This is a genomic window from Pseudomonas sp. PARCl1, assembly GCF_947311875.1.
Classification (GTDB): Bacteria; Pseudomonadota; Gammaproteobacteria; order Pseudomonadales; family Pseudomonadaceae; genus Aquipseudomonas; species Aquipseudomonas juntendi.
Genome location: NZ_CAMZMX010000006.1, coordinates 1 through 57,671, shown reverse-complemented (window position 1 = coordinate 57,671; position 57,671 = coordinate 1). Strand labels below are relative to the sequence as shown.

The following is a 57,671-nucleotide window of genomic DNA, read 5'->3' as shown; positions in this document are numbered from 1 at the left end:
GTGGTAGCCCGCCACGAGATCCCCCTGGCTCGACAGCTGGGTGAACGCATTGGCCGTTGCCTGCGCACGCTGCATGAGGCTCAAGGGGTGACTTTTCACGGCCCCACCGAGGTCAAGCTGATCGAAGGCCAGGGGCAGGTCGAGGCCGTGGTACTGGCCAACGGCGAGCGCCTGCAAACAGCCTTGGTCGTGCTGGGAACCGGCGTCAGCCCCGCGACGGCGTTTCTGCACGGGGTGCCCCTGGGGGAAGATAAATCGGTGAGGGTCGACGCCGACATGCGTGCTGCCCCCGGCCTGTGGGCGGCAGGGGACATCGCCACATTCCCGCTTGCCGGGCGCCCGGTGCGCATCGAGCACTGGCGCCTGGCGCAGCAACAGGGGGTGATCGCAGCGGCCAACATGCTCGGCGAGCAACGCCGCTACGCCGACGTGCCGTTCTTCTGGACCTACCAGCACGGGGTTACCTTCGAGGTGCTGGGGCACGCACAGGACTGGAACCGCATCGAGTTCGTCGGCGAGCCGGAAACAGGTGACTTCATCGCCCTGCAGTGTGTGAACGAGCAGGTCGAGGCAGTGATTGCCAGGGGGTATTCCGACGCCATGGCGGCGCTGTCGCAGCGTATGAAACAGCCGTTGACCCTGCAACAGGCCCTGACGCTGATCGGCTGAAGGGGCTTGGGTAGGCCCGCCCTCCGATCACAGGCTCAGGACAGCACCTTTATTACCAGCAGATGCACTGGATAAAACAGATAGCCCCAGCGCCCCACTGCCGGCACCCGCCAATCATCATGGCGCAACAGCGCTGAGCCAAGCGCAAGCGCCGAGGCCGCGCTCAGCAGTGTGAGCAGGGTGATCGGTGCCAGCAAATGCGCCTGCAACCAGCTATTGGTCAGGTTGCCGCCCATGGCCAGCAGGCAAGGTAACACCCAGGCCGCGCCGCCCTGCCGGCGCGCCATCAGGCAGGCGCCTGGCAGCAATACCCCGGGCACCCCATACATCAACTGCCCACTGAACAAAAAACCTGCCAGCCCAGCCGCCAAACCCAGCAAACGCAGCGACAGCAACGGGTAATGCACACCCCAGGCCACCAGCAACCCCAATACCAGCGTCGGCATCACGTTCAATGTCTGCGAGCCGCCGTCCAGCCAGCGATATGCAGGTTCCGACAGCACCGCGAACAGCAGCATCAGCCCCAGGTAGCGCACATTGCCCATGCTATTGAAAGCCGCTGCCCTGGCCCGCTGCACATTCACTGCAATGGCCAGGCAAAACAACGGGAACGCCAGCCTGCCCACCACGAACAGGCCATCGGCTGTGGGCCATAGAAAGCGCAGGTGATCGGCGACCATGGTCGCCATGGCGGTCCATTTGACCAGGTCCAGCCCCGCCGAGCGCAACGCTCAGCGCTCGCGTTCGACAGGGCTGACGCCCAGGTAGCGCTCGGTCCACAGGGCCAACGGCAGCGGTGGTTGCTGCTCCAAGACACGCCGCCAGATCAACACCAGGTCGCGCCTGTTGAACATCGACCCGGGCCCGGTTTGGAAAGCCGCTGGCACATCGACCACCCACTGCCCCTGGCGGTCCCGGTGGGCCATGCGGAAACGGAAGCTGTAGTTGCCCGGGATACCCATGCGCAAGTCCGTGACCACCAGCACGTCGCCGACCTGGTCGTAACGCAACCAGTCATCGGTGAACCAGCGCAAACGCTGATACAGCTCATCGGTGGCCAACACCTGCGCCAACTCCGTATTGCGCGGCAAGCGCTGCATTTCTGGCGCCTGCCGGTCGAAGACGCTGCTGATGCCTTCCAAGTAGTCACCCCCGGGGATTTTCGCCAACACTCGCCAGACCAGGCTGTTGAAGGCAATGGGTACGGCCCGCAGTTCAGTGGTGACGATACCTTGCTGGTCCAGTGCGGCCTGGAAGCGCTGCTCGGCGGCCATGCGCCCGGCAAGGCCGAAACCAAGGTACGCCGTGCTGAACACCAGTGCCAGGGTCAGCAGCCGCGTGGCCCTGGCAGTCACTCCGCGCACGGCCGCGTAGATAACGGCGGCCACCAGGGGCAAGGTATACACCGGGTCGATGATGAACACCGCAGCCCAGCTTTGCGGTGTGACTGGCAGAGGCCAGAACAACTGGGTGCCATAGACCGTGAAGGCATCGAGCACTGGGTGGGTGATCAGCACCAGCCAGAACGCCAGGAACAGCCTGTTCAAGGTATAGCCTTTGTCGGGCCAGCACTTGTTGACCAGCCAGGCCAGCAGCAAGGCCAGCCCGGTGAGCACGAACAGCGAGTGGGAGAAGCCGCGGTGGTAAGTCATCTGCGACACCGGGTCGGCGTAGCGGATGATCACGTCGAGGTCCGGCAGCGTGCCCAACGCCGCGCCATACAACAGCGCGCGGCGGCCTTGCAGGCGGCCCAGCACGGCACCCTGCAGGGCGGCGCCGAGTACAGCTTGGGTAATCGAGTCCAAGGGAGCATTCCTCGCAGGTGGTGACGGGGAAACTACCCTCAACCAGGGCCGCTAGGCAATTCCCCGCCTTGTTGCCAGATGCAACCCCGCAAGACCAGGCGGTTCAGCCGAGGTCACCGCCCCCCACCGGCAGGGTCACCCCGGTGATGTATGACGCTTCATCGCTGGCCAGGAACAGAATTGCCCCGACCTGCTCGTCGATGCTGCCGTAGCGGTGCATCAGGCTGCTGTCGAGGGTCTGGTCGACAATTTGCTGGTACCAGCGCCTCTCCTGCTCGGTTTGCTCGGCGGTGTTGCGCGGTACCCGCCGCGGCGGCGCTTCGGTGCCACCGGGCGCGGTGGCGTTGACGCGGATGCCACGGCCAGCGGTTTCGAAGGCCAGGCAAGCAGTCAGCGCATTGACCCCACCCTTGGCCGCACCATACGGCACCCGGTTCACGCCCCGCGTGGCGACCGACGAGACATTGACAATGACCCCACTGCCGCATTCGAGCATGTACGGCAGTGCGGCGTGGCAGCACCACAGGGTGGGAAACAGCGAGCGGCGCACTTCGGCTTCTATCTCTTCGGCCGCGTAGTGCTCGAAAGGCTTGGCCCAAATGGTACCGCCCACATTGTTGACCAGTATGTCGAGGCGGCTGAACGTTGCTACTGCGCTGGCCATGACCCGGACGCAGTCGGCGTGCCGTTCAAGGTCGGCGGTCAGGGTCAGCACCCCCTCGCCGGCCAGTTCGTGGACCAGTTCGGAGCGGTCTACCGCCACCAATTGCGCACCCTCGGCCTTGAGCCGCCAACACACGCCACGACCGATGCCTTGGGCGGCGCCGGTGACCAGGGCGACCTTGCCTTGGAATCTGTTGTTCATGTTCAAATCTCCGCTTCCCCGCGGTCCCCGTAGGAGCGGGTATACCCGCGAATGCGTCCGACAAGGCAACGTTGCTGTACCTGCTGGCCTCTTCGCGGGTAAACCCGCTCCTACAGGCACTGCACAGTGTTCAGAACCTGTGGCGGACCTGTGGGAGCGGGCGAGCCCGCGAAAAAGCCAACGCTGATGGATCAGGTTACTGACCGGCCTGGGCCGCTGCATCACGCGAGGCTTGCAGCCACTGGTCAAACTGCTGACGGTGGGCGGCAACCCATTCACCTGCTGGTGCAACTGGCCCTTGGCAACCAGGGCGTGGCGCTGGGCTGGCACCACCTGGTGGCACAACTGGTGGCCCAGGGGCTGCTGGTGCGCCCGGTGCAAGAGGAGTTGGTGCTCAAGGACACCTTCCACTTCCTGGCCTTCAACGAAGATAAGGAAAATGAGCCCAGTTGCCTGCGCTTGCGCGACTGGTTGCTCGAAGAGTTCCAGCCGTTGCTGGATTCACTGGGCAGCAGCTGCCGCTGTTTCGCAGGCGCGCAACGGCCGGCACTGCCCACCCGCTCACTGCGGTAACAGCTTGCAACCAGTCCAGCCCACCATTGAGGCACTTTCCTCACACGCACGCCCCGGCATCTGTTAAAAAGCCCACATGCCCACCCTTTTCCTCTCCCACCTACGCCGCCGCTGGCTGACCTGGTTGTGTGCCACCTTGCTGGTGATCGGCCTGCCCAGCAGTTGCGCGGTGCTTCAGCACAAAGAGCGCGAACTGGTGTTCCGCATCGAACCTGGGCAGGCCAGCTGGTTCCGTGGCCTGCCCAGCGGTGTGCAGGAGCTTGACCTGCGGCCCCGCAGTTTCGCTGCCAATCAGAGCCTGCACGCCTGGTGGTGGCCGGCCAGGCGCGCCAATGCCCCGGCCATCCTCTACCTGCATGGGGTGCGCTGGAACCTGACCGGGCAGTTGTTCCGCATCGAGCAGTTGCATGCCATGGGCTACTCGGTGCTGGCCGTGGACTACCGCGGCTTTGGCCAGAGCCGCGGCGGGCTGCCCTCCGAGGCCACTGTCTATGAAGACGCGCGCATCGCCTGGGAGCGCTTCGCTCAGTTGCAACCCGACGCAGGCAAACGGCTGATCTTCGGCCATTCGCTGGGCGGTGCGGTGGCCGTGGAACTGGCCCGCGCGCTGGCAGCCGAAGCACGCCAGGGCGGTGCCGCGGCCCCGGCGCGTGGGTTGATACTGGAATCGACATTCACCTCGTTGGGCGATGTCGCCGCTGAGGTAGCCAATACGTCACTGCCGGTGCGTTGGTTGCTGTCGCAGAAGTTCGACTCGCTGGGCAAGATCCAGGATATCGGCTTGCCCGTGCTGCTGGTGCACGGGCTGGATGACCGCTTCGTGCCAGCGCGTTTCAGCCAGCAGCTGTACGAGGCGGCCCGGCAGCCCAAAACCCTGCTGCTGGTACCGGGTGCCAGCCACAACAACAGCATGAGCCTGGCCGGGCCGCGTTATCGGCAAGCGATCCAGGCGCTGCTCTGAAAGCGTTACTGGCCGCTCCTACCAGGGCCAATACAACAGCCAAAGTCACTGTACGGGCAGGAAGTTCATCAGCAGCAAGCTCTGTGCATAGTTCAATCCGATCCGCCGATACCGCTCGTCCAGCAACTCTGCCAGCAAATCCAGGCGCGCCACGATCTTCCCGAACTCCACGGCGAAACTCAGGTTGCTGCCCTCTTCGGAAATCTCGTTGGAAAACAGCAGCAACACGCCATTGGCATCTTGCCGCTGGCTCAACATCCAGGTGGCCTTTTCGATATTGCGCGCGGCGTTGTTGATGAACAGCGGGTCGATCGTGTCGGTCATGTAGAACTCGGTGCGCCCGCCGTGAGCGGTGATCAGCATGCTGCCGATGGCATAGATGAAGGCGCCGACGCGGTCACCGCGAAACTCCGGGCTCAACGCGTAACTCAAGGCTGCCAGGTCGCGACGGTTGCCCAGCTGCGCCAGCGGCTGGCGGTGTTCGATGGCCTTGCGGATCTGCCGCTCGGCAGTGGCGGCGTCGACGTACCCCGACAGCTTCAACTGGTTGGGGTTGCGCAGGTACAGCTTGTTCATCAGCAGGTAGAGGCTTTGCAGGTTGTCGCGCATCGACAACGTGGCCAGGCGGTCGACACTGGTCTGGAACAGTTCGCTGGGCTTGCCGTCGGCAAACTGGTCGAGCATGTCGCGGCCCTGTTCCTGGGTGCAGGCACACAGGCAGGTGAGCACGCCTGCCAGCAGCACGCGGGGAATCAGATGAGGGTAGCTTGCAACCATCGGCACCGGGTCGATATTCGGCGGCCGCATCGGGGATTGATGTGGCCTGGCCAAGCATAGAGCGCGGAAATGGCAAAAAGTGCAGTGTAAAGGCCGCCGCAGGCCCGGTGCCGTACCCTCACATGGCGTGGCGCAGCTTCTCCACCATCTGCGCGTGCAGCGCCGGGTCGCCACAGGCCACTACACAGCCGCCGTGCTGCGCCGAACTGCCATCCCAGGCGCTGATCACCCCACCCGCCCCTTCGATGATCGGCATCAGCGCCTGTACGTCATAGGGTTGCAAGCTGGCCTCCACGATCACATCGACGAACCCCGACGCCAGCATGCAGTAGGCATAGCAATCGCCGCCGTAGCGCATCAGCCGCGCCTGCCCGGCTACCGCCTCGAACGCGGCCTTGCGCTCGGCTGTGTCGAACATGTCGGGGGTGGTGCACATCAGCGTGGCCGTAGCCAGGTCGGCGCAGGCGCGGGTACGCAAGGGTGTAGCGTTGCGCCAGGCACCCTCGGGCGTGCCAATGAAACGCTCGCCGGTAAAGGGCTGGTTCATCACCCCCAGTACCGGGCGGGTACCGTCGTTCAGCGCAATCAACGTTCCCCACAATGGCAGGCCAGTGATGAAGGCACGGGTGCCGTCGATGGGGTCGAGCACCCAGGTCAGCGGGCTGCTGCCCACCGCCACCCCGGCCTCTTCGCCAAGAATGCCGTGGTCCGGGTAACGCGCCTGGATCAACGCGCGCATCGCATCCTCGGCCGCCTTGTCGGCCACCGTCACCGGGTCGTACAGGCGCCCCCCCTTGTCCTCGACGTCCAGGCTGGCACGAAAGTACGGCTTGATGGCCAGTGCAGCGGCGTCGGCCAGTTGCTCGGCGAATGTACGCAACTCACCAATCTGTGGGGCACTCAGGAACATTGGGAACAGGCCTCGTGACAGTTATGAAGATCGGCATGATACCTGACAACCTGTATTGCACCAGCCGCGTGCGCAACGAGCCTGGCCGATGCTGCTTCATCCATGAATGCCAGGGAGTTGCAGGGGCTTTAAAGTTAATGCATCTGGTAATGATTCGTAGTAGCCTTAATTCTTTTCGTCCCCCTTCTCTAGCGCCCTACTTCAGGATCGTCCAGTCGATGCGTCGCATGTTCGTTTCGCTTTGTGTACTTCATGCTGTCTCCCCAATGGCCCTCGCCGAGCCCGAACCGCTCAGCGACCCGGCCCAGATCGAACTTCAGGCCCTGAGCATCACTGGCACAGCCGACAGCGAACGGGCTGATGGCCCAGTGCTCGGCTACAAGGCCAACCGTTCCGCCAGTGCCACCCGCACCGACACCGCGCTGCACGAAACACCGCAGTCGGTCAGCGTGGTGCCCAAGGCGGTGCTGCAAGACACCGGTGCCACGCGCCTGCAAGACGGCCTGGACTATGCCGGTGGCGTCGGCCGGGCCAACAACTTCGGTGGCCAGGGCCTTACCACCTTCACCGTGCGCGGCTTTACCACCGGCGAGTTCTACCGTAACGGTTTCCCGATCAACCGTGGCTACCCCAACGCACCAGACGCCAATACCGTCGAGCGGCTGGAGGTGATCCGCGGCCCGGCCAGCAGCCTGTACGGCCGTGGCGACCCCGGCGGCACCTTCAACGTGGTCAGCAAGCAGCCGCTACCAGAACCCAAAGTCACCCTGGGCAGCCAGTTCGACGACCAGGGCATGCACCGCGCTACCCTCGACGCCGCCGGCCCGCTGAACCAGGACGGCTCGCTGGCCTACCGCCTGAACCTGCTTGGCGAGGGCGGCGACAGTTTCCGTGATGATGTGCAAAGCGAGCGTTATGACGTGGCGCCAGTGCTCAGCTGGCAGGTAAACGACACGACCAAGGTTGTGTTCGAAGGCGACTTCATGCGCAACAACCACCCGCTGGACCGCGGCCTGACCCGCTACGCCACCCAGCGTGGCAGCGCCTCGCGCGACACCTATATCTGGGAAAAAGGCAGCGATAACCTGCTGCACAACGACAACAACATGGCGCAGGTGCGTTTCGAGCACCTGCTCAATGACAACTGGACGCTGGCGGGCGGGTTCCAGTTCCTCGATGGCTCGCTCAAGGGCAATGCGGTCGAAGCCAACGGCGCGCCGCTGGATGGGCGAACGCTGGAGCGTAACTTCAACTACCGCAAGCTGGAGTGGACCGATCGCGACTGGCAGCTGAACCTGACCGGCTACTTCGACACCGGCGGCTTCAGCCACACCTTGCTGACAGGGGTGGAGTACGAGAACTATGACTACAACTCGATCATCCAGCGGTCCTCTGCGGTGGCGGGCACCTACCCCATCGACATCTACGACCCGGTGCTTGGCCAGCCACGGCCGGCGCTGACCCGGACCACGACCTGGGACAAGGAAAACCTGCAGACCTGGGCCTTCTTCATCCAGGACCAGGTGGCCCTGACCGAGCGATTGAAGGCTTTGGCAGGGGTACGCTTCGAGCGCTTCGAGCATGACTACGACAACAAGCTGGACAATGCCGGTGATTTCAGCAAAGGCGAAAACGGTGCTACGCCCCGGATTGGCCTGGTCTATGACCTCACCGACACGGTCGCCGTCTACGCCAACACCGCGCGCTCTTTCAAACCCAACACGGGAACCCCGGCCAGCGGCGGGGGCTTCGACCCGGAAAAGGGCAAGTCCTACGAACTGGGCGTGAAATGGGAAGCGCTCGACCGCCAGCTGAGTGTCGACGCAGCGGTCTACCACATCGTCAAGGAAAACGTGTTGACCCGCGACCCGGTGGACCCGAACTACAGCGTGGCGGCCGGCGAAGTGCGCAGCCGGGGCCTGGATATCAACGTTGCTGGCAATGTCACCCCCGAGTGGCGCGTCATTGGCGGCTACGCCTATGTGGATGCCGAAGTGACCAAGGACAACCGCCTGCCAACCGGCACGCGACTGGCCAATATCCCGCGCAACAGTTTCAGCCTGCTCAACACCTATGAGTTCCAGGACGGTGTCGCCAAGGGGCTTGGCTTGGGGCTTGGGGTGAAATACGTGGATGACCGCAACGGCCAGACCGAGGCGACCACCTACACCATGGAGCAATACACGGTGGTTGATCTGCTGACCTTCTACCAGGTCAACGACCATATACGCCTGAACCTGGATGTGAAGAACCTGTTCAACAAGGCGTATGACGAAGGCGCATTCAACCTGTATGCCTACCCGGGTGCGCCACGTACGGTACAGGCTGGCGTCGCGTACACCTTCTGAACGGCTGGGGCTGCATAAGCAGCCCTACCTGTCAGAAACCTTTGCTGTAGAACAGCGAATACGACTCGATGCCGTCGTTGGGCTGCTTGATCCCGGCGTTGGAATAATGGATCGCACGCAGCCCGACCTTCTGCTCCCCTGGCAGTTTCAGGCCTAGGCCGATACGGTCCTCGAAGTTGAACGAAGAACCCAGGCGCTGGTCGCCTACATCGGTCTTGGAGAACGCAGCCAGGCCGATGCCCGCTTCGATGTACGGGGTGTAGGTGAAACCGCTGAATTCATAGGTGAACACCGGGCTGAACGACAGCGAATGGGCGCCACTGGCGTCGCCGCCCTCCCAGTAGGTGTAGCCGGCGTCCCAGTAACCGCTGACATAGCCGATGTCGCTTTGCAGCCACTTCTTGTCCCAGTCGAACGACATACCAATGCGGTAGGTCATGTCGCCCTGGCTGGTAACGCCCACGGCGCCGGACACCTGCGCGGCCTGGGCCGTGCCAGCGCCGGCAAGTGCCAGCGCGGCAACGGCCAGCGATGCTGCGAGACGGGTTTTCATCTACGACTCTCCTGATGGTCTACACGGCAAGCGGGGGCTGTAGCCCCTCGATTGATTGGCGACCGGTTCATCCGGACCGGTCACACGAGGTAATACTTTTCTGATTATTGTCCGATAATCAGAAAGTTGGAAGTAAATTGCCATTATTGCTCATACACCGTTGCGGTGTGAGGCGCTACCACACCGCGAGCGCCGTACAGACGTGCGGGCTAGACGTAGATTAGTAGTTTTAAATCATTTGTTTACGTTCTTTTCTTCAAGCAGTTTCACGAACATGCTCAAGCTGCGTGATACCGTGCCACGGCGCCACACCAGCCAGGTTTTCAGGTAGCGGAAGTCTTCCGACATGGGCCAGGCACTGACCGTGCTGCAGCCCGGCATGTTGTCGAGCATGCTGCGCGGCAGCATGGCCAGGCCGGCCCCGGCACTGACGCAGGCGAGCATGCCGTGGTACGACTCCATTTCATGGATCTTGCCGGGAACCGCCTGGTCCTGGACGAACCAGTTTTCGAAGTGATGCCGGTACGAACAGTTGGCCCGGAACGCGTAGATGTTTTCGCCGTTGACGTCCTGGGCGCGGGTCACCGGGGCATGATTGAGCGGTGCGATGACCATCATCTCTTCCTCGAACACCGGTATGCCCTCCAGCGTGGGGTGCAACACCGGGCCATCGACGAACGCAGCCACCAGGCGGCCAGACAACACCCCCTCGAGCATGGTCCCTGAAGGGCCGGTGGACAGGTCCAGGTCCACCTTGGGGTAGCGCTGGTTGTAGGCCGCCAGCAAGGCCGGGATGCGCACGGCTGCGGTGCTTTCCAGCGAGCCCAGGGCGAAGGTGCCTTGCGGGTCTTCACCGGCCACGGTCAGGCGGGCCTCGTGCACCAGGTCGAGAATGCGCCGGGTGTATTCCAGGAAGTTCCAACCCGCGGGTGACAGGCGCAAGCGGCTTTTCTCGCGGATGAACAGTTCCACACCCAGGTCTTCTTCCAGCTGCTTGATGCGCGTGGTGAGGTTGGAAGGCACCCGATGGATATGCTGCGCGGCAGCGCTGATGCTGCCCTGCTCTGCCACGGCCTTGAAGATCTCCAGTTGCACCAGGTCCACAGCCTTTCTCCAAACGTGAATGTTTCGCTCATTATTATTCAGTTTTCATTAAAGCCATAGCCCACTAGTCTGGCTCCACTGTTCAATCACGACGAGAGTGCCCTGCCATGAGTGCGATCAGCAGCCTGACCCACGCCATCTCCCTCGACCCGTACACCGGCGAGCAGATCGGCGCCTACCCGTTCGACACCGACGCCGCACTGGAAGCGGCGCTGCAGCGTGCCAAGGCCGGCTACCGCCAGTGGCGCCAAGTGTCGCTGGGTCAGCGCAGCGAGTACCTGCTCGCCTTGGCCAGCACCCTTGAAGCCAAGGCCGAGGCCTTCGCGCAGATGATCAGCCGTGAAATCGGCAAGCCCATCGCCCAGGCCCGCGGCGAAGTCGCCAAGTGCGTTGGCCTGTGCCGCTGGTATGCCGAGCATGGCCCCGCGATGCTGGCCGCCGAGCCTACCCAGGTCGAAAAGGCCCGCATCGAATACCGCCCGCTGGGCCCGATCCTGGCGGTGATGCCTTGGAACTTCCCGGTCTGGCAGGTACTGCGCGGCGCCGTGCCGGCGATCCTGGCCGGCAATACCTACGTGCTCAAGCACGCGCCGAACGTAATGGGCAGCGCCTACCTGCTGGGCGAACTGTTCAAGGATGCCGGCCTGCCGCAAGGCATTTTCGAAGTGTTGAACGTGACCCCGGAGGGTGTCACCCGCGCCATCAACGACCCGCGCATTGCCGCGGTGACCCTGACCGGTAGCGTGCGTGCCGGCATGGCGATCGGTGCCCAGGCCGGTGCCGCACTGAAAAAATGCGTGCTCGAACTCGGCGGTTCCGACCCGTTCATCGTCCTGGCTGACGCCGACCTGGACGCCGCCGTCCAGGCTGCCGTCATCGGTCGCTACCAGAACACCGGCCAGGTCTGCGCAGCGGCCAAGCGCATGATCGTGGAAGCAAGCATTGCCGACGCGTTCACCCGCAAGTTCGTAGAGGCAACCCGGCAGCTGAACATGGGCAACCCGCTGCAGGACGACACCTACATCGGCCCCATGGCCCGCTACGACCTGCGCGACGAGCTGGATGGCCAGGTACAGGCGACGCTGGCCGAGGGTGCCACCCTGCTGCTGGGCGGCCACAAGGTCGAAGGCGTTGCCAACTTCTATGCCCCGACCGTGTTCGCCAATGTGACCCCGGACATGACAGCATTCAAGCAAGAGCTGTTCGGCCCGGTGGCGGCGATCATCACGGCCCGTGACGCCGAGCATGCCGTGGAGCTGGCCAACGACAGCGAGTTCGGCCTGGCGGCGACCATCTACACCGCCGATTATGCGCTGGCCGAGCGCATGACTGCCGCGTTGGATACCGGTGGCGTGTTCATCAATGGTTACTGCGCATCCGACCCCCGCGTGGCGTTCGGCGGCGTGAAGAAAAGCGGCTTCGGGCGCGAGCTGTCGCACTTTGGTGTGCGGGAGTTCACCAATGCCCAGACCGTGTGGCTGGACCGGAACTGAGCCCAGTCAGGCGGGGGCTGCGTTGCAGCCCCTGCCAACCTCAATCGCGCACCTGGTCCTTGACCCAGTCCAGCATCCCCCCCGGCACGATCAGCTCATGCCGCGCCCGTGAACAGGCGGTATACAAACCTGCCAGCAGGCGCGCCCGTTCATTGCGGTTACCGGCCACCTGCGGCGTGACCATCAGCTCGGGCGACACCATCACCCGGGCAAACTCCATGTTCTTCACATCCCTTACCCGCCCGAGGAACAGCTTTGGCGCCTTGGTCCAGCGGTAACGGCTCTTGGCCTGGGCAAAGTGCTGCGGGGTGTAGCCCTTGCGCAGCAGGTTGGCCACCGCGACGAATGCCTTGTCCTCACCCTTGTCCTGCTCCAGCGCCTGCCAGCTGGCATAGCGGAACAGCATCGGGTGACGAGGCCGGGTGCCATGGCGGTACAGCTCGATGCAATCCTCCACGAACAGTTCGAAGTCCTTGCGCGCGCTCTGCAGCAGCACGAACGGCACGCCCTGGTGCGTCAGGCGCTGGAACCAGCCGAACAGCCCCCACTCGTCATCGACGATCAACGCGGTGGGCTGTTCCGGCACCGTGACCGCATCGAAGAAGCTGACCCGGGTGTAGTGCTCGGCGCTCCCACTGAAGGCCGCCTGGATCGATGCCGGGTGCGCCTGTATCAGCGGGTTGAGCACGTTGTCCATCGCCGGCCCTGCGCGCAGCGAGTGGTCGATGCAGCGCTGGCGGATGAAGCTGCCATGGTGCGCACTGAGGCCGTTCAGGTTCTGCAGTTCGTCACCGAGGGCGATGACCGCTTGCGGGCTGCGGTCAAGTACGGCAAGCATCGGTGCCGACAACTCGTGCGCCTCGTCGACGATGACGTGGGTGTAGCCGCTGTCAATCACCAGGCCGGTCAGCGCCAGCAGCTTGACCCGATGGTAGTCGCGTACCGGCAACTGGATTTCCCGCGCTGACGGGCGAATCAGCTCCTGCCAGTACAGCCGTGCCTTTTCCAGCAACACTTCCTGGTCCAGTGGCGATGTGCCCGGCCCGGCCCAGGGCACATGGTGCAACTGCACCTGCGCGTCGGCACTGTGGCAAAACGCCCGCACCGCGCGGATGCACAAGGCGACCACATCGCGCGCGGCAAGCGGGCCAATGTCGGGTATGGCCAGCCAGCGCACCACCTGCGCCTCTTGCGGGCGCCACGAGCGCTTGGTGCGGTAAGGGTCGCGCAGGCGCCAGCCGTTGCTGGTGAGGTCGCGGTTCAACAGCTCGTCGGCCAACTGACCGAAGGTCAGCGCGGTGTAGGCAGCGGCATCCTTGACCCGCGCCCGCAGCGCACGCAACTGGCCCTCGGTCAAGGCCAGCAACAAGGTGCGCTGCGGCTCCAGCAACCGGGCGAACTGGTGGATCAGAAAGGTCTTGCCGGTACCGGCAAAGCCCTGCACGGCGACCGATTCGTCGATACCCCCCAGAAATTCACGCAACAGCCGGTTCTGCTGGTCGCTGAGCATCAGGTCGCTGGCCAGCGCCGGCAGGTGCACGGGGTGCAGCGGCGTGGCGCGCTGGCGATAGCGGTCGGCGAACTGGAAATTCCACTGCCCCTCGCCGTCCTGCAGTTCATCTGCGCTGTACGCCACTTCGCCACTGAGCAGCGCAATGCCGTTTTCGCCCAGCATGCCCAGGCCCATGGCGAAGGCTTCACGGTCGAAGTGCTGCGCCACCTGCCCCTGGAAGCGCCCAGGCGCGGCACGTTCAACGTCGTTGGCGATCCGCACGATCTCGGCAAAGCGGCGTTCCTGAGCATCGGCCGAGGCAGTCGCCGGTTGGCGAGGCAGGTTTTGCACGAACAACACCGCAGCGGCCTGGAGCAGGCTGGCGCTGCTGAAGAAGTCGGTGAGGGGAACACTGGCGAGGCTGTCAGCCTGGTCACTGGGCAAAGGCAGGTAGAACATCGGCACCTCGGGTCGAAACAGGCTGGCACGATAGCAATTTTCGGCGCCGGCTGCTGGACTTGCGGGCCGGCGGTTCAGCGCTTGACGCGCTTGAGTGTCTCGCTCGGAAATTCCTTGAACAATTGCCGGTAACTCTCTGAAAACCTTCCCAAATGCCAGAACGACCAACGCATCGCCACTTCTGCCACGGTCACGCCACCGCCCCGCAACAGATCGCGCCGCGCCCCGTTGAGCCGGCGCAACCGCAACCAGTGCGCGGGCGGCATGCCGGTGTAGGCCTTGAAGGCCTGCTGCAACTGGCGCAGCGACACGCCCGCCACCGCCGCCAGTTCCACCAGGTTCAAGGTTTCTTCCGGGCAGTCAGCCGCCCACTCGCTGACCCGGTGCATGATCGCCCGCTCCTCGTCCCGCCGGCCCATGGCCATGCCCTGCAAGCGCTGGCAGGCATTGTCGAGGATGAACAGGCAGTCCTCCAGCAACTGCTCCGCCAACGCCTGCCCCTGCAACGGGCACCCAGCCTCGCCCAGGCGGGTCAGGGTGGCACTGAGCCAACTGCCGAACAACGCATTCTGGCCACTGCCCAGCGGCACCATGAACAAACCGTCGAGCCTGCGAGGGTCCAGGCCGTGGCTGGCGAGAAACGCCTGGTCGAACACGACGGCCACTTCCTGGTAATTCTCTGGCGTGATCCAGATGTTGCGGCTCTGTTCATTGAGCAGGTAAAGGCTGTTCTCGCTCTGGTCGAAGCAGAACGCCAGTGACCCGCTCGGCGCCCGGAAGAACTGCTCTACCCGGGTGTTGAGGCGTTCTTCGTAGACCTGCACGCCGTCAAGCCCCAGGCAGCGCAACTGACCGCTGAAATGGCCCGGCGACATCTGCCGGTACTGCTGCTGCCAACCGGGGGTGATGCGAACCTGCTCGGACACATCCGAAGTGTGGAAAGCTTGGACCTGCAAGGCGTTGGGCGTTGTCACGCTTTGTCCTGGATGCACTCTTTTGGTGCATTGAATGCCGAAGAAAGTGGATAGATGGCGGTGTGGCGCCGAGCTCAAGATAGCCTCCAGCGTGTCACCTGGGAAGCGCGACGCCCTTGACGCTGTGCAACGGCTCTGGCGGGTGCAGCGGCTCCCACATAAAAAACCCAACCAAGAGGTCTGTATGAACGCCCCTTTCGATCAGCTCTCCACCTGGCTGAAAGAACACCGGATCACCGAAGTAGAATGCGTGATCAGCGACCTGACCGGCATCGCCCGCGGCAAGATCGCACCGACCGCCAAGTTTCTTCACGAACGTGGCATGCGCTTGCCCGAGAGCGTGCTGCTGCAAACGGTCACCGGCGACTACGTTGACGACGATATCTATTACAACCTGCTCGATGCGGCTGACATCGACATGGTCTGCCGCCCCGACCCGAGCGCTGTGTACCAGATCCCGTGGGCCATCGAACCTACCGCGATCGTGATCCACGATACCTTCGACAAGCAAGGCAACCCCATCGAGCTGTCGCCGCGCAACGTGTTGAAGAAAGTGCTGAAGCTTTACGCTGACAAGGGCTGGCAACCCATTGTCGCGCCAGAGATGGAGTTCTACCTGACCAAGCGCTGCGAAGACCCGGACCTGCCGCTGCAAGTGCCACTGGGGCGTTCCGGCCGGGCCGAAAGCGGCCGGCAGTCGTTCTCGATCGATGCCGCCAACGAATTCGACCCGCTGTTCGAGGACGTGTATGACTGGTGTGAAATTCAGGGCCTGGACCTGGACACGCTGATCCACGAAGACGGCCCGGCGCAGATGGAGATCAACTTCCGCCACGGCGACGCGCTGGACCTGGCCGACCAGATCACCGTGTTCAAGCGCACCATGCGTGAGGCTGCGCTCAAGCACAACGTGGCTGCGACGTTCATGGCCAAGCCGATCACCGACGAGCCGGGCAGTGCCATGCACCTGCACCAGAGCGTGGTCGACATCGCCACCGGCAAGCCGATCTTCGCCAACGACGACGGCAGCATGAGCCCGTTGTTCCTGCACCACATTGGTGGGTTGCAGAAGTACATCCCCAAGCTGCTGCCGATGTTCGCCCCCAACGTCAATTCGTTCCGCCGCTTCCTGCCGGACACCTCGGCACCGGTCAACGTCGAGTGGGGTGAAGAAAACCGCACCGCCGGTTTGCGCGTCCCCACCTCCAGCCCGGAAGCGATGCGCGTGGAAAACCGCCTGCCCGGCGCGGATGCCAACCCTTACCTGGCGATCGCTGCCAGCCTGCTCTGCGGCTACCTGGGCATGGTCGAGCAGATCGACCCGAGCGCCCCGGTGCAGGGCCGCGCCTACGAGCGGCGCAACCTGCGCCTGCCCATCACCATCGAAGATGCGCTGCAGCACATGGAAGACTGCGAGACCGTGCAGCAGTACCTGGGCAAGCAGTTCGTGCAGGGCTATGTGGCGGTCAAACGGGCCGAGCACGAGAACTACAAGCGCGTGATCAGCTCGTGGGAGCGCGAGTTCCTGATGCTGAGCGTCTGAGCCGCCCTGGGGGCTGTGCAGCCCCCACCACACCTGAACTCGTAGAACAAAACCAACGAGGTGTTCCCATGCGTCATCTGCAAGCCCTGATCCCCGCGGCATTCACCCTGCTGTTCGCCACCACCAGCCACGCCACACCCACTGTGAGCGTGTACAACTGGACCGACTACATCGGTGACACCACCCTGGCCGACTTCCAGGCCAGCAGCGGCATAAAGGTGGTTTATGACGTGTTCGACTCCAACGAAACCCTCGAAGGCAAGCTGCTGGCGGGGCGCACCGGCTACGACGTGGTAGTGCCCTCCAACCATTTTCTGGCCCGCCAGGCCCAGGCCGGTGCATTCTTGCCGCTGGACCGCAGCAAACTGCCGAACTGGAAGCACCTGGACCCCAAGCTGCTCAAGCAGCTTGAGCAGAACGACCCCGGCAACCAGTATGCGGTGCCCTACCTGTGGGGCACCAATGGCATCGGCTATAACGTGGAAAAGGTCAAGGCTGCATTGGGCGTAGACCGCATCGATTCCTGGGCGGTGCTGTTCGAGCCCGAGAACCTGAAAAAGCTCAAGCAGTGCGGCGTGGCCTTCATGGACTCGCCCGATGAACTGTTCCCCGCCGTGCTCAACTACCTGGGCATGGACCCGCGTAGCGAAAAGCCGGCCGACTACGCCAAGGCCGAGGCGCGCTTGCTCGAGCTGCGCCCGTACATCACCTATTTCCACTCATCCAAGTATGTTTCCGACCTTGCCAACGGGAATATCTGCGTGGCGTTCGGTTATTCCGGTGACGTGTTCCAGGCGGCCAACCGCGCCGTGGAAGCGAAGAACGGCGTGAAGGTCGCCTACAGCATTCCCAAGGAAGGCAGCAACCTGTGGTTCGACCTGTTGGCCATTCCGAAGGATGCGAACAACCCGGAGCAGGCGCTGGCCTTCATCAACTACCTGCTCGACCCCAAGGTGATCGCCAAGGTCAGCGCCACGGTCGGCTATGCCAACGCCAACCCGGACGCCAAGGCCTACATGGATGCCGCGCTGGTGGACAACCCCGAGATCTACCCCCCGCAGGAGGTACTGGACAAGCTGTACATTTCCAGTACCCCCAGCCCGAAGATCATGCGCGTCATGACCCGCTCCTGGAGCAAGATCAAGTCCAACCGCTGAGCCGAGACCCTCTATGTCATTCAATACCCAACACACCGCTTCGTACTATGCAGCCACTGCGCGCGATGCGGCCCCCTACCCCAGCCTCGACGCTGACCTGAGCGCTGATGTGTGTGTGGTCGGGGGTGGGCTGACCGGGGTCAATACGGCGCTGGAGCTGGCCGAGCGTGGTCTGTCGGTGGTGCTGCTGGAGGGGCGGCGCATCGGCTGGGGTGCCAGTGGCCGCAACGGCGGCCAGCTGATTCGCGGCATCGGCCATGATGTCAGCGGTTTTGCTCGGCATGTCGGCCAGGATGGCGTGCGCTACCTCAAGCAGGCCGGCATCGACTCGGTGGCGCTGGTCGCCGCGCGCATCGCCCGCTACAACATTGCCTGTGACCTGCGCTGGGGCTTTTGCGAACTGGCCAACACGCCCGCGCAGTTCGACGCCTTCAAGGATGAACTGCAAGACCTGGCAGCGCTAGGTTACCGCCACGAAACACGGCTGGTCGCAAGCGGGCAGTTGCATGAGATCGTCGCCAGCGACCGGTACGCCGGCGGCCTGGTGGACATGGGTTCAGGGCACCTGCACCCGCTCGACCTGGTTCAGGGCGAGGCCCGCGCCGCCCATGCCCTGGGCGTGCGCATTTTCGAGCAAAGCCCGGTGCTGCGTATCGAGCATGGGCCCAGCGTTACCGTGCATACGGCCCACGGCAGCGTGCGCGCGGGCCGCCTGGTGCTGGGCTGCAACGCCCACCTGGACGACCTGGAACCGCGGCTGAGTGGCAAGGTGCTGCCGGCCGGCAGTTACGTGGTGGCCACCGAACCGCTGCCCGAAACACTGGCGAGCCGCTTGATCCCGCAGAACATGGCACTGTGCGACCAGAAAGTCGGCCTGGACTACTACCGCCTCACCGCGGATCGCCGCCTGTTGTTCGGCGGCGCCTGCCACTATTCCGGCCGCGATCCCAAGGACATCGCCGGCTACATGCGGCCGAAGGTGCTGAAGGTATTCCCGCAACTGGCCGATGTGCGCATCGACTACCAGTGGGGTGGCATGATCGGCATCACCGCCAACCGCTTTCCCCAGGTCGGGCGCTTGAGCCAACACCCCAACGTGTATTACGCCCAGGGCTATTCCGGGCACGGGCTGAACGTGACTCACTGGACAGCCAAGCTGCTGGCGGAAAGCATCGCCCTGGGCCACAGCCACGGCCTGGATGTGTTCAGTGCAGTGCCGCATCTGACGTTCCCCGGTGGCAAGGCACTGCGCTCGCCCCTGCTGGCGCTGGGGATGTTGTGGTACCGGTTACGTGAGTTGTTGGGCTAGCAATGTGTGGGTGTTATTTGGCAAAAGATATGCATCGCCTGGGAGATCGAGCGCCGCCCGCGCGGCGCATCGCGAGCTGCGCTCGCTCCTACGCTTGTTTCGGGCCAGTAACCCCTGTGCCAGGTGCGCGCGACCGCCTTGTTTGTACGGCGCGACATTGAGGCATGCGCCAAGGCGTTCGCGCGCAAATCCCACAGGCATGATTGGCCCGAAACAAACGTAGGAGCGAGCGCAGCTCGCGATGCGCCGCGCGGGCGGCGCTCGATCTCCCAGGCGCTGCACATCTTGTGTCAAACACGCGTCAGCCCTCATACGATCCCTACGGGAGCTGGGCTTGAACGGCGATGAACTGCAAAGCAGCCCCCTACCCCCCGCATTAGCTCAACATTCGACGAATGCAACCGCCAGGCCGCCGCGCGAAGTTTCCTTGTAGTTGGCATGCATGTCCGCCCCGGTATCACGCAAGGTGCGGATTACCCGGTCGAGCGAAATGAAATGCTCGCCATCGCCCCGCAGTGCCATTTGCACCGCATTGATCGCTTTCACGGCAGCGATGGCATTGCGTTCGATGCACGGCACTTGCACCAGGCCACCGACCGGGTCGCAGGTCAGCCCAAGGTTGTGTTCCAGGGCAATTTCGGCAGCGTTTTCCAATTGCGCCGGTGTCGCGCCCAGCACCTGGGCCAGGCCGGCGGCCGCCATCGAGCAGGCAGACCCGACCTCCCCCTGGCAGCCGACCTCGGCGCCGGAAATGGAGGCGTTCTTTTTGCACAGGATGCCAACCGCAGCCGCGGCAAGCAGGAAGTCCACGACATCCGCGTCGCAGGCACCAGGGTTGAACTTCATGTAGTAGTGCAGTACCGCCGGGATGATACCGGCTGCACCGTTGGTAGGTGCAGTGACCATGCGCCCGCCAGCGGCGTTCTCTTCGTTGACCGCCAGGGCGTACAGGTTGACCCACTCCATGGCGCCGAGCGTCGACCCGATCACATTAGGCTTGCCCAGTTCCTGCAAGCTACGGTGCAGCCGCGCCGCACGGCGTTTGACGTGCAAACCGCCGGGCAGAATGCCCTCGTTGCGCAGGCCGTTGTCCACGCACTCGCGCATCGCGGCCCAAATGCGCAGCAGGCCGTCGCGCACCTCGGCTTCCGGGCGCCAGGCGCACTCGTTGGCCATCATCAGTTGCGCCACACTCAAGCCGTGGGCCTGGCACAGCTTCAGCAACTGGGCACCACTGCCGAACTCGTAGGGCAGCACGGCGGCGTTCTCTGCAGTTTTCGGCGCATCGACTTCGGCCTGTTCGACGATGAACCCACCGCCTACCGAATAATAGGTCTGGCACAACAGGCTATCCTGCCCGTGCATGGCTTCTACGCGCATGGCGTTGGGGTGGTACGGCAAATTTTCGTCGAGCAGCAGCATGTCTTGCCCATACTCGAACGCCACGGGGTGGCTGCCGTCCAGCATCAGGCAGTGTTCCTGCAGCACCTGACCGATGCGCGATTCGATGGTGGCCGGGTCGATACGGTCTGGCCATTGCCCCATCAAGCCCAACAGGCAGGCACGGTCGGTGGCATGACCAACGCCGGTCGCCGACAGCGAGCCATATAGGCGCACTTCAACGCGCGTCACCCGCCCCAGCAAGCCCTGCTCGCGCAGGGCCTGGGCAAAGGTCGCAGCCGCGCGCATCGGGCCGACGGTGTGGGAGCTGGACGGGCCGATGCCGATTTTGAAAAGGTCGAAAACACTGATAGCCATACTAATGCCTGACCATGCGCTGATAGGTAGCCAGTGCACGGGTAACTGGAGAAAATGGGCGCTGCTGCGATTTTGCGCGATACTGACGCTGCGCGATTGAAATGACCAACGAAACTTCCTAAGCAAGGCTTTAGCAGGACTAAACGATGCGACGCCAACTCAACGGCCAGATGTTTGTTTGGCTGCACGTTTTTGCCTGCGCCGCCAGGCACCTGTCCTTTACCCGCTGTGCAGAGGAACTGCACATCACCCCCGGGGCGGTCAGCCAACAGATGCGCCAGCTGGAAGAGCGCCTGGGTTACCGGCTGTTTCTGCGCCGGGCAAGGGGCGTGGAACTGAGCGCCGAAGGCCAACGCCTGGCGCAGACCGTGACCGACGCCTACGGCAGCATCGAGGCAGAGCTGCTACGCCTGGATGCCGGCGAGATCCGTGGCACGTTGCGGGTGCGCTCCATCCCCTCGTTCCTGGCCAAGTGGCTGACGCCGCGCTTGCCACGTTTCCAGCAGCGCTACCCGGACATCGAACTGCGCCTGGTGGCCGAAGACAGTGCCCAGGCCTTGACCCCGGGCGACTTCGACCTGGCCATCGACCTCAACGATGGCAGCTACCCGGGCATGCTCTCCACGCCGCTGCTGGACGAGCAGATCTTTCCCGTATGCGCGCCCTCACTGCTGCGTGGGCGCCCCCCGCTGCACGGGCCGGCCGACCTGGTGCACTACCCGCTGCTGCACGACATCACCGCCTGGCGTGGCAGTTCGGAATATGCCGAATGGGAGTTCTACCTGGACGGGATCGGCGCCACTGGGTTGGACGTACGCCGCGGGCACACCTTCAACCGCAACCACCTGACCATCGAAGCAGCGATTGCCGGTATCGGTGTGGCCATTGCCCGGCGCACGCTACTCAACGATGAACTGGAGCGCGGCGCGCTGATCGTGCCGTTTGGCGTACCGATCGCCAACCACAAACGCTACGTGGTGCATTACCCGCCCGGCGGGTTGACCCAGCCGGGCGCGCGGGCGGTACATGACTGGCTGGTGGAAGAAGCACGAGGGTTCCGCGAACTGCACCCGTTGAACACAGCATGAGGCCTGTTCTGCACCTCTGGCATGACAATCAATAGGCCTGTTTACCGGTGAACGCATTCAACGTGCGTACCAGAATCACGAAATCCAGCCACAACGACCAGTTGTTGATGTACTCGATGTCGGAGTCCACCCGCTGGATCATCTGTTCGATGTCCTTGGTCTCGCCACGGAACCCGCGCACCTGGGCCAGGCCGGTCATGCCCGGCTTGATGTTGTGGCGAGCGAAGTAATCCACGATGTCCTGGGAATACAAGGTGTCGTGCTGCAAGGCATGCGGCCGTGGCCCGACCAGCGACATTTCGCCGGTCAGCACATTGAACAGCTGCGGCAGTTCATCGAGGCTGGTACGGCGGATGAAGGCCCCAACCCGGGTCAACCGCGGGTCGTTCTTCTGGGCTTGCTGCACCACACCGCCTTCGGGCTGGTGCACATGCATGCTTCTGAATTTCCAGATACGAAATGCCTCACCCGTCCAGCCGGTACGCTCCTGGCGGAAAAACACCGGGCCGCGGCTGTCGAGCTTGATGGCCAGGGCAACGGCCAGCAATACCGGCGACGCACACAGCAGGATCAGCGCGGCCAGCACCCGGTCCTCGAGGTTTTTCAGGAACAGGCTCATGCCTGTGAGCGGGGTTTCCGACAAGGTCAGCACCGGAATGCCGGCAATTTCCCGCACACTGTGGTTGATCAGGCGCAACGAGAAGATATCCGGTACCCAGTTCACCGCGATGCACTTGTCGAGCAGCTTGAAGTACACGTCGTTGATCACTTCCGAGCCGCCCAGCGGGGTCACCAGGTAGACCGTGCGGATGCCGTGGCGGGCGACCAGTTCGTCAAGCTCGGCAATATGCCCGAGCACCGGCAGGCGCTGTTTGCCCTCGGCGCCCTCGCCTGCTTGCGGTTCAACCTTGTCGACCAGTACACACCCCAGCACCCGCTCGCCAAACCACGGGTTGCTGCTGATTTTCTGGTAAAGGAAGTTGGCCAGGTCACCATTGCCAATGATCAGGGCATTGTCCAGGCGTGCATGTGCGGTGAAACGCTTCTGCAGCTCACGCACGGCGAAGTGCAGGAACAGCTGGGCGAAGTAACCGATGACGAACAGCTGGCCAACCAGCAGCCGGGAGTAGGTTTCGCTCTGCTTGGTCAGGAATGCCATGATCACCAGAAAGCAGAACGTGGCCGACCAGGCCTTGAACAGGCGAAAGGCCTTGATCGAAAGCCCGACGTTGGTCCGGTAGATTGCGTAATGATCATAAATGACCGCCAGTGCGCCGATCAGCAACAGCAGCATGATCACGTAATCGGAGGTGATGTAGCCGAACTGGTCATAGATCAGGTACCAGGCGATACCCGTCACGGCAATGCCGTCAAGGCCGGCCTGGATGGCGTTGCTGACACTGCTTCGGCGCTGGAGTAAGGAACGACTGCTTCTGGGTTCGAAAACCATTTCAGACCTCATCAATTGGAGCGTGGCAAGTGCCTTACAGCCAACAACCAGTCTTGAATCACAGCCATGCAGCGCCGCACGCGGCGAAGCGCGCAGCGTCCAAACCATTGATATCACTGTAGCAGCCAGCTGCCGCAGGCGGGCCCGGAATACGTGCTGCCACAGCTTTTGGCCGATTCACAGCGTGCGCCTGGCCGCAGCGCTCGCCCGCCGATACAGCAAGGTGCGCAGCAGAAACAGCGGGTTGCCCACCACGTAGCGCATGAACAGGCGCCTGGGCTCACGGCACAGCCGATACAACCACTCGCCGCCAACCGCCCGCAGCCAGCCGGGGGCGCGGCTGACCTTGCCGCCGAGAAAGTCCAGGATCGCCCCACCACACACGATCAGGCAGGGGCCGCTGATGCCGGCCAACTGTGCGGCGACCGCTTCCTGCTTGGGCATGCCCATGCCCAGCACGATCAGTTCGGGTTGATGCTCGCGCGCCAGTTGCAAGTAGGTATCGACAGTGGCAAAGCCATCGTGAACCGACACCGGCGCCACGCCGAAGGTGTCGGCGCAGTGCTGCACCGCCTGGCGCAGGTAGGGTTGCCGCGTGCCCCAGAAGGCCACCTTGCGCCCCCGGTAGGCCGCCAGCAGCCTGGGAATGAAATCGGTACCGTTCATGTTCAGGCCAGGCTCCAGGCCCAGGCCGCGGTAAAGGATCGCCATGCCGGAGCCATCGCGCAGCAACACATCGGCTGCCGACAGTGCCTGGCAATAAGCCCCGTCGCGCACCACCAGGTTCATTGCGTGGGCATTGACGAACCCCAGCACCGTCGCTTTGCTCGGGGTTGCCAGGTGCTCGAGCAGGCGCTGCACGGCGTTTTCGTCGGCGACCACATGCAGCTGCCCGACCAGGCGCGCCCAGCGTTGCTGCCATTGCCGCTGGCTCATCAGTCGCCATCCCGTTTCGAGCGCACCCATTCGACCTGGCGCTTGATCAGAAAGCCCAGGTAGAGGGGGATTTTCCTGGCTGCGTAGAACGGTGCGTACAGCAACACCGAGAACGGGATCAGCTCCCGACAGAAGCGCGCCCAGGCCACCACCACTGCCACGCCGAGCAACCCCAGCCCCAGCAGGGCGAACCCTGCAGGTGCCGCCAGCCCGGTTACCAGGTAAACCAGCCAGGTCAGCAGGTTGAACCCCAGCAGCGCCAACACCAGCAAGGCCAAGGGTGATACCACCAGGTCCAGGGTCATCGCCGCGAGGGCACCATTGCGCTGGGTGATGGCAGCCAGCGCCCGCTTCGGCCCATCGGTCAGCATCAACCCCAGGTGGCCGTGCTCCCAGCGCGTACGCTGGCTGTTGAGGCCTTGCGGGCTGAGCGGGAACTGGCTGGTCACCAAGGCTTCGGGGCAGAACAGCGGTGGCTTGCCTTGTTGGCAAAGATCCAGCCCGAGTTTCACATCCTCGACCAGATGGCCATTGGCGAGGTTGACCTGGCGCAGGTCGTGCCAGCCGAAGGCCATGCCGGCGCCCATCAACTGGCAAGGCAAGCCCAACCGCGCCCAGCCACGCGGACGAACCAGGTTCTTCACGCGCCAGGCAAATTCGGCGACCTGCACTTTCAGCCCGGCACCTGCGGGTGCCCGCATCAGGTACAGCGCCTGCACCGGGCGCGCCGTTTCACGGCAACGCCGAGCCAGGATATCGATGGCGCCCTCGCCGACCTGGCAATCGGCATCCACCACGATCACCACCTCAGGGGGCAGGCGCGCCAGATGGCGCACGCCGAAGTCCAGGGCATAGCCTTTGCCGCGCAACTGGGCGTCATACCGCTCCACCACTTCGGCCCCCGCTTCGCGGGCCAGCTGCGCCGTGGTGTCGGAACAGTTGTCGGCCACTACCAGCAAGCGGTCACCCTCGAGCAGTTGCGGCACGATGCTCGCCAGGCTGGCCTGGATGATCGAGGCCTCGTTGTGCGCCGGCACCAGCACCGCAAGCGTTGGCCGCGCCGTGGTGCAGGGTGGCGGCCTGCGTGCGGGCAGGCAAGCCAGCAATACCTGCAGCGAAAACACCAACACCGGCACCAGGACGATGACCGTCAGCAGGCCCAGCAACCACGCTAATACACTTATCATGCGAATGCCTTGAAGTAGCCGGCCAGCCTGGCCGCCTCGGTGTCGATGTCGTGCCGTTGCAGTACCCGTTCGTAGGCCGCCTGGCCCATGCGCTGCAACACCTCGGCAGGTTGCGCCAGGCACTCGGCCATGGCCGCTGCCAGCTCGTCCACCGCGCCTGCGGGGAACAGCCAGCCATTCTCGCCGGGCCTGACCAGTTCCGGGATCCCGGCAACAAAAGTGGTCAGCACCGGGCGGCGCAAGGCCATGGCCTCCATGATCACCACCGGCAGGCCCTCGGCAAAGCTGGGCAATACCAGAGCGCGGGCAGCGAGGATCTCGTCGCGCACCTGTGCACTGCTGATCCAGCCAGTAATGCGTACGTGCTGCTGCAGGCCGTGGCGGGCAATCAAGGCCTCGATCTGCTCGCGCATTTCACCGTCACCGGCCAGCACCAGCTCAAAAGCCTGCGACTGGGCCGCCAGCCGGCGCGCGGCCTCCAGCAGCAACAACTGGCCTTTCTGCTCACACAGGCGCCCAACGCACACCAGGCGTGGCGCCGCGGGCACCTCTACCGCAGGCACCGCATGGAACGCGCGCTCCAGCCCACAATGCACCACCTTGACCTTGGCCCAGTGCTCGTGGGCCACCCAGCGCAGCAGCTGGCTGCGCCCATACGAGCTGACCGCCGCGACAAAAGCAGCGCGCCGGACCTTTTCCCCCAGGTGCAGGAACTGTGGCTTGTCGAACTCTTCGGGGCCGTGCACGGTGAAACTGTAGGCCGGCCCGCCCAGCATGTTGGCCAGCATGACCACTTCGGTAGAGTTGGTGCCAAAGTGCGCGTGCACGTGCTGCGCCTGCCCTGCCTGCAGCCACTGCAGCACCTGGCAGGCTTCGGCCAGATACACCAGGTGATAGGGCCAGGCGCGGTCCGCCCGGCGGCCAAGCCGCAGTGCCAGCCACAGCGCCCGGCCAAAGCGCCGCGGCTGCGCGCGCAATACCTGCCACATGGGCCGCAACAGCTGTTTCAGCCCGCCTTGCAGCACGTAGCGGGTCTTGCCCCGCTCGACCACGTCCTCGGCATCCTGCACCTCGGCGTCCCAACCACGCAGTGCCAGGCGCTGCACCTCTACCCCTTGGCGCTCCAGCGCCAGGATCTCGCGGCGGATAAAACTGTGGCTGACCTTCGGGTACTGATTGATGAAATAAGCAATGCGCATATGAACCCAGATCCAAACCCGCTTGATGACCAACCGCCCCAGGCAACCTTTACTTCAGGCTGTCGACTACCGGCGGCCTGCCTACTGCCGATGCACTCACAGCAAATGCATCCCCCTGTGTTCCTTGTAGTCCAAGGTTGGCACCATTGCTTGGCAAAGCTGCTTGCAAGCGGGTGAATACATCGTCGAGCAATGCCTGGCGACGGCGATACATCGCCCGTTTCTTTGCCGGAATGTCGGCCTCGGCACGCTGCGCCGGCGCCAGTGGCAGGCTGTAGAAATCGGCATGCTCCGAAGCGCTGGCACCATGCTCCTGCCAGATAGCGTCGTAGTTGGCCGCCAGCTCCTGGCCCTTGTCACGGCCAAAATAAGCGTGGCGGTGATGCCGGCTGGCATCGTTCACGGCATACAACCGGGCAACCCCCAACGTTCTGGCCAGGCACTTCAACGCCTCCAGCAGCAAGCTGCGCGGGCGCAACCCCTCGAAGTCTTTGGTCAGGTCGCGGTAGATGGCCAGCGAGGTGTCGCTGTCGATGCCTTTATGGATACCCTGCACTGCGCCGATGTACAAACCGATGCCGGCCGGCCCCTGGCACAGGGTGAACGCCAGGGATGCCACACGCAGGTCACCCTGGAACAGGTTGAGCACCAGCTCGCCTTCGCGCTTGAACCAGATCGGCCGGTCGAGCACCAGGCAGCAGCCCGGCGAGTAGCTACCCAGGTCACACAGGGCAAGGCTGTCGTCCCGGCCCAACAGCAACAGCCCAGGAAAATGCCGGGCCACCAGCTCGAAGTGCGAGGCCACTGCATCGAGGCGCTGCGGCGCCTGCCAGTGCTGGCTGATATAGGGCCATTGCACGACACCGATGCAGTCAACGCCCAACTGCTGCACCCCCGGCTGGCCCAGTGCCGCGGTCAGGCGCTGCATGAAGGTGTCCAGCTGAGGCCAATGCCTGGCCATCTGCAGGCTCAGCTTGTACTTGTTGTGCAATGCCCGCAACGAGTAACCGGGTTGCAGGGTAAACACGCTTTTCACGAGGGTGCCGAGCATCATGGGCCTCTCTCACTTGTACTCGATCAAAGCCGCTTTGCCAGCCGCCAGGCGGTGGCGCAGAAACTTCAGCTGGCCGAGCATTTCGGGGAACTTGCCCAGTACCAGAAACACGGCCTGCAGCCAGTTTTCGCGCGGCGACCTGTTGCCCCGCTGCGCCAGGCGCATGGCCTGCAACGGGTAGATCAACAACAACCCCAAGCCCCAGCCGCCCACCAGCAGGCAGGCCAGCACGATCGACACGGGAATGCCCAGGCCCCACACCCAGGCCCGGCGCGACTCGCGCAACCAGTGCCGCTCGGGAGGCTGCCCGTGCAGATAGGCGCCCTCGGCGTAGGCATGCCCGGCACGCAGGCTGCGCCGCCACCATTGGCTGAACCGGGTCATGTCGGCGTCGTGCAAGGTCATCTCGGCATCCAGGCGCCAGATTTTCCAGCCCTTGGCGCGCAAGCGCACGCACAGCTCCGGCTCTTCCCCGGCGATCAGGTCAGGCCGAAAACCGCCCACGGCGGTGAAAGCGTCTACCCGCATCAACGCGTCACCGCCGCAGGCCTTGGCCTCGCCGATCGGGGTATCCCATTCCAGGTCGCACAACAGGTTGTACACCGAGCGCTGCGCGAAGCGTTCGCGGCGCCGGCCACACACCACCGCCACCGCGGGGTGTGCGGCCAGAAACGCCTGGGCGGTGGCCAGCCAGCGGGCATCCACTTCGCAGTCGCCATCGACGAACTGCACCCAGTGCATGGCGGGCAGCAACCGCTGCAACACGGCAAAACCTTCGTTACGCGCCCTTGCCGCGGTGAACGGGGTGCCCATGTCCAGCGCCAGCACCTCGACGCCCAAGGCAGCGGCCAGTTGTTGCGAACCGTCGCTGGAGCCCGAGTCGACATACACGACCTTGTCAGCCCCATGGGCCAACGAGCGCAGGCAGCGCTCCAAACGCTGGCCCTCGTTGCGGCCAATGACCACCACGCCGGTCTGCATCGCCAAGGGCCTCACTCGACCGCCGCCGGGGCGACCAGGTGCCGGGCCTTGATGACTGCCGGTACGCCGACAGCCAGGGAGTTATCTGGCACATCCACCAGCACCACGGCATTGGCACCAATGATCACGTTGTTGCCGATGCGAATGCTGCCCAGTATCTTGGCGCCCGTACCTATATCGACGTTGTTGCCGAACACCGGGGCGATGGGCTCGTCGACATTTTTCAGGCCCACTACCACGCCATTGCGGATGCGACAGTCGTCGCCGAACCGGGCGTAGCCGCTGACCACGATGCCACCGAAATGGTCGATGACGAAATTGCGGCCGATCACCGCCTCGCAGGGCAGTTCCACCCCGGTGATGATCTGCACGAACTTGAACAACACCTTGTACACCAGTGAGCACAGCTTGCGCAGCAGCGCCGGGCGCACGCCGTAGCGCCAGCGGCCGAAGCGGTACACCAGCAATACCCAGAAGCCCTGGGCCCCCCAGTCGCCACCATGGGCCCGCAGGTCGGCGCGAATATTCTCGAACATGACGGTAGCTACCTTGTCGGTTGGCTGGCGTAACGGGTCTGCAACAGCAGTGACCAGGTCGCCCGGCAATGACGCCAGCAGGCCTGTATCGCGCCCCGGCCGCGTCGTTTCAACAGCGCTTTGAGTGCCAGCACCAGGTCGCCCACGGTCACCAGCAGCATATGCAACGCCAGCCCGGCCAAGCCATGGTGCTTGCGGAAATACAGCAGCTCGCTCTCGATCTGGTAGGCGGAAATCTGCCGGCTGGCAGCTTCAAGCTCGGTGACTGACTTGGAGCTTTCACCCCCTATGTGGACCACCGTGGTATGTGGGTAGAACACCACTTTCCAGCCGGCCTGCTTGACCCGCTTGCAGTGGTCGACTTCCTCGTAATAAAGAAAGTAGCGCGGATCGAACAGGCCTACCTGGTCCAGCACTTCGCGGCGTACCAGGTAGAAGCACCCGGGCAACCAGTCGCATTCGCGGACCGAAGCGTGGTCCCAGTCCATGTCGTCGACCATTTTCAGCCCAGGGAACAGGCGCCCCAGGCCGGTACGCCCGACGAAGACGTTCAGCGGCGTGGGAAAATAGCGGCAGCTGGGTTGCAGGTCACCCTCACGGCCTTCGAGGCGTACCCCCAGCACACCGCAGTCCGGGTGGGCATCCATGTAGTCGAGGGTTTTTTGCAGGGAATCGGCAGCCACGAACGCATCGGTGTTCAGCAACAATGCATACTTGCCTTGCAGGTGGGCCAGCAACTGGTTGTTGGCACGGCCAAAACCTACGTTGTGCTTGTTGCTGAGCAACACTGCCTCTGGGCATACCTCGGCCATACGCTGCAGCGAGTCGTCGACGGAGGCATTGTCCACCACCAGGTAACTGGCCAGGTGTTCGCTGCCTGCGCGGCGCAAGGCATCGAACATTGGCTGCAGCAACCCGGCGGTGTTGAAATTGACCACCATCACGTCGACCGGTTTGCTAGCCATTATTGCCATCCCCGAAGAAGTACTGGCGCCTCTGCGCCATCAGTTGCGGCTCAACCGTGGGGTCGTAGGCGCCGTCGCGCTGTTTGATCAGGTCGATCCACGGGTAGGCTTCGCAGCGTGCCTCGACCCGTTTGACCAGCGCCTCGGTGGTGCAGATGAACACGGCCGGGTTGCCGCCGTAGACGGTGCCCGGTGGCACGTCCTTGGTGACCACCGCCCCTGCCGCGACGATGGACTCGGGGCCGATGGTCACCCGCGGCATGATGATCGCACCGTGGCCGATGAAGCAGTTGTCCTTGATGTCGATGAAACCGACCGAATCAAGGTGTTTGCCAAACCGGTGTTCGATCAGCAAGACCACCCCGTCGTGGCCGATCAACGTGCAGTCGGACAACCCCACGCTGTTGCCGATACGCACCAGTGACGGGTCGAGGAACTTGCAGCCGGCATTGACGAAGAAATTGTCGCCTACCGAGTGAAAGTTGCCCCAGCGTTTGAGGTAGGCGCCCCACTCCAGCCCCGACGGCCTGCAGAACCGGCGGTAGAACGTGCCTCCGCGCCCGGTTGCATGTGCGTAATGTGCCACTGCCTTGCGTATCCATCCCATCATCCTTCCTGGCCTCGCGATCAATACGGCTCGAATGCCCTGAGGCGATGCGGTCTCGTTCTTCTAGATGCTGACCACTACGCACTCAACCTGTGTACAACATTGTTCACGCGGCGGCGCCGCTTTCCGTCCTCATCTTCGCGTCAAGGTGGTCGGCCAGCCGCACGGCGAACTGCAACAGCGGCATGGTCGGGTTGGAGGCGCCGCCCTTGGCAAAAATACTGCTGCCGGCGACATACAGGTTTTGCGTGCCGAATACCCGGCAGTTGCCGTCCACGACGCCCGTTTGCGCTGACGCGGCCATGCGCGTGGTGCCCATGTGGTGGGCATGGGGCGCCATTTTCAGCGGTATCGAGGTGTCATAGACAAACTCGTTGAGTTTGACGAAGCCCAGGCCCGTGTCAGCGAACTGCTTGGCCAGCTCGGTACCGATGCACTTGATGGTGTGGCGGTCATCGGCACTGAGCACCCAGTTCACGCTGACCTTCGGCACCCCCAGCGCGTCGTGCTCGTCGAGCAGCGAAATGCGGCTGTGCAGGTTGGGGAACTGCTCGATCATGGTACTGATCACGCCGTCACCGGGGCAGCTGAACTTGGCCACGAACTCGATCTTGCTGGAAATCCCCATGTCGCAGGCCAGGTTCTCGAGAAAATGCTTGACCTCGGCAGTGCGGCCATAGGTTTGCACATCGGCCAACAAGGCTGTGGTGACGTTGCCTTTGCCGGCCTGGTATTCGGCGAGGAAGGCATCGGTGGTGTAGTACTGGCGCGGCTCCGGGTCTTGCCCGGACTTGAGGATGAAGGTGCCCATCTCGATGTTCAGGTGCTCCATGAAGCACGCGCCAACCAGGCCTTCCTTGTTGACCACCCCCGCAGCCACCAGGGACTGGCTGTTCAGCAACTGTCGGGCATTCTCGATGGCCCCCGTGGCCAGGATGAAGTTGCGGGCCACCAACCGCTGGCGATTGCGCTGGTAGTCCGACAGCACCACCGCCGCCAGGTGGCCGGATGCCTGGTCGAATTCCAGGTCCACGCAGTTGCAATTGATGAACAGGTCCAGGCCCTTGGTCTGCTCCAGCGCCGTGGCGTATTTCTGGGCAAAGCGGGTCGGGGTGCTGAGCAGGAAACGGTCAGCTTCGAAGTCACCACCCTCGAGCGCAGTGTTCAGTGCCCGAAAATCTGCCCCGGCGGGCAGGTCGACGATATCCATGGCCACCGGCAGGTAGGGCTCGATCTCCGCATAGGCAATCGGCCAACCCGGCAACTCACCCGGTGGGGCCACGGCGAAGTCGGAAGCCGTGAAGGGCCGACACCGGCCGGCCCAATGGTTGGACGTGCCGCCCAGGTAACGCAGGCGGGTTTCCTCGGCATACAGCTCAAGGCCGGTCGAGGGGCAGGCGTACAGGGCTTGCGAATGCGGGGCGTACTCACGCCCCCCACCTTCGGCCAGCAACACGTTCCAGCCGGCTGCCGCCAGGCGTAGGCCAAGGGTGATCCCCGCAGGGCCAGCTCCGATGATGCAGAAATCGTAGTTGTCGCGCAGCGTCTTCTGCTGCTCATAATCGTGGATCATGCTGGCTGGTTCCGAAAATAGCGGGACGGCAGTACCCAGCCGTTGATCACCACGAACCCTGGTTTTTCAACCGGTTTGCCAGCAAACATCGCCGTGGCGCCGAACGCCGCGCTGCCCACGCCCAGCAGCACGCAACTCTGGAGAAAGCCTCTACGACCCAACTGCGCAGTACAAAAAGTGAGCTTCCCCATGATCCTGTGACCTGTCCCCATGAAAGTTACACCCAGCACGCAGCCCTACAGCCAGTTGAAGAAGGCCGTGAGCAACGCCCCGCACAGCGCCCCCACCAGCAGCATCGGTAGCACCACCAGCTCACGTTTGAGGCTGAAGATGCCCAGCTTGCGATTGACATGAACAACCAGTACCAGCGTCGGCACCGTGTGCAGGGCCACCCCCCAGATCGCCCATTGCACACCTCCCAGCGCCAGCAACAGCGGCAGGAGCCCCCACAGCGAAACCAGGCGGATGATGTTGTCCATGGCCTGGTACTTGGTGAGGCCCAACGCAATCCATACCTGATGAGCCAAGGTATAGCGCAATACGATGAAGGACAGCGAAAGAATCGCCAGCATTTGGCCAGCTTCCTGGTAGCGGTCATCGTACATCCAGCCAATCAGCAGTGGGCTGGCTGTGAGGAAGCCCCCGCAAATGAACAGCACCAGCAGGTCGACCAGCAAACGGAAGCGGTAATACAGGGTCTTCAGCCGCGCTTTGTCGTCGGCCCTGGCCGCCTCGCTGAACGCTGGCAGCGCCACGGCGCCGACGATCTTCATCAGCGCCGTCTGAACCGCGCCAAGGATGAGCACGGCAATGGAGTACACCCCCAATTGCGCCGCCGACATGCTGGCGCCAAACCAGATACGGTCACCGTACATGGCCAGTACCCCAACCATCGACGACAACAGGATCCAGCGGCCGAACACGATCAATTCGGTGAGTGCCGTACGGTCCCAGCGCAAGTGGTTGCGCGGGCCCTCCAGCGCGGTGTGGCCCAGCACAGTCCAGGCCACCGCCGAGACCAGGCCCGCGATGACCAGGGCCCAGATCGAGTGGGTCAGCACGCCCAGTACCAGCATCACCACCAGCCCGGCCAGTTGCGAGGCCAGGTCGACCAGCACCACGCGCTTCTGCTGGAAGGTACGCACCGCAACATCGATCTTGGTGGATTGGAAGCCCCATATCAGCGCCGACAGGCCGGTAACCGCCAGCACCATCGGCAGCACAGGGGCGGCATAGGTGGAGTCTGCCGGCCACAACTGCTGGTACTGCGCCACCCAGGCCGCCAGGGCCAGCAGCAGCGTCAGGGCGAACAGCACGAAGCCGCGGATGATCTGCACGGTCCACGCCGTATTGAGAAAGTCCGGGTCGTCGCCACGGTGGCTCTGGATGATGTTCTGGCGCAGGCCAACATCGGACAGCAGATGCAGGAGGACCGAAACGGTGGTGGCGATGACCATGACGCCGAACATTTCCGGCAGCAACAGCCGCGCCATGATGAGGTTGCCGCCAAGGCGCATGACCTGTGAAGCCACCTGCGAGACCAGGTTCCACGACCCGGCCCGCATGGCCCGCTTGCGCAGGCTCGCGGAGGCTGACACATCAATCGACGGCATGAATTCATTCTCTGACTGATTGGCTAAAAGTCACTATAGTTTCAATTAGCCACGATGCTAGTGCCCTGGCACGGAACTCAGCGCCTCACTGCCTGGCGGCGTCTTGGGAGCCCGGCCGGCGTTGCCACTCGCCCGAAGACAGTGTAGTTCCGCGACAGGGCAGCCGCCGTTTGCCCACCGAAGGAAAGGTGCACATAGCCGATGCCTGAACATTTTCGTGCGTTGATCGTCATTCTGTTTCTGGCGAGCGTGGTCTTCCTGTTGGCGCGGCGGCCGGCCACCGACCTGATTCCGCTCAGCGATTACAAGCGCCGGCGCAATTTGTGGTTCCTGCTTACCGTGCTGGCGTTCGTCTCGCACAGCTTCTGGCTGTACCTGGGCGCGGGTGCGGCCATCCTGTTGCTGGCACGGCGCCGCGAGCACAACCCCATGGCGCTGTTCTACATGCTGTTGTTCCTGATCCCGCCGGCCTCGGTGCAAGTGCCGGGGTTCGGCGTTGTCAATTACCTGGTCGACCTGAACCACATTCGCCTGCTGACGCTGTGCGTGCTGCTGCCGGCTGCGCTGGAGCTGCGCCGGCACCCCGACAGCGTGCGCTTTGGGCGCACCTGGGCCGACCGGCTGCTGGCCGCCGGGCTGGTGCTGATGAGCGTGCTGTACCTGCGCGAGACCACCCTGACCGATACCTTGCGCCAGGCCCTGTACCTGTATGTCGACGTATTCCTGCCGTACTACGTGGCGAGCCGTGGCCTGCGCCAGCTCAGCGACTTCAAGGACGCGATGCTGGCGTTCGTGCTCACCTCCTTCGTCATGGCCCTGATCGCGGTTGCCGAATACGTGCGCCACTGGTTGCTGTACAGCGCCTTGGTCGACGCCATGGGCGTGCCTTGGAGCATGTCCGGCTACCTGAGCCGTGGCGGCGCCCTGCGGGCCAGTGTCACCACCGGCCAGGCGATTGCACTGGGCTATGTGATGAGCGTGGCGATTGGCCTGTTCCTGTTCGTGCAGGGTTACGTGCAGCGGCCCTTGCACAGGGCCATGGGCGCCCTGCTGCTGGCGGCCGGCCTGTTCGCGCCGTTGTCCCGTGGGCCGTGGATTGGCGCAGTGGTCATCGTGGTGGTGTTCATCGCGCTGGGCAAAGGTGCGGTCAGGCGCCTGGCACTGCTGGGGGCGGCCGGCATGCTGGCGCTGCCGTTGCTGACGGTGGTGCCGGGCGGTGACAAGGTGCTGGACCTGCTGCCCTACATCGGCAATATCGAAAAGGAAAACATCACCTACCGCGAGCGGCTGATGGACAACTCGTGGATCGTCATCCAGCGCAATCCGCTGTTCGGCTCGTTCGACTTCCGCAACACCCCGGAAATGCAGGCGATGATCCAGGGTGAAGGCATCATCGACATCGTCAACACCTACATCAACCTGGCACTGCGCGTGGGGCTGGTCGGGCTTGGCCTGTTCGTGGCGTTCTTTGCCGTGGTGCTGCACGGTATCCGCAAGGCGATGCGCAGCTTCCCGGACAAGGACGACGAACGACGACAGCTCGGCCGCGTGTTGCTGGCAACGCTGATCGGCATCCTGGTGATCATCTTCACCGTCAGCAGTATCACCTTCATCCCCGTGGTGTACTGGTCGATCGCCGGTCTGGGCGTGGCCTACACCCAGATGGTGCGGCGGCTGCATGCCAGCCCCGCGGTGGCACTGGCCGAACCCGACCTCCAACCCAGGTAATGTTCATGAATGCGCTCGCCCTGCGTGGTTTCATCCGCCTTTCGGCCTTCGCCAGCCTGGCCTTGCTGCCACTGCCGGGCTGGGCGTCTGCCTGGCAGGTCAGTGTCGACGAGCACACTGGCCTGCCCACCGTAAGCCGTGGTGGCGGCCCGGTGATGAAAGCCAAGTTCGATTTCTGGGCCGCCAACTGGAGCTGGACCGGCTTCTACACCGACCTCAAGGTCAACGGGCCGTACCACTACACCCTGCTGGGCAAGAACAAGGAACTGGACTTCGACCTGGCCGCGGATATCCGCAAGGAGCAGGCGCAAACGCTGAGCTGGACCTTCGACCTCGATGCACACAGCCGCAAGGCCGGGGTGATGGGGGGCGGCATGGTGTTCCAGTTCGACCCTGCGCAGGTCACCGGGGCCATGGGCGCCCCGCAATTGCTGCCAGGCAACCGCGGCTGGTGGTGGGGCAACGCCGAGCAGGGCCGGCGCATCGAAATGCGCTTCGAGCCGCCCTTGGCCAAAGTGTATTTCGAGCGTGGCAACCCGTCTGAGCTGCGCGCGTTTCTGTACCAGGACCCGATCACTGCCGGCAAGCAACAGCTCAAGGCCGTGCTCAACCTGACCGGGGACATCGAGCTCGCACCCACCGCCACCGAACGCTTCGGCCTGGCCGACCCGGCCAGCTGGCCAGACGACCAGTTGGACTGGCGCAGCGCGCCGGTAGACTTGTCGTTCCTCAATGCAGCAGAAAAACCCGCTGGCAAGCGTGGCTTCGTCAAGGCGGTCGGCGAGCAACTGGTGTTTACCGACAACACCGCCGTGCGGTTCTGGGGCACCAACCTGTCGGCCTATGCGTTGTTCAAAAGCCCCGACGAGGAGATCCGCCAGCAGGCCAAACGCTTGTCGGCCCTGGGTTTCAACCTGGTCCGCCTGCATCATCACGATTCACCCTGGGTCAGCCCCAATGTGTTTGGCGACGGTACCTTGGTGCGCGACACCCAGCAGCTCAGCGCCGAATCGCTGCGCAAGCTGGACCTGTGGATCAAAGCACTCAAGGACGAGGGCATCTACATCTGGCTGGACATGCATGTGCAACGGGCGCTCACTGCCAACGACAATATCGAAGACTTCGACGAACTGGCCAAAGGCGAAGCGCGCATCGACCTGAAGGGCTACGCCTACGTCAACCGCAGTATCCAGCAGGCAATGAAGCGCTTCGCCGAGCAGTACCTGACCCACGTCAACCCATACACGGGGCTGGCCTACAAAGACGACCCGGCCATTGCCGCCGTGCTGATCACCAACGAGAACGACCTGACTCAGCACTACGGCAATGCCCTGATGCCGAACAAGGATGTGCCGCGCCACAGCGAACGCTACATGGCTGCCGCCAAGGCCTTCGCCAAACAGTACGACCTGCCCGCCGACCTGACTTGGCGTGCCTGGGAGCATGGGCCATCGAAGCTGTTCCTCAACGACTTGGAGCAGCGCTTCAATGCCGACATGATCGCCCACCTGCGCAGCGTGGGCGTGAAAGTGCCGATCGCCACCACCAGCACCTGGGGCGGCAACGGCCTGAGTGCGCTGCCGGCACTGAGTGTTGGCGATGTGATCGACGCCCATAGCTACGGGGACATGGGTCAACTGGAGAAAAACCCGCTGACCAGCGACGGCATGATCGACTGGATCGGCGCCGCCCAGGTGGTCGGCAAGCCACTGACCGTCACCGAGTGGAACGCCGAGCCGTTCCCGCTGCCAGACCGTCACTCGCTGCCACTGTACATGGCCGCTACCGCCAGCCACCAAGGCTGGGACGCCCTGCTGCAATATGCCTACAGCCAACAGGCGTTCAACCCGGGTTGGCGCACGGCAGACAACTGGCACGCCTACAACGACCCTGGCATGCTCGCCACCCTGCCCGCTGCTGCCCTGCTCTACCGCCGCGGCGATGTGAAGCCCGCCACTACCGACTATGTGTTCGCCCCGACGGCAGCCACCCTGTACAACCAGGAAATCACTCCGCGCAATTCGCCACTGCTGCGTACTGCCATGGAAAAGGGCCGCTTGCAGATCGCCCTGCCGCAAACGCCGCAACTGCCCTGGTTGAAACCTGCTGCCATCCCAAGCGGCGCGCACGTGCTGCAAGCCCCCGATGAATCGCTGCTGCCGGCGGATGCCAGCGAATCGACCACCGACACGGGCGAGCTCAGGCGTAACTGGCAACAAGGCCTTTACACCATCGACACGCCGCTCACCCAGGCTGCCACCGGCTGGCTGGGGGGGCGGTCGATCAGCCTGGGCGCTGTGCAGGTGCAGGCGACTACGCCCTATGCCAGTGTCGTGGTGCAGAGCCTGGACGACAAACCGCTGGGGCAGTCGCGGGACCTGCTGGTGTCGCTGGGCACCCGGGCCATGCCCAAGCCCGATGACAAGACACCGTTCAATGTCGAGCCGCTGGAAGGCCGCCTGACCATCCAGGCGCCTGCCGGCCTGAAGCTGTACGCCCGCGATGCACAGGCGCAGTTGAAGGCGCTGCCTGTGGCCTACGACAACGGGCACTACACCCTGACCTTTGACGGCAGCTACATGTCCAACTGGCTGTTCTTGAAATAGGGCACATGGCCATCTACGCTCGATTCACTGCGTCGCTAAAACAGCAGGTCACAGGGGGTGCGCATGAAATGCCTGGTTGTCGGTGGCGCCGGCTACATTGGCTCACACATGGTCAAGCACCTGCAGGGCGCCGGCCATGAGGTAGTGGTGGCGGACCTGGTTTCACCTGGCCCCGGGGTTCAATGGGCCAAGCTCGACATTGCCGACGAAGCCGCACTGGATGTGTTGTTCGGCGTTGTGCATTTCGACGCGGTGTTTCACTTTGCCTCGTTCATTCAAGTGGGTGAATCGGTCAGCGCACCCGGCAAGTATTACCAGAACAATGTGGCTGCCACCCTTGCGCTGCTGCAGGCCATGGTCAACGCCGGCATCAAGTACCTGGTGTTTTCGTCGAGCGCTGCGGTGTATGGCAACCCGCTGTATGTGCCCATTGACGAAGCGCATGGCAAACAGCCGATCAACCCCTATGGCTTGAGCAAATGGATGGTCGAGCAGATTCTCGAGGACTTCGACCGCGCCTATGGTTTGAAGTCGGTTTGCCTGCGTTACTTCAACGCTGCCGGGGCCGACCCGGAGGGCCTGTTGGGTGAGCGGCATGAGCCGGAAACCCACCTGATCCCGTTGATCCTGCAGGCGGCATCGGGGCGGCGCGAGGCAGTCACTGTGTTTGGCCGCGACTACGACACCCCGGACGGCACCTGTATTCGCGATTATGTGCATGTGTCGGACCTGGCCACGGCGCATGCGTTGGCGGTGGACTACCTGCTGGCGGGTGGGGAGCGTACTGCGTTCAACTTGGGCAATGGCCTGGGCTTTTCGGTGCAGCAGGTGATTGATACCGCGCGTGGGGTAACCGGGCGGCAGATCGACACACTGGACGCCCCCCGCCGCGCCGGCGACCCGCCGCGGTTGGTGGCCGATGCCAGCAGAGCGCTGCAAGTGCTGGGCTGGCGGCCGGAGTTCGCCGCGCTGGAGCAGATCGTCCGGCATGCGTGGCAGTGGGAGTTGCAGTACCCCTGGGCCATACGCCAGGGGCGGTAGCCGAGAACAGCACGGGCCGCATTTGCTCCACAGTCGTCGCTAGCCACAGCGACACCGCCCGTTGAGGAGCAACTGTCTTTCTTAAAATTTGAAAAGCCTGCGCTATTCATTGTGGGAGCGGGCTTGCCCGCGAAGCAGTCGACGCGGTGTCTGGCACCGGCTGCGCCGGTGTTCGCGGGCAAGCCCGCTCCCACAGTAATTTGTGGGCGCGGTTTCACCCGCGGTAACTTAGCGTCGCCTCAGTAATAGGTACGCGGCTGTTCGTCAGCCTTGTTCAACACCGTACCAATCAGGTTGACCCCTGCCAGATGGTGCAGGCAGTCCTCGATTTCTTTCTTGTTGTTCATGCCATTGGCCACCACCAGCAATACACAATCGAACTTGGGTATGACGGTGATCGCGTCGTCGGAGCTCAGCAACGGCGGCAGGTCGAAAATGCAGATGCGCGACTCGTAGCGGTTACGCAACTCGCCAATCAGGTTACTCACCTTGGGCGACGACAACACCTCGGTCGACAACGGCACCGGCACCCGGGTCGGCAGCACCACGAAGCGCGGCAAGGTCGGGTTGACCAGGCAGTCCTGCAGTGGCGACTTGTCGTTCAGGAACTCGTTCAGTGCATGCTCCATCGGCAGGCCCAATGTGCTCCCCACCTTGGGCCGGCGCAGGTCGAAGTCCACCAGCAAGGCGGTCTTGGTGGTGTGGTGGGCAATACTCATGGCCAGGTTGACCGCCAACACGGTTTTGCCTGCCTCCGGCGTGGGCGAGGTGATGGCCAGGGTGCGCCAGCCGTTCTCGTCCATCAGCCGCAGCACCTGGGTGCGCAACAGGTCGATCGGCCCGTTCATGTTCGAGTTCTTGTTGAACGCCACAATTCGGTTGCGCTCCAGGTGGTCTGGATGCAGTGGCACCACCTTGGTGTTGACGTAATCGAACTGCCCCGGCACCTCCGCCAGCGCCGTGCCAGGGGCCGGCGACAGCGGCTGAGGGGTACTCGGTGTGACCTGATGAATAGTGTTGCCAACAGCCGGCTTGGTCCTGTCCATCACTGCATTCCCTATACGAACCGCGACATGACTTTGTACAGCAGCACATCCAGTGGCATGTAGTACACGTGCACCAGCACTATCATGATAGCCGCCAGCGCCAAGGCCGCCACGATCAAGCGGTTACGCCAGCGTTTGCGCCTGGCCACATCGGCCCGCGTCTCGATATACGGCAGTGCCACCAACACCCGTTTGCCCAGCAGGTTCTCCAGAGCACCAACGCCCCGCACCCGCTGGTTGAGCATTTCCAGCAACATGACCAGCGCGCCGCCACCGGCCGGCGCCAGAACCAGCCCCAGCGCGGCGATCTTCTTGCGGTTAGGCTTGATCGGCTTCTCGGGCAACAGGGGCGGCTCCAGCAGCACAAAGCGCTCGGCTTTGTTTTCCTGCTCCAGGCTTTCGGTGATTTTCGCACTCATTTCCTTGGCGCGGATTTCTTCGTATTTCTTGCGTGCGTTGTCGTGGTCACGCATCAGGGTGACCAAGCCACGCTCGACCTGCGGCGCTTCGAGGATCTCGGCTTCATAGCCTTCCATTTTTCGGGTCAGCTCGCGCTTTTGCTCGGCCAGCGAAGCGATGCGTTCCTGGGTGGCGCTCATTTTGGCGCGTACCCGGGCAACATCCAGGCTGACCGAAGACGCAGTGCTGGTGCGACCACCACTGGCCTCCAGCGCCTGAATCTTGCGTTTGACCGCCACCACATCGGGGTGGGCTTCCTTGTAACGGGTCAACAGCCGGGCGTACTCTGCCTTCAGGCTTGGCAGGTCCTGGGCCTGGTCGGCAGCGGCAGGGCGCGCGCCATCGGCAGCCTTGGTCGCCAGGCCGGCATTGGCCGCCGACAGTTCGAGCTCCAGGTAACGCAACTCTTCCTGCGCCGCCTTGTAGTCCCGGTCGACCTCACGGAACTCCAGCTCCGAACGCGACAGCATGTTCATGCGCAGCGTCTGGTGTTCGGGCAGTGCATTGGCATGTGCCTGCTTGAAATCGGCCAGCTGGTTTTCCAGGCTGGCCAGCTCAGCGCCCAGCTTGTTGGCTTCCTGGGTAAGAAACTCGGTGGTTTCGTTGGCCCGCTCGGTACGCTGCTTGAGGTTTTCGTTGAGGAACAGCGATACCAGCTCATCGGCGACCTGCTTGGCCACTTGCGGCTGCTTGTGCTCGAACGACACATTGAAGGCCACGGTCGCCTCGCCCCTGCCGCGCACGAACGTGGTAAGGGTCTCGACCACGATGGCGTTGCGCATCTGGTCGATTTTGTCGCTTTCGCCAAGACGCTTGTCGGCGAACAGGTCGTACTTGTCGATGATGCGCAGCAGGTTCTCGCGGGTCATGACACGCTGGCGGATCACCTCGATGCGCTCATCGGCAAAACTGGTGGTGTTGGTTGATACCAGCTCGGGCGAAATCTGCTGTGACTCCACCAGGATAGTGCCGGTCGACTGGTAGATCGGCGGCACCATCAAGGCCACCGCCACGGTCGCGGCCAGAATGACTACGGCACTCACCCCTAGCACCAGGGCTCGGTCCTTGATTATGGCGATGTAATCTCTGAGGGATAGCTCGTAGTCAGACTTCATGGGGCCACCTGCCTGAAGTTCAGATGTCGGGGTACCTGTACGTCAACGTCAAACCCACGATGGTTGCGGTTGCATCCGGTACGTGGTCCTGCTGGCGTTCCTTGTACATCAGCGACAGGCGCAGGTCCCAATACGGCGAGAACTCTCGGCTGGCCCATACGCTGTACGTTTGCAGTGTGTTCGGTGACTGCCCTTTGCTGTCTTGCCAGGCAGCGTCTGCGCCCACCCGGGTCAGCTCGGTAACGGCATAGCTCCACACCCCGCGTACCTGGTCCAGCTCGGCGAAGCCGCCTTCGGCACTGGCCACCGTGCTGCGTTCGGCGGTGAAGCTGGCATCGGCCCGCACACCGGTATAGAGCAAAGCCACGCCACCCTCCCCGCGTCGGCCGCCTTCATCGCCCGACACCTCGTTGACACCAATGTGGGCATCGGCACTCAGGCCATCGGCCAGTTGGTACTTGATGCCCACAGCCGGGGTGTAACTGTTGGAAGCGGTGGCGGTCAGGTCCTGCTCGGGCTCGTAGCGCCGCGCGCCGAAGCGGGTATACACATCGGCGCGCTCGCTCCAGGCATAGGTCCAGGTAAACACGTTGGCCAGTTCGTTGTAACCCGTCAGCGTGCTGACGTCATACCGGGCGCGGCTGTAGGTGGTTTCGTTGCTCAAGGTACTGCGCTCGGTAACCGCCTGGCTCCAGTTGCCGGTCAGGGTGTAGAGCTTCTGCGTGCCATCGGTGGTGATCACCCCGGTATCCAGCACGGTGCCCGACAACGTCGAGCTTTCGTTGTAGCGTGCCACCAGGCCAAAACGCCCGCGCTCGGTGGTGCGCTGCCAGCCCAGGCTGATGTCGGGGTCCTCGCGGTTATCGACTACGTTGGTGTCGGACGAGCGCAATACATTCATGCCCAGCCCCAGTCTCAGTTCGTCACGGTCGAAGGTGCCGATCAGGGTGTAATCGGGCGCGATGATCGTGCGCGTGATGCCCTTCTCGCCCGACGTCAGCAACAATGGGTTGCTGTCGTACTCGACGGATGTCGGCACCACCACCGTAGACTGCCAATTTGCCGCCAGGGCCGATTCCGTAAACGGCAAGACCAAGATTGCCGTTGCAATGCTAGTTGTTCTGAAAAGTGGCATTAAATGTTCTTATTGAAGGCAAGATCAAGGAACGACCAGCGTGTCGCCAGCCTGAAGTTGGATGTTGGTGGACATATCGCGCCCAGACACCAGGTCCTTATATCGCACGGGCAAGATCTTTTGGGAAGCGCCTGCGCCACGAACTACCTTGATCTCGCTTTCGTCGGCAAACTTGTCCAGGCCACCCGACATGCTCAGCGCCTGCAACACGGCGGTCGGCCCGGCCATTTGCACTGGCCCCGGCTTGATCACTTTGCCCTGGACATAGACCAGGTTGCCGGCGATGCTCTTGACGACAACGCTGACATTCGGGTCGGGAAGGTATTTTTCAAGTTTGGCAGCCACTTGCTTTTCGACTGCGGTTACATCGAGCCCGGCAACATTGATGCGCCCGGCCAGTGGGAAAGTGATGCTGCCATCGGGTAGTACGGTCGCTTCCTGGCGCAAGCTGTCTTCCTGCCAGACCGATACCATCACCACATCGCCAGGGCTGAGCAAATACGCAGAGCTGCCGGTATCGGCGCAACTGGCACTCGACCACACCGTCAACAAGCAGAACGCGGCAAACAATGAACGCATCATGAGGGTCCCTCCGGCCAAATGGCCCGACAAAGAGCACTGTATGAGAACAACGCACCAACTCTCGCTCCGCTTCGCGACCCACCACTGCCGCGACGGCCTCGGCCTTCCTGGAGGCCCTTAACTTGACGCTGTGCAGCCTGGGCTGCGGTGCCTGAAACCATGGACCTTCATGGGCTACAGGGAATATAGCAACGGTTGGTGAATTAACAAGCCAGCGGCAAAACCCCACCCCGCGACTTGCGGCAAAGGGTGTTCAGATTTTCCGGCGGTTGGCCACCGCCACAAAACCGACAACAGCGAACGCAAAGAACCAGCCAGCCGTTGAAACAGGAATGATACTGTTCTGGCTGATATAGGAATCGGCTGCACGCGCAGCGCCACTCAAGAGCACCAGCAAGAACATCGATTTGATTATCAGAGTCGTGCGCATACGCCCTTCCTTTAAACAGGAAAATCAATGAGTTATTGGCGAGGTAGTGCGGGGTTTGTGTCGCTGTTGAATTGAGCTTATGGGCACAGTGACACTACGTCAATGATCCGACACCATAATAAAATTCAATGGGCGGCAGGCAGATTCGTCAAAAAAACGACAGACAGGAAGTGCTGCATCCAGCCAGCTGCTGGATGCCAGCGTTTCACGGATGAGAAAGTGAAAGGTTCAGGCAGGCCTGCAACAGCGCCCTGCCCGGCTCATTCCTGGGCATGGTGAACGACCACCAGCAATTGCGCCGGCTGCGCGCCTACCGAGCGCAGGCGATGCGGGGTTTGCGCGTTGAAATGCAAGGCATCGCCCTGCTCCAGCAGCACCCGCTCGTTCATGAAGTCCACCTCCACCTGGCCCGCGTGCACGAACAGGAACTCTTCGCCCTGGTGCTCCTTGAAGGTCGGGTCGCTAAACTCCGAAGGCGGCTGGATCAGGAACGGTACCAGGCTGCGCTGCCCCACCTGGCTGGTCAACGCCGCATAGCCGGGGCCCTGGCCGTCACCCACCAGCGCCTGGCGCTCGCCGTGGCGCACCAGGCTATAGCGGCTCTGGCCGGCCTGCTCTTCGGCAAACAGTTCCTCGACATTCACGTTCAATGCGCGCGCCAGCTTCAGGGCGGCAGCAATCGACGGCGTGTTGAGGCCACGTTCGACCTTGGACAGGTAGCTTTTGGTCATGCTGGTCTTTTCGGCCAGCATTTCCAGGGTCATTCCCAGTTTCTTGCGCAGCAGTTTCAATCGGATAGACATGTGACGCGTGTTTCCCAGGCCAAGGCAGCCCGGGCATGATACGTGGAGCCGCCGCTCATGGCATCACCGGTGGCACATACTGCAGCGTGGTGCCCAGCGCCCAGAGCAATACCAGCACCAGCGGCACATGCACCAGCAGTTGCACGAAGGAAAAGCCGATCAGGTCGCGTGCCTTGAGCCCCAGCACGCCCAGCAGTGGCAGCATGTAGAACGGGTTGATCAGGTTCGGCAAGGCCTCTGCCGCGTTGTAGATCTGCACCGCCCAGCCCAGGTGGTATTGCAGGTCGTTGGCCACTAGCATCACGTAGGGCGCTTCGATGATCCATTTGCCGCCGCCCGACGGGATGAAGAAGCCCAGCACCGCCGAATACACGCCCATCAGCAAGGCATAGGTGTCGTGGGTGGCGATCTGGGTGAAGAACAACGATATGTGGTGGGCCAGGGTCTGTTCGTCCACGCCCTTCACCTGGGTGAGAATGGCCGCGATCGAACCGTACAGCGGGAACTGGATCAGCACCCCGGTGGTGGTCGGTACCGCGCGCGCCACGGCGTCGAGGAAACTGCGCGGGCGCCAATGCAACAGGGCACCGAGCATGATGAACAACAGGTTGTAAGTGTTGAGCCCGGAGATGGCGGTAATCGCCGGTTTGGTAGCGAACTCCTGGTACAGCCAGCCGGCAGCCAGGGCGACCAGCAGCAGAATCAGGATGGGGCTGTGCTCCAGCCACTCACCGGGGCGGGTGCGCTGGGGTGCCGCCGGTGCAGTGAAGCTGGGGTCCACGCCACACGCTTCGGCGCTGCGTGCGCTGTTCGGCCCGGGTGCCGTGGCGTAGGCGATGACCAGCGAGACGATGACCAGCGCCGCCAGCATTACCCCGGATTGCCACAGAAAGATGGTTTCGGTGAACGGAATGACGCCGGTGATCGACAGGATCGAAGGCGGCAAGCTGGCCGGGTTGGCCTGCAGTTGCGCCGCCGACGAAGACAGGCCCAGTGCCCACACAGCGCCCAGGCCCAGGTAGGCGGCCGCACCCGCAGCACGGTAATCCATCTTCAGGTCGGTGCGCCGCGCCAGGGCGCGCACCAGCAAACCACCGAACACCAGCGACAGGCCCCAGTTGAGCAAGGAAGCCAGCATCGAGATCAGGGCCACCCAGCACACGGCCGAGCGGCCATTGCCAGGGATACGCGCCAGGCGGTCGATCAGGCGTGCCGCCGGTGGCGAACTGGCGACCACATAGCCACCGATGACCACGAAAGCCATCTGCATGGTAAACGGAATCAGGCTCCAGAAACCATCGCCAAAGGCCTTGGCGGTGTCGGTCGGCTTGGCCCCCATGGCCAGCGCGCCGATGCACACCAGCAGCACCGCCAAGGCGGCGAATACCCAGGAGTCGGGGAACCAGCGTTCGGCCCAGTTGGAGCAGCGCAAGGCAAAGCGCGCGCTACGGCTGTCTTGAATTTCAGCGGCCACAGTGGCATTCCTTTTATTGGTTTTATGAGGTGAATCAGACAACGCAAAAACCCTGTAGGTACAGGTTCACTCGCGACCATGCCGGTAATGTACCGACACACTCAGCGGTGCAACCTGCGCCTACAGGGTTGGGTGGCGTAACGCCTTAGAACGTCATTTCCTGCACATCATCCGGCACGATCAATTTGCCGGCAGTCTTCTCGACGATTTCCTCGATGCTCACCCCTGGCGCGGTTTCGCGCAGGATGAACGCACCGTCTTCAATTTCCAGGTAGGCCAGGTCGGTCAGCACCTTGCGGATGCAACCGGCACCGGTCAGCGGCAGGCTGCACTGCGCCAGCAGCTTGGACTCGCCGTCCTTGGACGCGTGGGTCATGGTCACGATGATGTTCTCGGCGCCCGCCACCAGGTCCATGGCGCCGCCCATGCCCTTGACCAGCTTGCCCGGGATCATCCACGAGGCGATATTGCCCTGCACGTCTACCTCGAACGCACCCAGCACGGTCAGGTCGACATGGCCGCCACGAATCATGGCGAACGACTGCGCCGAGTCGAAGATCGAGGCACCCCGGCGGGCGGTGACGGTCTGCTTGCCGGCGTTGATCATGTCGGGGTCGAGGGTGCTTTCGGTGGGAAACTCGCCCATGCCGAGCAGGCCGTTTTCCGATTGCAGCATCACATCCATGTCGGCGGGTACATAGTTGGCCACCAGGGTCGGAATGCCGATACCCAGGTTGACGTAGTAGCCGTCCTTCAGTTCACGGGCGACGCGTTGCGCCATCTGTTCGCGGGTCAGTGCCATGGTCAGGATCTCTTTGTTGTTCTGGTGGAGGCCGCTCAGGCCTTGACGGTGCGCTTTTCGATACGCTTTTCGAAGGTGCCGACGATCACCCGGTCAACATAGATGCCTGGGGTGTGGATCTCGCTCGGCAGCAGCACACCGGGCTCGACGATTTCTTCCACTTCGACCACGGTGATCTTGCCGGCAGTGGCCGCCAGCGGGTTGAAGTTCTGCGCGGTGTTGCGGTACACCACGTTGCCGTAATGGTCGGCCTTCCAGCCCTTGACGATGGCGAAGTCACCGGTGATGGACTCTTCGAGGATGTACTTGCGGCCCTTGAATTCGCGAACCTCCTTGCCTTCGGCAACCGGCGTGCCGTAACCGGTGGCGGTAAAGAACGCCGGGATGCCGGCGCCGCCAGCGCGCATTTTCTCGGCCAGGGTGCCTTGGGGTGTCAGCTCCACTTCCAACTCACCGCTGAGCAACTGGCGCTCGAATTCGGCGTTTTCGCCCACGTAGGAGGCGATCATCTTGCGGATCTGCCGGTCTTCCAGCAGCACCCCCAGGCCAAAGCCGTCCACCCCGCAGTTGTTGGAGACCACGGTCAGGCCTTTGACGCCACGGCGCCTGATTTCGCTGATGAGGTTTTCCGGAATGCCGCACAGGCCAAAACCACCGGCCAGTACCGTCATGTTGTCGGTCAGCCCGTCGAGGGCCTGTTCGTAGGTTGCAACGCGCTTGTCCAGTCCGGCCATGCTGATCCGCCTTTTGTAGTTGTTGAACCGACGAGGCTGTCGGTGAGCGTGTGTAGCCATCTTCACCGCAAGCGACTGATTTGTTAATTTTGTTTTCATCATCGATTGATAAATTTCGCAAAATAAACGATAGGCCCGTCATGAACGTCAAGCAACTGCGCGCCTTTGTCGCCGTGGCCAAGTACCAGAGCTTCGCACAGGCCGGTGAACACCTGCACGTATCGCAACCGGCCCTGAGCCTGACCATCAAGGCCCTGGAAGAGAACCTGGGCGGCGCCCTGCTCAGCCGCACCACCCGCAGCGTCAGCCTGACGGCCGAAGGCGAAGTGCTGCTGCCGCTGGCGCGGCGGCTGCTGGCCGACTGGGACGATACCGAAGAGATGCTGCGGCAACGCTTCACCCTGCAACTGGGCCGGGTCTCGGTGGCGGCGATGCCGTCGTTCGCCGGTAACCTGCTGCCCCATTCCCTCAAGGTGTTCCGCCAACGCTACCCCAAGGTCAACGTCACCGTGCACGATGTGATCAACGAACAGGTGCAGGAACTGGTGCGCCACCGCCGAGTCGAACTGGGCATTGGTTTCGAGCCGGACAATACCGACGGCCTGCACTTCCACCCGCTGTACATGGACCGTTTTGTCGCGGTGGTGCCCGCTGACTCACCCTTGGCGTTGTTGAACCAGGTCAGTTGGGCGCAACTCATGGCCGAAGATTTCGTGGCCCTGCAGCGGCCGTCGGCGGTACGCCTGTTGATGGAGCAGAATGTTGCCGCCCAGCACGGCAAACTGGCCGTGGCTTTCGAAAGCCACCAACTGGCGACCATCGGCCGCATGGTTGCCAGCGGCCTGGGCGTTAGCGCGGTGCCGGCCCTGTGCATCAACCAGATGCAGGAACTGGGTGCACGCTGCGTGCCCCTGGTCGAACCCACGGTCGAGCGGCGCATTGGGGTAATTGCCCTGAGCGAGCACAAACTGTCCACCGCAGCGCAGGCGTTGCTTGAAGTTCTACTGTCCAATACACAGCCCCCGGAGGTGACATGCGTTACGTGAAACTGGCAGGCGCGAGCGTGCCGGCCATTGGCCAAGGCACCTGGTACATGGGCGAAGACCCTGGGCGCAAGGCGGCAGAGGTAGCGGCCTTGCAACAGGGTATCGAGCTGGGCCTGAGCCTGATCGACACCGCCGAAATGTATGCCGAAGGCGGTGCGGAGACCGTGGTTGGCCAGGCCATTGCCGGGCGCCGCGACCAAGTGTTCCTGGTCAGCAAAGTCTACCCGCACAATGCCGGGCGGCAGGGCATGGCAAGCGCCTGCGAGCGCAGCCTGGCACGCCTGGGTACCGAGTGCATCGATCTGTACCTGCTGCACTGGCGGGGCCAGCACCCGCTGGAAGAAACCGTCGACGCCTTCGAGCGTTTGCGCGAGCAGGGCAAGATCAAGCGTTGGGGCGTTTCCAATTTCGATATCGACGACCTGCGCGAATTGAACAACCCTGCCTGCGCCACCAACCAGGTGCTGTACAACCCGGCCCAGCGGGGCATCGAATTCGACTTGCTGCCCTGGTGCCAACAAAGCGCGCTACCGACCATGGCCTACTGCCCGTTGGCCCAGGCCGGGCGCTTGTTGCAGCACCCGGTGCTGGCAGAAATAGCCGAGCGCCATGGTGCCACGCCGGCTCAGGTCTGCCTGGCCTGGGTTACCCGTGATGATGGCATCATTGCCATCCCCAAAGCCGTGGCGCCCGAGCATGTTCGGCTGAATGCAGCAGCGGGTGCATTGGCCTTGACCCGCGAAGACCTGCGCGCAATCGACCTGGCCTTCCCGGCGCCCACCCGCAAGCAGCGCTTGGCGATGGTGTAGTCCGCCAAGGCATTTTCGTGAATGCGTGGTCGCGCCGCCGCGGGGTAGCCCGCGGCGTTAATGAAAGTCGCGGCTACGCACGTCCAACCCCTGCAACAGCGCGGTCACATCTTCCAGGCGCCGTGCTATCAGGTGGCGCACGCCATTTTGCTGCTCCAGCCGCCCGCTGACCTTGAGCAACTGCGCCCCCACCAGCGCCCGCCTTTGCCGCTCGGCCAGCGCCCGCCATACCACCACGTTGACCATACCGTGTTCGTCCTCGAGGGTGACGAACGTCACCCCGCTGGCGGTCTGCGGCCGCTGCCGCCCCACCACCAGCCCCGTCACGGCGGTGTTGTCGCCATGCTCCAGGCCTTGCAGTTCTGCAGAACTGCGGCAGCCCAGTGCCCGCAGCCGTGCACGCAGCAAGGTCAACGGGTGCGGCCCCAATGTGGTACCCAACGCCTGGTAATCGGCCACCAGGTCCTGCGCCACTGTCGGGGCCGGCAACTGCACCGCCACCTCCGGCACGGCCTGTACATCGGCAAACAGCGGCAGTTGCGCCTGCACGGCCGCCACCTGCCAGCGCGCCTGATGCCGGTCGCTGGCCAAGGCGCGAAGCGCGCCGGCATCCGCCAGGCAGGCCCGCGCGCGGGTGGCCAGCCCGGCACGCAGGCACAGGTCTTCCACGTCGCGCCATGGCTGCTGCGCCCGGGCCTGCTCCAGGCGCCTGGCATCGGCTTCGGCCAGGCCCCGGACCAGGCGCAAGCCCATGCGCAAGGCCAACGTGCCTTGGGCATCCGGCTCCAGCGTGCAGTCCCATTCACTGTGGCAGACATCCACCGGCCGTACCTCGATGCCCTGGCGCCGCGCCTCCTGCAGCAGTTGGTCGGGGCTGTAGAAGCCCATGGGCCAGCTGTTGACCAAGGCGCAGGTGAAAATCGCCGGTTCATGGCACTTCAGCCAGCTGCTGGCATAGCACAGCAAGGCAAAGCTGGCGGCATGCGACTCTGGAAAACCATAGCTGCCGAAGCCTTTGATCTGTTCGAAAATGCGCTCGGCGAATGCCAGCTCGTAGCCATTGCGCAACATGCCCTGCAGCAAGCGCTGGCGGTGCGGTTCCAGACCGCCATGGCGTTTCCAGGCGGCCATGCTGCGCCGCAACTGATCGGCCTCGCCTGGTGAATAGTCGGCTGCGACCATGGCCAGCTCCATCACCTGTTCCTGGAACAGTGGCACACCCAAGGTGCGCTCGAACACCTCTTTCAGTTTTGGCGACGGGTAGGTCACCGGCTCTTGCTTCAGCCGCCTGCGCAGGTAGGGGTGCACCATGTCGCCCTGGATTGGCCCTGGGCGCACGATGGCCACCTCGATCACAAGGTCGTAGAAGGTGTTGGGCCGCAGCCGCGGCAACATGGCCATTTGCGCGCGTGACTCGATCTGGAATACCCCCATGGTCTCGGCGCGGCTGATCATGGCGTAGGTGGCGGGGTCTTCGCTGGGGATGGTCGCCAGGGTCAGTTCACGGCCACGGTGGCGCTGCAGCAGGTCGAAGCAACGGCGCAAGGCACTGAGCATGCCCAGCGCCAGCACGTCCACCTTGAGCAGGCCGACCATGTCGAGGTCGTCCTTGTCCCACTGGATGACGGTACGTTCGGCCATGGCGGCGTTTTCCACCGGCACCAGCTGGTCCAGCGGCTGCTGCGAGATGACAAACCCGCCCGGGTGCTGCGACAGGTGCCTGGGGAAGCCGATCAACTCGCCGGCCAGTATCAGCACCCGCCGCAACAACGGGCTGCCAGCTTCGAACCCGGCCTCGGCCAGGCGTTGTTCGTCGGGTATGCGGTCGCTCCAGCGGCCACAGCATTTGGCCAGGGCATCGACCTGGTCCATGGGCAAACCCAGCACACGCGCGACATCGCGCACGGCACCTGCAGCATGGTACGTATTGACCACCGCCGTCAGCGCAGCACGGTGCCGCCCATAACGGCGGAACACGTACTGGATCACTTCTTCACGGCGGTCGTGTTCGAAATCCACGTCGATATCGGGCGGCTCGTTGCGCTCGCGTGACAAAAAACGCTCGAACAGCAGCCGGTGCTGCATGGGATCGAGCTCGGTGATGCCCAGCACGAAGCACACCACCGAATTGGCCGCCGAGCCGCGGCCCTGGCAGAGGATACCCTGGCGCCGGGCGAAGGCGACGATGTCGTGCACGGTCAGAAAGTAGCTTTCGTACCCCAGCTCTTCGATCAGCGCCAGCTCCGTGTCCAGCACCTGTCGCACCTTGGCGCTCGGCCCGTGTGGCCAACGCACGGGCAACCCCTGCTCGCACAGAGCACGCAGCCAAGTGGCCGGGGTATGAGCTTCAGGCACCAGTTCGCGTGGATACTGATAGTGCAGTTGGCCGAGGTCGAACTGGCAGCGCTGGGCAATGGCCAGGGTCTCGGCCAGCATCTCGGGCGGGTAGAGTTCTGCCAGTTGTACCGGGCTGCGCAAGTGCCGTTCGCCATTGGCAAACAGAAAACGCCCGGCTTCGGCCACCTGGCAATGCTGACGAATCGCAGTCATGCAGTCCTGCAACGCCCGGCGGCCGCGCACATGCATATGCACATCGCCACATGCCACTGCGCGGATACCCAGCTCGGCCGCCAGGGCTTGCTGGCCCTGCAGGTGCCGGGCATCGTCACTGCCACGGTGCAGGTGCACGGCCAACCACAGGCGCTCAGCAAACAGCCCGCGCAACCACTGGCCGGTGGCCGTATCGCCCCTGTCGCCCGCCACCCACAAGGCCAGCAAGCCGTGATGGTGCTGCTGAAGGTCATCCCGAAAAAGCTGGTACTGGCCCTTTTCCGCCCGCCGTCGGGCGCGGGTAATCAGTGCGCACAGGTTCTGGTAGCCCGCCAGGTCGGCAACCAGCAGCACCAGCTTGGGGCCGTCGTGCAGCTGCACTTCGCTGCCGACGATCAGCGGCACCTGGTGCACTTTGGCAGCCTGCCAGGCGCGCACGATACCGGCCAGCGTACATTCGTCAGTGATCGCCAGGGCCTGGTAACCCTGCTCTTTGGCCCGCCGGAACAGTTCGTCGGCGCTCGAAGCGCCGCGCTGGAAACTGAAATTGGACAGGCAATGCAGCTCGGCATACGGGGCGGGGTTCATGCGAACCAGCCCTGCAACCAAAGCGGGCCGGCCTGGCCCAGGTCACGGTAGGCCCAGCCACGCAGGCCGTCGCGGGTTTCGATGCGGTAGTAATCGCGGCGTACATCGCCACCATCCCACCAGCCCGACTCGATGCGCTCGCCAGGGCCCAGCAAGCGGTAGCCAGCCTCGTCCAGCGCCAGCGGCGCGGGCAGCAACCAACCAGGGCGACTGCCCGGGGCCACCGGCATGCCCCCGAGCGCCCCCTGCTCTGCCAGTTGCCAGGCACATTCGGGCCGGTGATCGGCGGCCGCGCTCAGGCCTTGGACAGCCTCATCGCCCAGCCGCGCGCGCAAGCGCTCGCGCAATTGCTCCCAAGGTTGCGCCTGTTGCGCCCGTGGGTCGAACAACGCCTGGTGTTGTGGCACAAAGGCTGGCAGGTCTTCGGCGACCAACCGCAGGTTGCGCACCGGGGCCGGAATACGCAGCGGCTCCAGGCGCCCACGGGCCAGTTCGAACAGCATCGCGGCGTCGCGCTCGGCGGCCAGCAAGCCGACCTTCAGCAACGTGTCCGGGCCTTCGACATGCTCCAGGTGCAGGCAAAAGCGCTGCACGCCACAATCGCGACCGGCCAGGAATGCGGCCAGGTCGTTGAGCATGCGCCGCAGCGGAAACAACAGCGCCTGGTGCGATTCAACATCGAAGTTCAGCTCCAGCCGGCTCTCGAAACGATCGGGCGGCAGGTAGAAGTCCAACCCCAGGGTGCGCAGGCCGAGCAACTGATCCAGGTGCAGTTGGACCTGGGCGGGAAAGCGTTTGGCCAAGGTGTCGCGCGGCAACGCCAGCACCTGGCCGAGTTGCCGCAAGCCCATGCGGGCAAAGGCTTCGGCAGCCTCTGGCGGCAAGCCGATGCGCTGGATGGGCATGTTCAGCAACGCGTTACGGGTGGCTTCGGCATCGGCGACCACCAGGCCATCGTGGGCATTGGCCAGCATGCGCGCTGCCACCGGGTTGCTGGCTACCACGATGCGCTGGCGCAAGCCCAGTTCAGCCAGTTCCTGGCGCAGGCGTGCTTCCATCACCGGCCATGGGCCGAACAGCTGCAGGCTTGAGCCCACCTCCAGCAACAGCGCACGCGGGTAATGCAGGCTGACCTGGGCACTGAAACGGTAGGCCCAGGCGGCCAGCAGTTGCTGCATGCGCTCGATGCGCCTGGGGTCTGTTTCGATACAGGTGAAACCATCGGCCAGCGCACGTGCAGCGGTCAGGGTTTGCCCGGCCCGCAGGCCGAGTGCCGCCGCTGCCGGGTTGACTGCCTGCAGTACCCGCCGCTGGCTGGGCCCGCCAATGATGACCAGGGGGTTGGCTGGGTCTTCGCGCTCGCGCAGGACGGTGTCCAACGCCATTTGCGGAAGCAGGATGCAGGCCCAGAGCATGTTGCATCAGCCCTGCCACTGGCTGGCAATGGGCAGGGCCGGCGGCATGCCGCCGCGGCTTTTCAGCACCCGCCATTGGGCTGGGCGGGTATCCACGGCGATGCGCAATGCTGCCGGTGACGGGTTGTGGGCGGCCTGCTGCGGCCGGCAGGCAAAGGCCAGCGCCTGACCGGTTTCCGCCGCCACTTGCAGGCGCCGCAGGGCACGGTCATCGGCACGCTCGGGCCAGCACAGCACTGCCGCGCAACTGCCCGAGCGCAGGCACTGCTCGGCGGCCCACAGGGCGTCAGCGGGCTCGGCGTTTACCTGCACCAGCCAGCGCAGGTCTACCCCCGCGGCCTGCCAGGCCGGCGCATAGGGAATGAAAGGCGGCGCCACCAGCACCACGCGGCTGGCTTCTGCGCTCAGGCGTGCCAGGGTTGGCCACAGCAACTGCAATTCGCCACAACCCGGGTTCGCCAACAGCAGTTCGCTCAATGCGGCTGCCGGCCAACCGCCTTCCGGTAAACGTTGGTCCAGCGCGGCATGGCCGGTTGGCTGCAGCCCCAGCGGTCGCGCCTGGGCCTGCCGGCCGCGCCATACCCGGCGCTGGTCCAACAACCGGTCGAGGTCGACCACCGCGCCCATCAGTCACGCCTCAGCAAGCCACAGAACACGCCTTCGATGAAGAACTCCTGTGTGGGGAGCACATCGATAGGCGCATAGGCTGGGTTACGTGGCAACAACCGGTAGTGCTTGCCCACGCGTTGCAGGCGCTTGATGGTGACTTCGCCGTCGAGCCGGGCTACCACGATCTGGCCATCACGGGCATCGGCCTGTTGCAGGATGCCGACCAGGTCACCGTCGAAGATGCCGTCATCGATCATCGAATCGCCACGCACCTTGAGCAAGTAGTCGGGGGTGCGCCGGAACAGGCTGGGGTCGAGCAGCAACTGCTCGTGGATGCCCAGGTCCGGGCCGATCGGGGCGCCTGCCGCCACTTGGCCGAGCACCGGGACTTCGAGCATTTCTGGCCGGCGCAGGGGGTCGGCCAGGCGAATGCCCCGCGCCTGGTTGGGGGTGACATCGATATAACCCGCCTGACACAGGGCGGTGATGTGTTTGCGCGCGACGCTGCGCGAGGCAAAACCGAAGCGCGTGGCGATGTCCGCCAGGCTCGGCGGCTGACCGTGGTCGCTGATGCGCTCGCGGATGAAGTCGAAAATGGCGCGGCGTTTGGGGGTAAGGTTGTTCATGGAGCACATTTGTACTCCTTTCGCCGCGCGCTGAACAGACCCCTTCGTCGTCTGCATTGGTTATGATCCCCCGGCTTGTGTCTTTCTGAACGGGATACCCCATGCTCACCGCCCTGCTGTTCGACCTCGACGGAACCCTTACCGACACCGACAGCCTGCACTTGCAGGCCTTTCGCCAACTGCTGCGTGACCATGACGGGCGCGAGCTGAGCCAGGCCCAGTTCGAGGCCCAGGTCAGCGGCAGGGCCAATGGCGAGCTGTTCGCCGAACTGTTCCCCGGCGCCAGTACCGAACAGTGCGCGAGGCTGGCCGACCGCAAGGAAGCCTTGTTCCGGGAGATGTCGCCGGCGTTGCAGCCCATGCCAGGCCTGCTGCGCCTGCTGGAACATGCCCAGGCCCACGCCATCGGCATGTGCGTGGTCACCAACGCGCCGCGGCTCAATGCCGAGCACATGCTCGCTGCCATGGGCTTGGCCCAGCGCTTCGAGCATGTGGTCGTGGCCGACGAGCTGGCGCGGCCCAAACCCGACCCACTGCCCTACCTTACCGGGCTGCAGCGGCTGGGCGCCGCGGCCGGGCAGGCGCTGGCTTTCGAGGACTCCTTGCCGGGGGTGGCTGCAGCCACTGCGGCCGGTATCTTTACCGTCGGCGTAGCCACCACGCAAACGCCTGAGCGGTTGCGGGCAGCGGGGGCACAGTTGGTCATCGCTGATTTCAACGATACCCAGTTGTGGGCATTGGTCGAGCAACGCCAGCGCGCTTGATCCTCGACAGCACCATTGAAGCCCTAGCCATCCCAACCACCGCGCTGCCCAGGCCACCCCATGCTGATCGACGAAGAACTCACCCTGAAAAAGCTGGAAACCTTCCTCGCCTTCATGCGCAGCGGCAACCTCAGCCGCGCTGCCGCCGAACTGTGCACCAGTTCGGTCAGCGTGCACCGTGCCATCCATTCGCTGGAAAGCGCCCTGCGCTGCGCCCTTTTCAAGCACGAAGGCCGGCAGCTGATTCCGCTGGAAAGCGCCTACGTACTGGAAAAGAAAGCCCGCCTGCTGATCCAGGACGCCGAGCAGATGGTGCGCCAGACCCGCGAAGCTGCCGGCTTCTATGCCGAGCGCTTTCGTCTGGGCGCGCTGTACTCGCTAACGGTAAAAACCGTGCCCAAGCTGGTGATGGGGCTTAAGCTGCGGCGCAGCGAACTGAACATCGACCTCACCCTGGGCTCCAACCTCGACCTGCTGCAGCGCCTGAAAAACCATGAACTGGAGGCCATTCTCGTCTCCCTGGACGAGAGCGTCAGCGACCCGGCCTGCGAACAACTGCCGCTGTTTTCCGACGACATCTTCCTCGCCGTACCCACCGACTCCCCCTTCGCCGAGCAGGCCGAGGTGGACCTGGCCGACCTCGCCGACTCCACCTTCATCACCCTGACCCAAGGGTTTGCCACACACCGCGATGGCGCCCGGGTCTTCCAGCAAGCCGGCTTCGAGCCAAAGGTGGCCATGCAGGTCAACGACATCTTCACCCTGCTGAGCATGGTCAGCTCGGGCGTGGGCTTTGCCCTGCTGCCGGGGCGCATCGCGGCCGTCTACGAAAACCGCGTCAGGCTGATAGCCCTGCAGCCGCAGTACCGTTTGCAGCAGCATATCGGCGTGGTGTTTCTGAAGGCGCGGGAGCGGGAGCCGAACCTGCTGGCCTTGCTGGCGGAATGCCGGATGTACAGCCTGGAGCGCTAGGTTGTTGCACTGGCAACGATGCAGGGCGGCACCAGGAGCGTAGTGCTGTCCACTTGAGCAGTTGGGGCCGCTCCGCGACCCATCGCAGGCAAGCCAGCTCCCAAAAGGATCGCCTTAGGGCTGACAGGTGTTTGTCAGAAGATATGCAGCGCCTGTGAGATCGAGCGCCGCCCGCGCGGCGCATCGCGAGCTGCGCTCGCTCCTACGTTTGTTTCGGGCCAGTAACCCCTGTGCCAGATGCGCGCGGCCGCCTTGTTCGTATGGCGATTTTGAGGCATGCGCCAAGGCGTTCGCGCGCAAATCCCACAGGAATAATTGGCCCGAAACAAACGTAGATACTCTGTTGGCGGTCAAGCTTTTCTGAGGTGTTCAGAGCTGAAAAGCTTGGCCGTATCAAA

50 protein-coding genes and 1 pseudogene (1 of these 51 running past the window's edge) are annotated in these 57,671 nt (G+C 63.6%); 16 read left to right on the top strand and 35 right to left on the bottom strand.

The features are described from left to right. A pseudogene (locus QME24_RS05310) lies at positions 1-669 on the top strand (NAD(P)/FAD-dependent oxidoreductase); it begins 664 nt to the left of the window's first position. A gap of 35 nt (positions 670-704) precedes the next feature. On the opposite strand, the gene QME24_RS05305 reads toward QME24_RS05310, so the two are convergent. The 3 genes from QME24_RS05305 to QME24_RS05295 all read right to left on the bottom strand — a co-directional run bounded on the left by QME24_RS05305 (position 705) and on the right by QME24_RS05295 (position 3,339). Beyond that, positions 705-1,397, bottom strand: coding sequence for a TraX family protein (locus QME24_RS05305; RefSeq protein ID WP_280091700.1), 693 nt, complete (start codon positions 1,395-1,397; stop codon positions 705-707). Between the two features lie 3 nt (positions 1,398-1,400). Then, positions 1,401-2,474, bottom strand: a complete 1,074-nt coding sequence (locus QME24_RS05300; RefSeq protein WP_280091701.1) for a metal-dependent hydrolase — start codon at positions 2,472-2,474, stop codon at positions 1,401-1,403. A gap of 103 nt (positions 2,475-2,577) precedes the next feature. Continuing rightward, the gene (locus QME24_RS05295) at positions 2,578-3,339 is read right to left on the bottom strand and encodes a 1,6-dihydroxycyclohexa-2,4-diene-1-carboxylate dehydrogenase (RefSeq protein WP_054904720.1); all 762 of its coding nucleotides are present in this window, start codon (positions 3,337-3,339) and stop codon (positions 2,578-2,580) included. Between the two features lie 186 nt (positions 3,340-3,525). On the opposite strand from QME24_RS05295, the gene QME24_RS05290 reads away from it, so the two are divergent. Both QME24_RS05290 and QME24_RS05285 read left to right on the top strand, forming a co-directional pair. Continuing rightward, positions 3,526-3,912: a hypothetical protein gene (locus QME24_RS05290; RefSeq protein ID WP_054904721.1), complete on the top strand. Its 387-nt coding sequence runs from the start codon at positions 3,526-3,528 to the stop codon at positions 3,910-3,912. A 76-nt stretch (positions 3,913-3,988) separates the two neighbouring features. After that, positions 3,989-4,873: an alpha/beta hydrolase gene (locus tag QME24_RS05285; RefSeq protein WP_054904722.1), complete on the top strand. Its 885-nt coding sequence runs from the start codon at positions 3,989-3,991 to the stop codon at positions 4,871-4,873. 45 nt (positions 4,874-4,918) lie between these two features. Here the strand turns inward: QME24_RS05285 and QME24_RS05280 are convergent, their stop codons facing one another. Then, positions 4,919-5,650, bottom strand: coding sequence for a hypothetical protein (locus tag QME24_RS05280; protein ID WP_029885445.1), 732 nt, complete (start codon positions 5,648-5,650; stop codon positions 4,919-4,921). A 118-nt stretch (positions 5,651-5,768) separates the two neighbouring features. Beyond that, the gene (gene hisN / locus QME24_RS05275; RefSeq protein WP_280091702.1) at positions 5,769-6,560 is read right to left on the bottom strand and encodes a histidinol-phosphatase; all 792 of its coding nucleotides are present in this window, start codon (positions 6,558-6,560) and stop codon (positions 5,769-5,771) included. 218 nt (positions 6,561-6,778) lie between these two features. Between hisN and QME24_RS05270 the strand changes: the two genes are divergently transcribed. Beyond that, a complete protein-coding gene (locus QME24_RS05270) occupies positions 6,779-8,908 on the top strand; it encodes a TonB-dependent siderophore receptor (RefSeq protein WP_054904723.1) in 2,130 nt (709 codons plus the stop codon). A 31-nt stretch (positions 8,909-8,939) separates the two neighbouring features. Here the strand turns inward: QME24_RS05270 and QME24_RS05265 are convergent, their stop codons facing one another. Next, positions 8,940-9,461: an acyloxyacyl hydrolase gene (locus QME24_RS05265; protein ID WP_009682761.1), complete on the bottom strand. Its 522-nt coding sequence runs from the start codon at positions 9,459-9,461 to the stop codon at positions 8,940-8,942. Positions 9,462-9,695: 234 nt separating this feature from the next. Then, complete coding sequence (locus QME24_RS05260; RefSeq protein ID WP_054904724.1) at positions 9,696-10,565, bottom strand: LysR family transcriptional regulator; 870 nt, start codon at positions 10,563-10,565, stop codon at positions 9,696-9,698. Positions 10,566-10,672: 107 nt separating this feature from the next. On the opposite strand from QME24_RS05260, the gene QME24_RS05255 reads away from it, so the two are divergent. Further along, positions 10,673-12,058, top strand: coding sequence for an aldehyde dehydrogenase family protein (locus tag QME24_RS05255; protein ID WP_173889075.1), 1,386 nt, complete (start codon positions 10,673-10,675; stop codon positions 12,056-12,058). 40 nt (positions 12,059-12,098) lie between these two features. Here QME24_RS05255 and QME24_RS05250 read toward each other — a convergent pair whose 3' ends face one another. Beyond that, positions 12,099-14,009, bottom strand: a complete 1,911-nt coding sequence (locus QME24_RS05250; protein ID WP_232892319.1) for an AAA family ATPase — start codon at positions 14,007-14,009, stop codon at positions 12,099-12,101. A 74-nt stretch (positions 14,010-14,083) separates the two neighbouring features. Further along, complete coding sequence (locus QME24_RS05245; protein WP_029885441.1) at positions 14,084-14,983, bottom strand: helix-turn-helix domain-containing protein; 900 nt, start codon at positions 14,981-14,983, stop codon at positions 14,084-14,086. Between the two features lie 184 nt (positions 14,984-15,167). Between QME24_RS05245 and QME24_RS05240 the strand changes: the two genes are divergently transcribed. The 3 genes from QME24_RS05240 (at position 15,168) to QME24_RS05230 (ending at position 18,992) form a co-directional block, all read left to right on the top strand. Next, positions 15,168-16,526 carry a glutamine synthetase family protein gene (locus QME24_RS05240; protein WP_009682756.1) on the top strand — a complete coding sequence of 453 codons (1,359 nt, stop codon included), beginning with the start codon at positions 15,168-15,170 and terminating at the stop codon, positions 16,524-16,526. A 68-nt stretch (positions 16,527-16,594) separates the two neighbouring features. Beyond that, positions 16,595-17,683 carry a polyamine ABC transporter substrate-binding protein gene (locus QME24_RS05235; protein ID WP_029885440.1) on the top strand — a complete coding sequence of 363 codons (1,089 nt, stop codon included), beginning with the start codon at positions 16,595-16,597 and terminating at the stop codon, positions 17,681-17,683. Positions 17,684-17,696: 13 nt separating this feature from the next. Continuing rightward, the gene (locus tag QME24_RS05230) at positions 17,697-18,992 is read left to right on the top strand and encodes an FAD-binding oxidoreductase (RefSeq protein ID WP_280091703.1); all 1,296 of its coding nucleotides are present in this window, start codon (positions 17,697-17,699) and stop codon (positions 18,990-18,992) included. A gap of 381 nt (positions 18,993-19,373) precedes the next feature. On the opposite strand, the gene QME24_RS05225 is transcribed toward QME24_RS05230, so the two are convergent. Beyond that, a complete protein-coding gene (locus tag QME24_RS05225; protein WP_192440092.1) occupies positions 19,374-20,750 on the bottom strand; it encodes an L-serine ammonia-lyase in 1,377 nt (458 codons plus the stop codon). A 146-nt stretch (positions 20,751-20,896) separates the two neighbouring features. Between QME24_RS05225 and QME24_RS05220 the strand changes: the two genes are divergently transcribed. Beyond that, complete coding sequence (locus QME24_RS05220) at positions 20,897-21,838, top strand: LysR substrate-binding domain-containing protein (protein WP_009682752.1); 942 nt, start codon at positions 20,897-20,899, stop codon at positions 21,836-21,838. Positions 21,839-21,866: 28 nt separating this feature from the next. On the opposite strand, the gene QME24_RS05215 is transcribed toward QME24_RS05220, so the two are convergent. The 12 genes from QME24_RS05215 to QME24_RS05160 form a co-directional block, all read right to left on the bottom strand. After that, positions 21,867-23,288, bottom strand: coding sequence for an undecaprenyl-phosphate glucose phosphotransferase (locus tag QME24_RS05215; RefSeq protein ID WP_280091633.1), 1,422 nt, complete (start codon positions 23,286-23,288; stop codon positions 21,867-21,869). A 177-nt stretch (positions 23,289-23,465) separates the two neighbouring features. Then, positions 23,466-24,224, bottom strand: a complete 759-nt coding sequence (locus QME24_RS05210; protein WP_054905461.1) for a WecB/TagA/CpsF family glycosyltransferase — start codon at positions 24,222-24,224, stop codon at positions 23,466-23,468. Then, the gene (locus QME24_RS05205; protein ID WP_054905462.1) at positions 24,224-25,411 is read right to left on the bottom strand and encodes a glycosyltransferase family 2 protein; all 1,188 of its coding nucleotides are present in this window, start codon (positions 25,409-25,411) and stop codon (positions 24,224-24,226) included. Before QME24_RS05205 ends, QME24_RS05210 begins: the two co-directional genes overlap by 1 nt. After that, positions 25,408-26,610 (bottom strand): glycosyltransferase family 4 protein, encoded by a 1,203-nt coding sequence (locus QME24_RS05200; RefSeq protein ID WP_280091634.1) that lies wholly within the window; start codon positions 26,608-26,610, stop codon positions 25,408-25,410. Before QME24_RS05200 ends, QME24_RS05205 begins: the two co-directional genes overlap by 4 nt. A 49-nt stretch (positions 26,611-26,659) precedes the next feature. Next, a complete protein-coding gene (locus tag QME24_RS05195) occupies positions 26,660-27,664 on the bottom strand; it encodes a VirK/YbjX family protein (RefSeq protein ID WP_154211347.1) in 1,005 nt (334 codons plus the stop codon). Between the two features lie 9 nt (positions 27,665-27,673). Beyond that, entirely contained in the window at positions 27,674-28,651 is a 978-nt protein-coding gene (locus QME24_RS05190) for a glycosyltransferase (protein WP_054905465.1), read from the bottom strand. A gap of 5 nt (positions 28,652-28,656) precedes the next feature. Next, on the bottom strand, positions 28,657-29,181 hold the full coding sequence (locus QME24_RS05185; RefSeq protein WP_029885432.1) for a serine acetyltransferase: 525 nt from the start codon (positions 29,179-29,181) through the stop codon (positions 28,657-28,659). 8 nt (positions 29,182-29,189) lie between these two features. Next, a complete protein-coding gene (locus QME24_RS05180; protein WP_054905466.1) occupies positions 29,190-30,146 on the bottom strand; it encodes a glycosyltransferase family 2 protein in 957 nt (318 codons plus the stop codon). Further along, entirely contained in the window at positions 30,139-30,756 is a 618-nt protein-coding gene (locus QME24_RS05175; RefSeq protein ID WP_009682743.1) for an acyltransferase, read from the bottom strand. Before QME24_RS05175 ends, QME24_RS05180 begins: the two co-directional genes overlap by 8 nt. Before the next feature lie 103 nt (positions 30,757-30,859). Further along, positions 30,860-32,326, bottom strand: coding sequence for a GMC family oxidoreductase (locus QME24_RS05170; protein ID WP_192440094.1), 1,467 nt, complete (start codon positions 32,324-32,326; stop codon positions 30,860-30,862). After that, complete coding sequence (locus tag QME24_RS05165) at positions 32,323-32,517, bottom strand: hypothetical protein (RefSeq protein WP_054905468.1); 195 nt, start codon at positions 32,515-32,517, stop codon at positions 32,323-32,325. The genes QME24_RS05170 and QME24_RS05165 overlap by 4 nt, the downstream gene beginning before the upstream one ends. 45 nt (positions 32,518-32,562) lie before the next feature. Continuing rightward, positions 32,563-33,939, bottom strand: coding sequence for an oligosaccharide flippase family protein (locus QME24_RS05160; protein WP_009682740.1), 1,377 nt, complete (start codon positions 33,937-33,939; stop codon positions 32,563-32,565). A 201-nt stretch (positions 33,940-34,140) separates the two neighbouring features. Between QME24_RS05160 and QME24_RS05155 the strand changes: the two genes are divergently transcribed. The 3 genes from QME24_RS05155 to galE all read left to right on the top strand — a co-directional run bounded on the left by QME24_RS05155 (position 34,141) and on the right by galE (position 39,314). Next, positions 34,141-35,667, top strand: coding sequence for an O-antigen ligase family protein (locus QME24_RS05155; RefSeq protein ID WP_029885429.1), 1,527 nt, complete (start codon positions 34,141-34,143; stop codon positions 35,665-35,667). Between the two features lie 5 nt (positions 35,668-35,672). Further along, on the top strand, positions 35,673-38,273 hold the full coding sequence (locus tag QME24_RS05150) for a cellulase family glycosylhydrolase (RefSeq protein WP_280091635.1): 2,601 nt from the start codon (positions 35,673-35,675) through the stop codon (positions 38,271-38,273). A 63-nt stretch (positions 38,274-38,336) separates the two neighbouring features. After that, a complete protein-coding gene (galE, locus tag QME24_RS05145) occupies positions 38,337-39,314 on the top strand; it encodes a UDP-glucose 4-epimerase GalE (RefSeq protein ID WP_009682736.1) in 978 nt (325 codons plus the stop codon). Between the two features lie 239 nt (positions 39,315-39,553). Here galE and QME24_RS05140 read toward each other — a convergent pair whose 3' ends face one another. The 9 genes from QME24_RS05140 to QME24_RS05100 form a co-directional block, all read right to left on the bottom strand. Beyond that, a complete protein-coding gene (locus tag QME24_RS05140; protein WP_054905470.1) occupies positions 39,554-40,360 on the bottom strand; it encodes a CpsD/CapB family tyrosine-protein kinase in 807 nt (268 codons plus the stop codon). An 11-nt stretch (positions 40,361-40,371) separates the two neighbouring features. Next, entirely contained in the window at positions 40,372-41,934 is a 1,563-nt protein-coding gene (locus QME24_RS05135; protein ID WP_029885426.1) for a Wzz/FepE/Etk N-terminal domain-containing protein, read from the bottom strand. A 19-nt stretch (positions 41,935-41,953) separates the two neighbouring features. Beyond that, on the bottom strand, positions 41,954-43,069 hold the full coding sequence (locus QME24_RS05130) for a hypothetical protein (RefSeq protein ID WP_232892324.1): 1,116 nt from the start codon (positions 43,067-43,069) through the stop codon (positions 41,954-41,956). A 24-nt stretch (positions 43,070-43,093) separates the two neighbouring features. Next, positions 43,094-43,651, bottom strand: coding sequence for a polysaccharide biosynthesis/export family protein (locus QME24_RS05125; protein ID WP_029885424.1), 558 nt, complete (start codon positions 43,649-43,651; stop codon positions 43,094-43,096). A gap of 253 nt (positions 43,652-43,904) precedes the next feature. Then, entirely contained in the window at positions 43,905-44,081 is a 177-nt protein-coding gene (locus QME24_RS05120; protein ID WP_009682731.1) for a hypothetical protein, read from the bottom strand. A gap of 260 nt (positions 44,082-44,341) precedes the next feature. Next, complete coding sequence (locus tag QME24_RS05115) at positions 44,342-44,884, bottom strand: XRE family transcriptional regulator (protein WP_235767729.1); 543 nt, start codon at positions 44,882-44,884, stop codon at positions 44,342-44,344. 55 nt (positions 44,885-44,939) lie between these two features. Further along, the gene (locus tag QME24_RS05110) at positions 44,940-46,358 is read right to left on the bottom strand and encodes a TIGR00366 family protein (protein ID WP_029885422.1); all 1,419 of its coding nucleotides are present in this window, start codon (positions 46,356-46,358) and stop codon (positions 44,940-44,942) included. 145 nt (positions 46,359-46,503) lie between these two features. Next, positions 46,504-47,160 (bottom strand): CoA transferase subunit B, encoded by a 657-nt coding sequence (locus QME24_RS05105; RefSeq protein WP_009682728.1) that lies wholly within the window; start codon positions 47,158-47,160, stop codon positions 46,504-46,506. A 35-nt stretch (positions 47,161-47,195) separates the two neighbouring features. Next, positions 47,196-47,894 carry a CoA transferase subunit A gene (locus QME24_RS05100; protein WP_009682727.1) on the bottom strand — a complete coding sequence of 233 codons (699 nt, stop codon included), beginning with the start codon at positions 47,892-47,894 and terminating at the stop codon, positions 47,196-47,198. A gap of 140 nt (positions 47,895-48,034) precedes the next feature. Between QME24_RS05100 and QME24_RS05095 the strand changes: the two genes are divergently transcribed. Further along, on the top strand, positions 48,035-48,940 hold the full coding sequence (locus QME24_RS05095; protein ID WP_029885421.1) for a LysR family transcriptional regulator: 906 nt from the start codon (positions 48,035-48,037) through the stop codon (positions 48,938-48,940). Then, a complete protein-coding gene (locus tag QME24_RS05090; RefSeq protein ID WP_280091636.1) occupies positions 48,928-49,749 on the top strand; it encodes an aldo/keto reductase in 822 nt (273 codons plus the stop codon). Before QME24_RS05095 ends, QME24_RS05090 begins: the two co-directional genes overlap by 13 nt. Positions 49,750-49,806: 57 nt before the next feature. Here QME24_RS05090 and QME24_RS05085 read toward each other — a convergent pair whose 3' ends face one another. Genes QME24_RS05085 through lexA form a run of 4 tightly spaced genes read right to left on the bottom strand, consistent with a single transcriptional unit; the run spans position 49,807 to position 55,546 of the window. Beyond that, entirely contained in the window at positions 49,807-52,887 is a 3,081-nt protein-coding gene (locus QME24_RS05085) for an error-prone DNA polymerase (RefSeq protein ID WP_280091637.1), read from the bottom strand. Then, on the bottom strand, positions 52,884-54,302 hold the full coding sequence (locus tag QME24_RS05080) for a DNA polymerase Y family protein (protein ID WP_280091638.1): 1,419 nt from the start codon (positions 54,300-54,302) through the stop codon (positions 52,884-52,886). The genes QME24_RS05085 and QME24_RS05080 overlap by 4 nt, the downstream gene beginning before the upstream one ends. 6 nt (positions 54,303-54,308) lie before the next feature. Continuing rightward, complete coding sequence (gene imuA, locus QME24_RS05075) at positions 54,309-54,929, bottom strand: translesion DNA synthesis-associated protein ImuA (RefSeq protein WP_280091639.1); 621 nt, start codon at positions 54,927-54,929, stop codon at positions 54,309-54,311. After that, a complete protein-coding gene (gene lexA / locus QME24_RS05070; RefSeq protein WP_029885416.1) occupies positions 54,929-55,546 on the bottom strand; it encodes a transcriptional repressor LexA in 618 nt (205 codons plus the stop codon). Before lexA ends, imuA begins: the two co-directional genes overlap by 1 nt. Positions 55,547-55,638: 92 nt before the next feature. On the opposite strand from lexA, the gene QME24_RS05065 reads away from it, so the two are divergent. Both QME24_RS05065 and QME24_RS05060 read left to right on the top strand, forming a co-directional pair. Then, positions 55,639-56,301, top strand: a complete 663-nt coding sequence (locus QME24_RS05065; RefSeq protein ID WP_232892328.1) for an HAD-IA family hydrolase — start codon at positions 55,639-55,641, stop codon at positions 56,299-56,301. Between the two features lie 60 nt (positions 56,302-56,361). Continuing rightward, positions 56,362-57,273, top strand: coding sequence for a LysR substrate-binding domain-containing protein (locus QME24_RS05060; RefSeq protein WP_009682715.1), 912 nt, complete (start codon positions 56,362-56,364; stop codon positions 57,271-57,273). Positions 57,274-57,671 lie beyond the last annotated feature (398 nt).

Excerpts from the sequence above, each read along its gene's own strand:
- imuA (WP_280091639.1), bottom strand. The coding sequence starts at position 54,929 with ATGGGCGCGGTGGTCGACCTCGACCGGTTGTTGGACCAGCGCCGGGTA.
- lexA (WP_029885416.1), bottom strand. The coding sequence starts at position 55,546 with ATGTGCTCCATGAACAACCTTACCCCCAAACGCCGCGCCATTTTCGAC.
- QME24_RS05270 (WP_054904723.1), top strand. The coding sequence starts at position 6,779 with ATGCGTCGCATGTTCGTTTCGCTTTGTGTACTTCATGCTGTCTCCCCA.
- QME24_RS05215 (WP_280091633.1), bottom strand. The coding sequence starts at position 23,288 with ATGGTTTTCGAACCCAGAAGCAGTCGTTCCTTACTCCAGCGCCGAAGC.
- QME24_RS05185 (WP_029885432.1), bottom strand. The coding sequence starts at position 29,181 with ATGTTCGAGAATATTCGCGCCGACCTGCGGGCCCATGGTGGCGACTGG.
- QME24_RS05115 (WP_235767729.1), bottom strand. The coding sequence starts at position 44,884 with ATGTCTATCCGATTGAAACTGCTGCGCAAGAAACTGGGAATGACCCTG.
- QME24_RS05255 (WP_173889075.1), top strand. The coding sequence starts at position 10,673 with ATGAGTGCGATCAGCAGCCTGACCCACGCCATCTCCCTCGACCCGTAC.
- QME24_RS05080 (WP_280091638.1), bottom strand. The coding sequence starts at position 54,302 with ATGCTCTGGGCCTGCATCCTGCTTCCGCAAATGGCGTTGGACACCGTC.
- galE (WP_009682736.1), top strand. The coding sequence starts at position 38,337 with ATGAAATGCCTGGTTGTCGGTGGCGCCGGCTACATTGGCTCACACATG.
- QME24_RS05210 (WP_054905461.1), bottom strand. The coding sequence starts at position 24,224 with ATGAGCCAGCGGCAATGGCAGCAACGCTGGGCGCGCCTGGTCGGGCAG.
- QME24_RS05225 (WP_192440092.1), bottom strand. The coding sequence starts at position 20,750 with ATGGCTATCAGTGTTTTCGACCTTTTCAAAATCGGCATCGGCCCGTCC.
- QME24_RS05280 (WP_029885445.1), bottom strand. The coding sequence starts at position 5,650 with ATGGTTGCAAGCTACCCTCATCTGATTCCCCGCGTGCTGCTGGCAGGC.
- QME24_RS05160 (WP_009682740.1), bottom strand. The coding sequence starts at position 33,939 with ATGCCGTCGATTGATGTGTCAGCCTCCGCGAGCCTGCGCAAGCGGGCC.
- QME24_RS05135 (WP_029885426.1), bottom strand. The coding sequence starts at position 41,934 with ATGAAGTCTGACTACGAGCTATCCCTCAGAGATTACATCGCCATAATC.
- QME24_RS05230 (WP_280091703.1), top strand. The coding sequence starts at position 17,697 with ATGTCATTCAATACCCAACACACCGCTTCGTACTATGCAGCCACTGCG.
- QME24_RS05205 (WP_054905462.1), bottom strand. The coding sequence starts at position 25,411 with ATGATAAGTGTATTAGCGTGGTTGCTGGGCCTGCTGACGGTCATCGTC.
- QME24_RS05100 (WP_009682727.1), bottom strand. The coding sequence starts at position 47,894 with ATGGCCGGACTGGACAAGCGCGTTGCAACCTACGAACAGGCCCTCGAC.
- QME24_RS05155 (WP_029885429.1), top strand. The coding sequence starts at position 34,141 with ATGCCTGAACATTTTCGTGCGTTGATCGTCATTCTGTTTCTGGCGAGC.
- QME24_RS05240 (WP_009682756.1), top strand. The coding sequence starts at position 15,168 with ATGAACGCCCCTTTCGATCAGCTCTCCACCTGGCTGAAAGAACACCGG.
- QME24_RS05285 (WP_054904722.1), top strand. The coding sequence starts at position 3,989 with ATGCCCACCCTTTTCCTCTCCCACCTACGCCGCCGCTGGCTGACCTGG.
- QME24_RS05090 (WP_280091636.1), top strand. The coding sequence starts at position 48,928 with ATGCGTTACGTGAAACTGGCAGGCGCGAGCGTGCCGGCCATTGGCCAA.
- QME24_RS05130 (WP_232892324.1), bottom strand. The coding sequence starts at position 43,069 with ATGCCACTTTTCAGAACAACTAGCATTGCAACGGCAATCTTGGTCTTG.
- QME24_RS05220 (WP_009682752.1), top strand. The coding sequence starts at position 20,897 with ATGCGACGCCAACTCAACGGCCAGATGTTTGTTTGGCTGCACGTTTTT.
- QME24_RS05065 (WP_232892328.1), top strand. The coding sequence starts at position 55,639 with ATGCTCACCGCCCTGCTGTTCGACCTCGACGGAACCCTTACCGACACC.
- QME24_RS05085 (WP_280091637.1), bottom strand. The coding sequence starts at position 52,887 with ATGAACCCCGCCCCGTATGCCGAGCTGCATTGCCTGTCCAATTTCAGT.
- QME24_RS05095 (WP_029885421.1), top strand. The coding sequence starts at position 48,035 with ATGAACGTCAAGCAACTGCGCGCCTTTGTCGCCGTGGCCAAGTACCAG.
- hisN (WP_280091702.1), bottom strand. The coding sequence starts at position 6,560 with ATGTTCCTGAGTGCCCCACAGATTGGTGAGTTGCGTACATTCGCCGAG.
- QME24_RS05195 (WP_154211347.1), bottom strand. The coding sequence starts at position 27,664 with ATGATGCTCGGCACCCTCGTGAAAAGCGTGTTTACCCTGCAACCCGGT.
- QME24_RS05105 (WP_009682728.1), bottom strand. The coding sequence starts at position 47,160 with ATGGCACTGACCCGCGAACAGATGGCGCAACGCGTCGCCCGTGAACTG.
- QME24_RS05170 (WP_192440094.1), bottom strand. The coding sequence starts at position 32,326 with ATGATCCACGATTATGAGCAGCAGAAGACGCTGCGCGACAACTACGAT.
- QME24_RS05250 (WP_232892319.1), bottom strand. The coding sequence starts at position 14,009 with ATGTTCTACCTGCCTTTGCCCAGTGACCAGGCTGACAGCCTCGCCAGT.
- QME24_RS05295 (WP_054904720.1), bottom strand. The coding sequence starts at position 3,339 with ATGAACAACAGATTCCAAGGCAAGGTCGCCCTGGTCACCGGCGCCGCC.
- QME24_RS05180 (WP_054905466.1), bottom strand. The coding sequence starts at position 30,146 with ATGGCTAGCAAACCGGTCGACGTGATGGTGGTCAATTTCAACACCGCC.
- QME24_RS05200 (WP_280091634.1), bottom strand. The coding sequence starts at position 26,610 with ATGCGCATTGCTTATTTCATCAATCAGTACCCGAAGGTCAGCCACAGT.
- QME24_RS05235 (WP_029885440.1), top strand. The coding sequence starts at position 16,595 with ATGCGTCATCTGCAAGCCCTGATCCCCGCGGCATTCACCCTGCTGTTC.
- QME24_RS05125 (WP_029885424.1), bottom strand. The coding sequence starts at position 43,651 with ATGATGCGTTCATTGTTTGCCGCGTTCTGCTTGTTGACGGTGTGGTCG.
- QME24_RS05165 (WP_054905468.1), bottom strand. The coding sequence starts at position 32,517 with ATGGGGAAGCTCACTTTTTGTACTGCGCAGTTGGGTCGTAGAGGCTTT.
- QME24_RS05120 (WP_009682731.1), bottom strand. The coding sequence starts at position 44,081 with ATGCGCACGACTCTGATAATCAAATCGATGTTCTTGCTGGTGCTCTTG.
- QME24_RS05175 (WP_009682743.1), bottom strand. The coding sequence starts at position 30,756 with ATGATGGGATGGATACGCAAGGCAGTGGCACATTACGCACATGCAACC.
- QME24_RS05150 (WP_280091635.1), top strand. The coding sequence starts at position 35,673 with ATGAATGCGCTCGCCCTGCGTGGTTTCATCCGCCTTTCGGCCTTCGCC.
- QME24_RS05060 (WP_009682715.1), top strand. The coding sequence starts at position 56,362 with ATGCTGATCGACGAAGAACTCACCCTGAAAAAGCTGGAAACCTTCCTC.
- QME24_RS05265 (WP_009682761.1), bottom strand. The coding sequence starts at position 9,461 with ATGAAAACCCGTCTCGCAGCATCGCTGGCCGTTGCCGCGCTGGCACTT.
- QME24_RS05140 (WP_054905470.1), bottom strand. The coding sequence starts at position 40,360 with ATGGACAGGACCAAGCCGGCTGTTGGCAACACTATTCATCAGGTCACA.
- QME24_RS05290 (WP_054904721.1), top strand. The coding sequence starts at position 3,526 with ATGGATCAGGTTACTGACCGGCCTGGGCCGCTGCATCACGCGAGGCTT.